53 protein-coding genes (2 of these 53 only partly in view) are annotated in these 57,166 nt (G+C 60.9%); 34 read left to right on the top strand and 19 right to left on the bottom strand.

The window, feature by feature from the left end; translation table 11 throughout:
* Positions 1–550, top strand: the 3' portion of a protein-coding gene (locus AC3ITY_RS03085) for a MaoC family dehydratase (protein WP_489307568.1). Its footprint begins 305 nt before the window's first position; only the last 550 of its 855 coding nucleotides appear in the window; its start codon lies off the left edge, out of view; its stop codon occupies positions 548–550.
* Between the two features lie 61 nt (positions 551–611).
* On the opposite strand, the gene AC3ITY_RS03080 is transcribed toward AC3ITY_RS03085, so the two are convergent.
* The 5 genes from AC3ITY_RS03080 to AC3ITY_RS03060 all read right to left on the bottom strand — a co-directional run bounded on the left by AC3ITY_RS03080 (position 612) and on the right by AC3ITY_RS03060 (position 4,054).
* Positions 612–968: a DUF6124 family protein gene (locus tag AC3ITY_RS03080; protein ID WP_489307567.1), complete on the bottom strand. Its 357-nt coding sequence runs from the start codon at positions 966–968 to the stop codon at positions 612–614.
* A 794-nt stretch (positions 969–1,762) separates the two neighbouring features.
* Positions 1,763–2,326 (bottom strand): DUF4136 domain-containing protein, encoded by a 564-nt coding sequence (locus tag AC3ITY_RS03075; protein ID WP_489307566.1) that lies wholly within the window; start codon positions 2,324–2,326, stop codon positions 1,763–1,765.
* A 55-nt stretch (positions 2,327–2,381) separates the two neighbouring features.
* Complete coding sequence (locus tag AC3ITY_RS03070) at positions 2,382–2,990, bottom strand: DUF4136 domain-containing protein (protein WP_489307565.1); 609 nt, start codon at positions 2,988–2,990, stop codon at positions 2,382–2,384.
* Positions 2,991–3,002: 12 nt separating this feature from the next.
* Positions 3,003–3,752 (bottom strand): methyltransferase domain-containing protein, encoded by a 750-nt coding sequence (locus AC3ITY_RS03065; RefSeq protein ID WP_489307564.1) that lies wholly within the window; start codon positions 3,750–3,752, stop codon positions 3,003–3,005.
* Entirely contained in the window at positions 3,752–4,054 is a 303-nt protein-coding gene (locus AC3ITY_RS03060; protein ID WP_007971343.1) for a MazG-like family protein, read from the bottom strand. The genes AC3ITY_RS03065 and AC3ITY_RS03060 overlap by 1 nt, the downstream gene beginning before the upstream one ends.
* Positions 4,055–4,211: 157 nt before the next feature.
* Between AC3ITY_RS03060 and AC3ITY_RS03055 the strand changes: the two genes are divergently transcribed.
* On the top strand, positions 4,212–4,505 hold the full coding sequence (locus AC3ITY_RS03055; protein ID WP_110659980.1) for a hypothetical protein: 294 nt from the start codon (positions 4,212–4,214) through the stop codon (positions 4,503–4,505).
* Positions 4,506–4,682: 177 nt separating this feature from the next.
* Positions 4,683–6,032: an MATE family efflux transporter gene (locus AC3ITY_RS03050; protein WP_489307563.1), complete on the top strand. Its 1,350-nt coding sequence runs from the start codon at positions 4,683–4,685 to the stop codon at positions 6,030–6,032.
* 36 nt (positions 6,033–6,068) lie between these two features.
* On the opposite strand, the gene AC3ITY_RS03045 is transcribed toward AC3ITY_RS03050, so the two are convergent.
* The 6 genes from AC3ITY_RS03045 to AC3ITY_RS03020 all read right to left on the bottom strand — a co-directional run bounded on the left by AC3ITY_RS03045 (position 6,069) and on the right by AC3ITY_RS03020 (position 12,854).
* Positions 6,069–6,881, bottom strand: coding sequence for a DUF4123 domain-containing protein (locus tag AC3ITY_RS03045; protein ID WP_489307562.1), 813 nt, complete (start codon positions 6,879–6,881; stop codon positions 6,069–6,071).
* Positions 6,878–8,197, bottom strand: a complete 1,320-nt coding sequence (locus tag AC3ITY_RS03040; RefSeq protein ID WP_489307560.1) for a type VI secretion system Vgr family protein — start codon at positions 8,195–8,197, stop codon at positions 6,878–6,880. The genes AC3ITY_RS03045 and AC3ITY_RS03040 overlap by 4 nt, the downstream gene beginning before the upstream one ends.
* 233 nt (positions 8,198–8,430) lie before the next feature.
* Positions 8,431–10,344: an arginine decarboxylase gene (speA, locus tag AC3ITY_RS03035; RefSeq protein WP_223461702.1), complete on the bottom strand. Its 1,914-nt coding sequence runs from the start codon at positions 10,342–10,344 to the stop codon at positions 8,431–8,433.
* A 219-nt stretch (positions 10,345–10,563) separates the two neighbouring features.
* On the bottom strand, positions 10,564–10,935 hold the full coding sequence (locus tag AC3ITY_RS03030) for a translation initiation factor Sui1 (protein ID WP_008016777.1): 372 nt from the start codon (positions 10,933–10,935) through the stop codon (positions 10,564–10,566).
* A gap of 290 nt (positions 10,936–11,225) precedes the next feature.
* Positions 11,226–11,783 (bottom strand): NUDIX hydrolase, encoded by a 558-nt coding sequence (locus AC3ITY_RS03025; protein ID WP_489307558.1) that lies wholly within the window; start codon positions 11,781–11,783, stop codon positions 11,226–11,228.
* 3 nt (positions 11,784–11,786) lie between these two features.
* Positions 11,787–12,854, bottom strand: coding sequence for a DUF2333 family protein (locus AC3ITY_RS03020; RefSeq protein ID WP_007991285.1), 1,068 nt, complete (start codon positions 12,852–12,854; stop codon positions 11,787–11,789).
* Between the two features lie 486 nt (positions 12,855–13,340).
* Between AC3ITY_RS03020 and gcbA the strand changes: the two genes are divergently transcribed.
* From gcbA to AC3ITY_RS02955, 13 genes are all read left to right on the top strand, one after another.
* Complete coding sequence (gene gcbA / locus AC3ITY_RS03015) at positions 13,341–15,011, top strand: diguanylate cyclase GcbA (protein WP_489307557.1); 1,671 nt, start codon at positions 13,341–13,343, stop codon at positions 15,009–15,011.
* 52 nt (positions 15,012–15,063) lie between these two features.
* Complete coding sequence (locus AC3ITY_RS03010) at positions 15,064–17,010, top strand: methyl-accepting chemotaxis protein (protein ID WP_489307556.1); 1,947 nt, start codon at positions 15,064–15,066, stop codon at positions 17,008–17,010.
* Positions 17,011–17,197: 187 nt separating this feature from the next.
* A complete protein-coding gene (locus tag AC3ITY_RS03005; RefSeq protein ID WP_489307555.1) occupies positions 17,198–18,943 on the top strand; it encodes a protein-disulfide reductase DsbD in 1,746 nt (581 codons plus the stop codon).
* A 132-nt stretch (positions 18,944–19,075) separates the two neighbouring features.
* The gene (gene aroQ / locus AC3ITY_RS03000) at positions 19,076–19,531 is read left to right on the top strand and encodes a type II 3-dehydroquinate dehydratase (protein ID WP_489307554.1); all 456 of its coding nucleotides are present in this window, start codon (positions 19,076–19,078) and stop codon (positions 19,529–19,531) included.
* Between the two features lie 24 nt (positions 19,532–19,555).
* Positions 19,556–20,020 carry an acetyl-CoA carboxylase biotin carboxyl carrier protein gene (gene accB, locus AC3ITY_RS02995; RefSeq protein ID WP_115947748.1) on the top strand — a complete coding sequence of 155 codons (465 nt, stop codon included), beginning with the start codon at positions 19,556–19,558 and terminating at the stop codon, positions 20,018–20,020.
* 17 nt (positions 20,021–20,037) lie between these two features.
* Positions 20,038–21,396 carry an acetyl-CoA carboxylase biotin carboxylase subunit gene (gene accC / locus AC3ITY_RS02990; protein ID WP_429366255.1) on the top strand — a complete coding sequence of 453 codons (1,359 nt, stop codon included), beginning with the start codon at positions 20,038–20,040 and terminating at the stop codon, positions 21,394–21,396.
* A gap of 326 nt (positions 21,397–21,722) precedes the next feature.
* Positions 21,723–22,601, top strand: a complete 879-nt coding sequence (prmA, locus tag AC3ITY_RS02985) for a 50S ribosomal protein L11 methyltransferase (protein ID WP_489307552.1) — start codon at positions 21,723–21,725, stop codon at positions 22,599–22,601.
* 30 nt (positions 22,602–22,631) lie between these two features.
* Positions 22,632–23,885, top strand: coding sequence for a DUF3426 domain-containing protein (locus AC3ITY_RS02980; RefSeq protein WP_489307551.1), 1,254 nt, complete (start codon positions 22,632–22,634; stop codon positions 23,883–23,885).
* Between the two features lie 184 nt (positions 23,886–24,069).
* On the top strand, positions 24,070–25,080 hold the full coding sequence (gene dusB / locus AC3ITY_RS02975) for a tRNA dihydrouridine synthase DusB (protein ID WP_223461686.1): 1,011 nt from the start codon (positions 24,070–24,072) through the stop codon (positions 25,078–25,080).
* Positions 25,077–25,397, top strand: a complete 321-nt coding sequence (gene fis, locus AC3ITY_RS02970) for a DNA-binding transcriptional regulator Fis (RefSeq protein ID WP_007907419.1) — start codon at positions 25,077–25,079, stop codon at positions 25,395–25,397. Before dusB ends, fis begins: the two co-directional genes overlap by 4 nt.
* A gap of 81 nt (positions 25,398–25,478) precedes the next feature.
* Complete coding sequence (gene purH / locus AC3ITY_RS02965; protein WP_489307550.1) at positions 25,479–27,086, top strand: bifunctional phosphoribosylaminoimidazolecarboxamide formyltransferase/IMP cyclohydrolase; 1,608 nt, start codon at positions 25,479–25,481, stop codon at positions 27,084–27,086.
* 189 nt (positions 27,087–27,275) lie between these two features.
* Entirely contained in the window at positions 27,276–28,571 is a 1,296-nt protein-coding gene (gene purD, locus AC3ITY_RS02960) for a phosphoribosylamine--glycine ligase (protein ID WP_489307548.1), read from the top strand.
* 100 nt (positions 28,572–28,671) lie between these two features.
* Complete coding sequence (locus AC3ITY_RS02955) at positions 28,672–31,446, top strand: hybrid sensor histidine kinase/response regulator (protein ID WP_489307546.1); 2,775 nt, start codon at positions 28,672–28,674, stop codon at positions 31,444–31,446.
* Positions 31,447–31,467: 21 nt separating this feature from the next.
* On the opposite strand, the gene AC3ITY_RS02950 is transcribed toward AC3ITY_RS02955, so the two are convergent.
* From AC3ITY_RS02950 to AC3ITY_RS02940, 3 genes are read right to left on the bottom strand one after another with little or no spacing between them, the layout of a single operon-like run.
* Positions 31,468–32,106 carry a hypothetical protein gene (locus AC3ITY_RS02950; protein ID WP_489307544.1) on the bottom strand — a complete coding sequence of 213 codons (639 nt, stop codon included), beginning with the start codon at positions 32,104–32,106 and terminating at the stop codon, positions 31,468–31,470.
* Positions 32,103–32,831: a hypothetical protein gene (locus AC3ITY_RS02945; RefSeq protein WP_489307543.1), complete on the bottom strand. Its 729-nt coding sequence runs from the start codon at positions 32,829–32,831 to the stop codon at positions 32,103–32,105. The genes AC3ITY_RS02950 and AC3ITY_RS02945 overlap by 4 nt, the downstream gene beginning before the upstream one ends.
* Before the next feature lie 58 nt (positions 32,832–32,889).
* Positions 32,890–33,648, bottom strand: coding sequence for a hypothetical protein (locus AC3ITY_RS02940; protein ID WP_489307542.1), 759 nt, complete (start codon positions 33,646–33,648; stop codon positions 32,890–32,892).
* Between the two features lie 260 nt (positions 33,649–33,908).
* On the opposite strand from AC3ITY_RS02940, the gene AC3ITY_RS02935 reads away from it, so the two are divergent.
* Positions 33,909–34,505: a MarC family protein gene (locus AC3ITY_RS02935; protein ID WP_103397182.1), complete on the top strand. Its 597-nt coding sequence runs from the start codon at positions 33,909–33,911 to the stop codon at positions 34,503–34,505.
* A 51-nt stretch (positions 34,506–34,556) separates the two neighbouring features.
* On the opposite strand, the gene cobJ is transcribed toward AC3ITY_RS02935, so the two are convergent.
* From cobJ to cobG, 4 genes are read right to left on the bottom strand one after another with little or no spacing between them, the layout of a single operon-like run.
* Positions 34,557–36,260, bottom strand: a complete 1,704-nt coding sequence (cobJ, locus tag AC3ITY_RS02930; protein WP_489307541.1) for a precorrin-3B C(17)-methyltransferase — start codon at positions 36,258–36,260, stop codon at positions 34,557–34,559.
* A complete protein-coding gene (locus AC3ITY_RS02925; protein WP_046039991.1) occupies positions 36,260–36,991 on the bottom strand; it encodes a precorrin-2 C(20)-methyltransferase in 732 nt (243 codons plus the stop codon). The genes cobJ and AC3ITY_RS02925 overlap by 1 nt, the downstream gene beginning before the upstream one ends.
* On the bottom strand, positions 36,991–37,617 hold the full coding sequence (locus AC3ITY_RS02920) for a precorrin-8X methylmutase (RefSeq protein WP_489307539.1): 627 nt from the start codon (positions 37,615–37,617) through the stop codon (positions 36,991–36,993). The genes AC3ITY_RS02925 and AC3ITY_RS02920 overlap by 1 nt, the downstream gene beginning before the upstream one ends.
* On the bottom strand, positions 37,610–38,932 hold the full coding sequence (gene cobG / locus AC3ITY_RS02915; RefSeq protein ID WP_489307538.1) for a precorrin-3B synthase: 1,323 nt from the start codon (positions 38,930–38,932) through the stop codon (positions 37,610–37,612). The genes AC3ITY_RS02920 and cobG overlap by 8 nt, the downstream gene beginning before the upstream one ends.
* Positions 38,933–39,100: 168 nt before the next feature.
* Here cobG and cbiE point away from each other — a divergent pair, with 168 nt between their 5' ends.
* From cbiE to urtE, 17 genes are all read left to right on the top strand, one after another.
* The gene (gene cbiE / locus AC3ITY_RS02910) at positions 39,101–40,312 is read left to right on the top strand and encodes a precorrin-6y C5,15-methyltransferase (decarboxylating) subunit CbiE (protein ID WP_489307536.1); all 1,212 of its coding nucleotides are present in this window, start codon (positions 39,101–39,103) and stop codon (positions 40,310–40,312) included.
* Complete coding sequence (locus AC3ITY_RS02905; RefSeq protein WP_489307534.1) at positions 40,305–41,402, top strand: cobalt-precorrin-5B (C(1))-methyltransferase; 1,098 nt, start codon at positions 40,305–40,307, stop codon at positions 41,400–41,402. Before cbiE ends, AC3ITY_RS02905 begins: the two co-directional genes overlap by 8 nt.
* Complete coding sequence (locus AC3ITY_RS02900; protein WP_489307533.1) at positions 41,399–42,127, top strand: cobalt-precorrin-6A reductase; 729 nt, start codon at positions 41,399–41,401, stop codon at positions 42,125–42,127. Before AC3ITY_RS02905 ends, AC3ITY_RS02900 begins: the two co-directional genes overlap by 4 nt.
* Positions 42,128–42,380: 253 nt before the next feature.
* On the top strand, positions 42,381–42,779 hold the full coding sequence (locus AC3ITY_RS02895; protein WP_489307531.1) for a DUF2946 domain-containing protein: 399 nt from the start codon (positions 42,381–42,383) through the stop codon (positions 42,777–42,779).
* Between the two features lie 47 nt (positions 42,780–42,826).
* Positions 42,827–43,306, top strand: a complete 480-nt coding sequence (locus AC3ITY_RS02890; protein ID WP_223462753.1) for a copper chaperone PCu(A)C — start codon at positions 42,827–42,829, stop codon at positions 43,304–43,306.
* 21 nt (positions 43,307–43,327) lie between these two features.
* Entirely contained in the window at positions 43,328–43,777 is a 450-nt protein-coding gene (locus AC3ITY_RS02885; protein ID WP_489307530.1) for a DUF2946 domain-containing protein, read from the top strand.
* Positions 43,778–43,885: 108 nt separating this feature from the next.
* On the top strand, positions 43,886–46,003 hold the full coding sequence (locus tag AC3ITY_RS02880; protein WP_489307528.1) for a TonB-dependent copper receptor: 2,118 nt from the start codon (positions 43,886–43,888) through the stop codon (positions 46,001–46,003).
* A 106-nt stretch (positions 46,004–46,109) separates the two neighbouring features.
* Entirely contained in the window at positions 46,110–47,489 is a 1,380-nt protein-coding gene (locus AC3ITY_RS02875; protein WP_489307526.1) for a PepSY-associated TM helix domain-containing protein, read from the top strand.
* 156 nt (positions 47,490–47,645) lie between these two features.
* Positions 47,646–48,434: an ABC transporter ATP-binding protein gene (locus tag AC3ITY_RS02870; protein WP_489307525.1), complete on the top strand. Its 789-nt coding sequence runs from the start codon at positions 47,646–47,648 to the stop codon at positions 48,432–48,434.
* Positions 48,431–49,390 (top strand): ABC transporter substrate-binding protein, encoded by a 960-nt coding sequence (locus tag AC3ITY_RS02865; protein ID WP_489307524.1) that lies wholly within the window; start codon positions 48,431–48,433, stop codon positions 49,388–49,390. Before AC3ITY_RS02870 ends, AC3ITY_RS02865 begins: the two co-directional genes overlap by 4 nt.
* Entirely contained in the window at positions 49,387–50,397 is a 1,011-nt protein-coding gene (locus tag AC3ITY_RS02860) for a FecCD family ABC transporter permease (RefSeq protein WP_489307523.1), read from the top strand. The genes AC3ITY_RS02865 and AC3ITY_RS02860 overlap by 4 nt, the downstream gene beginning before the upstream one ends.
* A 197-nt stretch (positions 50,398–50,594) precedes the next feature.
* Positions 50,595–51,017, top strand: coding sequence for a hypothetical protein (locus AC3ITY_RS02855; protein WP_489307521.1), 423 nt, complete (start codon positions 50,595–50,597; stop codon positions 51,015–51,017).
* 338 nt (positions 51,018–51,355) lie between these two features.
* Complete coding sequence (gene urtA, locus AC3ITY_RS02850; RefSeq protein ID WP_489307520.1) at positions 51,356–52,621, top strand: urea ABC transporter substrate-binding protein; 1,266 nt, start codon at positions 51,356–51,358, stop codon at positions 52,619–52,621.
* Positions 52,622–52,776: 155 nt separating this feature from the next.
* On the top strand, positions 52,777–54,279 hold the full coding sequence (urtB, locus tag AC3ITY_RS02845) for an urea ABC transporter permease subunit UrtB (protein ID WP_489307519.1): 1,503 nt from the start codon (positions 52,777–52,779) through the stop codon (positions 54,277–54,279).
* Positions 54,279–55,355 (top strand): urea ABC transporter permease subunit UrtC, encoded by a 1,077-nt coding sequence (urtC, locus tag AC3ITY_RS02840; RefSeq protein ID WP_489307518.1) that lies wholly within the window; start codon positions 54,279–54,281, stop codon positions 55,353–55,355. The genes urtB and urtC overlap by 1 nt, the downstream gene beginning before the upstream one ends.
* The gene (gene urtD / locus AC3ITY_RS02835) at positions 55,355–56,227 is read left to right on the top strand and encodes an urea ABC transporter ATP-binding protein UrtD (RefSeq protein WP_489307517.1); all 873 of its coding nucleotides are present in this window, start codon (positions 55,355–55,357) and stop codon (positions 56,225–56,227) included. Before urtC ends, urtD begins: the two co-directional genes overlap by 1 nt.
* Before the next feature lie 106 nt (positions 56,228–56,333).
* Positions 56,334–57,032 carry an urea ABC transporter ATP-binding subunit UrtE gene (gene urtE / locus AC3ITY_RS02830; protein WP_007979642.1) on the top strand — a complete coding sequence of 233 codons (699 nt, stop codon included), beginning with the start codon at positions 56,334–56,336 and terminating at the stop codon, positions 57,030–57,032.
* A 42-nt stretch (positions 57,033–57,074) separates the two neighbouring features.
* Here urtE and AC3ITY_RS02825 read toward each other — a convergent pair whose 3' ends face one another.
* On the bottom strand, positions 57,075–57,166 hold the 3' end of the coding sequence (locus AC3ITY_RS02825) for a DUF4329 domain-containing protein (RefSeq protein WP_489307516.1). Its footprint extends 1,213 nt past the window's final position; the window shows 92 of its 1,305 coding nt (coding positions 1,214–1,305); its start codon lies beyond the right edge, outside the window — the gene reads right to left on this strand; it ends in the stop codon at positions 57,075–57,077.

Below are 57,166 nucleotides of genomic sequence, written 5' to 3'. Positions count from 1 at the left end.
GCGCCCCATGGGCGGGGTGAGTCGGGTACGCGTCAGCGTGCAAGTGCAGAACCTGCAACCCCACGCCAAAGGCGCGACGTTCGATCTGCTGACCACCCTCGACGATCAGCTGGGGCCGTTGTGGGAAGCAGAAAGCCGGATGCTCTGTCGCGGCGTCAAACTCGAAGGTGAACCGCTCGAAGAGAACCTGGTATCGAGCCTGGCCCTGAGCGAAGTCGAGTACTGGAAAGCGCCCTCGGACATCGGCCGGCAATACGCCAAGGTGTCCGGCGACTACAATCCGATTCACCTCAGCGCGGCCAGCGCCCGGCTCTTCGGTTTCCCGACCGCCATCGCCCATGGCCTGTGGAACAAGGCGCGCACGCTGGCTGCGCTGGCCGGGCATCTACCTGCAGCGAATGTCGAGATCGCGGTGCAGTTCAAGAAGCCGGTACGGTTGCCCAGTGAAGTGACGTTGCTGGCCAGTGCGCCAGGGCCGAGCGGGGATTTTCAGTTGGTGGGTGCCGGGGATCTGGAGCATATGGTCGGGCACTGGCGGCCGGTTGCCTGATCCTGATAGAGCCGATGTCTGTGGCGAGGGAGCTTGCTCCCTCGCCACAAAAGCTGCGTGGTCAGTCTTGCGGATCGAGATTATCCAACGCCCGGTTCACCGCCAGCTCACCCAGCATGATCACCTGCGCAATCCCCAGCATCGTATTGCGCTGCGAGCCTTCCAGAAACCCCGCGAAATCACTCGCCATCACACTCGCCGACGCCAGTGATTCACAAGCGTGGGCCAGCAGGGTCTCGGTGTCGATGTCCGGGGCAATGACGAACATCGTGCTGGGCTTGTGGGTGACTGGTTGCATGGGTGGATTGAGGTAGTGATCGAGGGCGCGGTCGGCGGCTTCGTGGAGTTTGTTTGAGTGGGGGGATTGATAGGGGGAAACGTCGTCGGTTTCGGGTGGATTTGGGGTGGGTTTGATCATGGTGAAGCTCCATTCTTGAATTTGGAGTTCGCCATCACTGCGACCAAGCAGAAGGGTGGCGAACCGTACGCAGGTTGGTCGACCAGGGAATGGAAACCCGGCAGGGCCTGGGCCCTCCCACGCACAGCTCGCCATTAAGCAAGCACAAAAATGCCGCTCGCGCGGCACTGTGCGCCATTCTAAACCCGGGCGACCAAACCCGATCACTGATTTTGCAGCGACAGACAAAGGCTAGAGATCGCGCTTCCGACGGACAACCTGAAAAACATGTCGGAGGTTTCCTCGGGACTTGAGGAAAACTACACAGGATTGGTCGGCTGTCAGGCCGCCTTCGCGGGCAAGTCGGATCGCCGCACCGCCGCTCCCACAGAAGAGCAAAAGCAGAGCAACCCACACCACCGCGTCGCTCTTCACCACTCATCAGGCCGAGCGTTAGCTCGCCTGCAGCTCTTGATCTTGATCCACCCGCCCCCTCGGCAGGCTGAGTGGAGGTGTTCATCCGGGGATGGGCGCGCAGCGCCGTTCGACGCAGTCGAACTCATTGCATGTAGGTCGCGCGAAGCCGACCGGAGGGCAATGCCCCCGGATGAATGCCGGAGCGAAGGAACCCCGAGCCTTGGCGAGGGGCCGGACGTTCGGGGCGAGCGTTTTTTTGCTTACTTTTTTTAGGCGCTTGTAAAAAAAGTGAGTCGCCGTCAGGGCGAAACCATAAGCCGCCGTTACCGCAGCAACGGATATGTACACCATCCAAAAAAACCCCTGTGGGAGCACAGGGGTTGAGAGGCCAGCTGATTCTAGGATGCATGCGGAGGATAGTTGGCCAATATCCGCGTGACCGTTTCCCAGATCGCATCACGACGATCCGTCGGGTTCGGCGTGCGGCTAAGTATCTGCTCGTCACTGCCGCGCCACACCAGTTTGCCGTCCTTGCCATCGAGCAGGTCGATCTGGATGGTCGCCACTTTGTAACTGACATTGCGGGTTTCGTTATACATAGGGGCGCCGTAGTAGCCATACCACGGGTTACCCCAGCCGCCGCCGTAATTGGTGGTCACCTGCTGTTGCCGCTCTTCGACAATCAGGTAGGTCTGCACATTCAAGTCACCCTTGGCGCCTGCGCCGGCCGGACGCAGACCGCGCTGATCCAGTTGATCGGCAACCGCCTGACGGATGCGCTGTTCGGTCAGGTCGCTCTTGATTCGAGGATCATCGGGACGGTATTGCAGGGCGGGTTCTTTCCAGGTCCAGCTGCGATAGGCAGCAAAGTCGCGGCTGGCGTCGAAGTCATGATTGACCTGGTTCGCGGCGCAGGCACTGAGCAGCGCGGCCACTGCCAGTAAAACAAAACGGCGGAACATGATGATTCTCCGGTTGAAGACATGATCCTGTGGAATGCTTCTTATCTACAAGAAGCTAACTAGGAGGATACGCCGACATTGCCTTTTCCACAGCCTCCCGTATGGCATCGGCCCGCTCGCTTTCGCTGCCCCGGTTGCCGGTTTCAGCACTGGAGCTCCACACCGGCTGGCCGCTCTTGGCGTCAAACATGTCCACCTGAACCACCACGACTTGCTCCTGATAGGTACGAACGATCGGTACAGTGGCGTACCCGCCATATCCAGGGCCGTAGCTGTTGTAGCCACCATAACCGCCGCCGTAATAGTCGTCCCGAACCTGACGCAAGCGGGTTTCCATCCGCAGGTCGGCACTGACAAACAGGTCCGCTGGACGATTGTCATGCAGCGGACGCAAACCCCGCTGATCCAGCGCATTGCTGACCGCTTCGGCGACCTGCGCCGAGTCGGCCCAGGCGGTGCCCGGTGGCAGATGCCCATTGAGCCACGCCCAACTGCGGTAGCGTCCATAGTCACGGGGTGCTGCCGGGTAAGCGCTACGGTCAAAGGTGTTGGCGGCCTGGGGTGGCGCCGGTGGCAAGGGGTTGGATGTGGCGACATAAGGGTTGCTGCCCTGACAAGCGGCCAGCCCCAGGCAGAACACCAGTACACCTGAATGATTTTTCATTGCGTGCTCCGATCAGACAGGCCGACAGATCCAGTGCAAGTAACGCCCAAGCCCGGCAAAGCTTGGATGACGACGGTGGGCCAGTTCCATTTCCAGCAGGTCCGCCAGCTCGGCGCGGGCCTGGAATTCCACCGGCATGTAATCGTGAAAAACCCGCACTCCACTCTGTATTTCGACCTGCCACAGACCTTCAAGTTGCGCCGCCAGCTCGCGCGGATCAAGGGGCTGTTGCGGGGTCAGGCTCTGCTTTTCGCCGGCCATGTCGTTCTTGCGCATCTTGCGGAAATGGCCCTTGAGCAAGTTGCGATAAATCAGCGCATCGCGGTTGTAGAACGCCAGGGACAGCCAGCCGTCGGCCTTGGTCAGTTGATGCAGCACCGGCAGGATGGCGTGGGGTTCGGCCAGCCACTCCAGCACCGCATGGCACAGCACCAGGTCGTAGGGTTCGGTGAGCTGCCCGAGCAGCTCCTGCCAGGGTGCCTGAATGAACGTGGCGCTCTGTCCGGCTTCGGCAAAACGCTGGCGGGCGCCTTCGAGCATCGGCGCGGCAGGCTCGGCGAGGGTCACCTGATGGCCGCGCTGGGCCAGCCACAACGACATGTGACCAAGGCCGGCGCCAATGTCCAGCACGCGCAGAGGCCGGTCGGGCAGGATTTCGGTCAGGTCGGCCTGCAACACCGCCAGACGGATCGCACCTTTGGCACCGCCGTAGATTTTTTCGGCGAAACGGGTCGCCAGTTGATCGAAATGACGGTCGCTCATCAGCTGAACCTCCGTTCGCTGTCCGCCAGTTTGCTGCGCACCACGGCTTCCATGTCCAGGCCCAGCTCGCTGCACAACAGCAACAGATAAAGCACGATGTCACCGACTTCCTGCCCGGCATGGGCGAGTTTGTCCGCCGGCAACTGGCGTGACTGGTCTTCGGTCAGCCACTGGAAAATTTCCACCAGCTCGGACATTTCCACGCTCGCGGCCATGGCCAGGTTTTTCGGGCTGTGAAATTGCCGCCAGTCATTGCGGTCACGAATGGCGTGCAGGCGTTCGGTCAGTTCAACAAGGTTCATCGGGCTCTCCTGAAGGCGTATAGCTTCGGGGGGATCACAGGTGAAGGCAAGGGGCAGAAGATGCATGCTCATCTGTGCAACCCTCTATGCTAGTGGGAACTCGGCAGCATGATCGACAGCCCAAGACTCAATTATCTTTAATCAGGACGTTCACTCCATGCAGGTAGAAGGTTTTTCCGAATGGCTCGGCCAGGTACTCGGCTCGATCATCCGCTTCATCGTTGATGGCCTCAGCGGGCTGTTCAATCTATTGAGCAACGCCAGCAGCAATTTTGTCGAAGGCCTGTCCCAGGCGCTGGGCATGGATACCTCGGTCGTCAGCATCGTGACCTTGATCCTCGGGCTGATACTGCTGTGGTCGGCGATCCGCGCCTTTCTCAATGCGTCGTTCATCATGGGGATCATCTGGTTAATGCTGGGTCTGTGGTTGCTCAGCTGGATTATCCACTGACACCACACAAATCACTGTGGGAGCGAGCCTGCTCCGGGCGGCGTTCCGACGATGATGCCGGCACATACGACATATGAGTGTCTGCCACACCGCTATCGCGAGCAGGCTCGCTCCCACAATTGATCGCGGCTTGCCCTTGATGTGCCGCTACAATGCCCGCTCCCCCAAGGAGCCTGCATGTCCAACCTGACCGCCGACTGGCGCGACCGCCCTACCCATCGCCGGGTCTGGGCACTCGCTGCGCCGATGATTCTTTCGAACATTTCCGTACCGCTGGTGGCATTGGTCGACAGCACCGTCATCGGTCACCTGCCCCACGCCCATCAACTCGGCGCCGTCGCGGTCGGGGCCAGCCTGTACACCTTCCTCGCCTGGGCCATGGGCTTTCTACGCATGGGCTCCACCGGGTTCGCCGCCCAGGCGGCCGGACGCGGCGATGGCGCGGCCTTGCGGCAGATTCTGTTGCAAGGCCTGCTGCTCGCCATCGGCCTGGCCGTGGTCCTGGGTGCGGTGGGTGTACCGTTGAGCGGGGTCGCGTTGCACTTCATGCAACCGTCGGCGGAGCTAGATCAACTGACCCGCGAGTTCTTCCATACCCGCCTGTTCGGCCTGCCGGCGGCGCTCGCCAGTTATGCACTGGTCGGCTGGTTTCTCGGCACCCAGAATGCCCGGGCGCCCCTGGCGATTCTGCTGAGCACCAACCTGGTCAACATTGCCCTGAACCTGTGGTTCGTCCTCGGCCTGGAATGGGGCGTGGTCGGTGCGGCCCGGGCCTCGGTGATCGCCGAATGGACCGGTGCACTGATCGGCTTGCTGATGACGCGCAAAGCCCTGCGCGCCTACCCCGGGCACATCGTCTGGGCGGCATTGGCGCTGTGGCAGAGTTGGCGGCCATTGCTGGCGGTCAACCGCGACATCTTCATCCGCAGCCTGGCGCTGCAATCGGTGTTTTTCCTGATCACGGTGCAAGGCACACGGCTGGGCGACGCCACGGTCGCGGCCAATGCCCTGCTGCTCAACGGATTGCTGCTGACCGCCCACGCCCTCGATGGCCTGGCCCACGCTGTCGAAGCCCTGTGCGGACATGCGCTTGGCGCCCGTGACCGCGATGCCCTGCGCCGTTCATTGGTGGTGGCTGTTGGCTGGTCGCTGCTGGCAAGCCTGGGCTTTGCCGCGTTGTTTCTGTTCGCCGGGCATCTATTCATCGAGATGCAGACCGACATTCAGAGTGTGCGCGACACCGCATTCATCTACCTGCCCTATCTCGCCGTACTGCCGCTGATTGCCGTCTGGAGTTACCTGCTCGACGGCCTGTTCATCGGCGCCACCCGCGCCCGGGAAATGCGCAACGGCATGTTGCTGACAGTGGCGCTGGTGCTGCCTTTCGGCTGGGCGCTGCAAGGCGGGGGCAACCACGGCCTGTGGACAACCTTTCTGTTGTTCATGCTGCTGCGCAGTCTGACCCTCGGCGTGATCGCCTGGCGCCTGCGCCGTAACGATGGCTGGTTCGCCAGCAGCACTCACTGAACGGGCGAGGCCCCGACAAACGCCGAGACCTCTTCATCAATTTCGACCTCTTGGCCAGGGTCGGTCGTTCTGCCACAAGTGACGCAGGTTATTGAGGCGTTCCTGTTGAGTCCCGCCCGGCAACGGCTGCACGGGCACGGCGTCGGGATACTGCAAGCGTAGCCATATCCAGCCATCAAGCACCGGGCGCTCGCTGAAACCCAGTGCCACCCCCTCCTGCACATGGGCCCACAGGCGGGGGAAATCGGCACCGGTGGATCGGTTCCAGCGCCAGGCATGCTGTTCGAGCAGGCAGGTTTGCAGTTTCCCCTGTTGCCCGGCGCTGAGGCTTTCCTCGACTGCCAACGGGCTGACTGCCAGCCCGGGGTTGGACAAGCGCTGCCAGCCCTCACATCCCATCGCACGATCGGCCCAACTGCCGCCGAACCAGCGTAACTGGTGGATGGGTCCTAGCCAGCGACTCAGTTCAACGGCATCGCAGGCATCGAAAAAATAACTGGCCGTGGTTGGATTGTAGTAACTCAAAAGGGCCCGGTGCAGGCCAAGTGTAACCGTGAGCATGCGCCGCAAATGCGCCAGCAACGACGCAGCCCCGGCCTCGCTGGCCATCAGTAATCCGGGCCAGCGTTGTCCGTCGACGATGCATAGATCGGCCAGTGCCGGGCAGGTGCGCAGATCGACCAGGAGTGGTCCCTGCTCATGCAGCACATGCCACTCCGTACCCTCGAACAACCCGGACCACCGGGCTTGCGCAAACATCTGCCGAAGTGTGACACCCGCCTGCGGCGCGGTCGGCACATCCAGCAACAGCCACTGCGGGGGAGCCTCGGGCGTGCGTGTGGTGCTCATGCTCCAGAGCTCTGGCCAAGCTTCGTCACCAGACGACAGGTGCACAACGCCTGTGCGCAATGGTTGAAGCTGCCACCGCCGGGCAGCAGGCACAACACCAGTAATGGCTCTCCCGAGCGCAACCATTGCTCCAGACCCTCATCATGGGCGCAGATGGGCTGAGGGGTGTCAGCGTCCGTCACCTCGATCGTTGCCGGTGCATGCAGCACCCCGGTTATCTGCGGTTGATCGGGGTCGCCCTCGATAAAACTCACAACCAGTTCGGTTCCTTCGCGCAGTGGCGAAAACGTCGCGGCCTGCAACTGCCTGGCCAGGGGCAGCCAGCAATGACTGGGCGTCGCCCCTTCGCCCTGGTAAAGCCAGTCGAATTGCACCGGTACCGGCCTTGCGGGGTCGGGGCTTGGTTCATCGACCTCGACGACCCACGCCCGTTGCAGGCTATGCATCTGTGGTTTGACCGTCGCACAGGGGCGCTCGAAGGGTGCCGGCCAGTGCAGGGCACGGACCTGATTGTGGTAAGGCGTCGGCGTATCCTGGCTGCCCCAATGCTCGACGCGGGTCAGCAGCCAGAGCCGATTGCAATCGGCAACCGAATGACCGGACAGCGGCATCAGCCGACCGCTGCGCAAGGTCGCCAGGTCCGTGCGGCATTCGGCACACTGCCCCGCTGTCCCACCACATCGCTGACGTTCGAACTGCCGCACCGCCGGCCGATCGCCCTCGCTGCGAAATACCGCAGGTTCGCCGGTTGGAAAATGCTGCTGGTCATCCCCAAACACCACACAGTGCCCGCAGGCCTGGTGTTCGAAGTGGTAGTGAAGCCGTTCCTGGGCGCACAGTCGCTGGAGAAATTGCAGGTCTGACTCGCGATATTGCGTGCAAAAATCCCGGGGAGGGTATTCGCCGCCCAGCTCCAGGCGTCGATCCTTGCCGGTAATACCGTGCTCCTTGAGCACCTGGTCAAGGATTTGCGGCACGGAACGGGCACTGAAGACTCGTTGGCTGAAGCGCTGGGCCAGACAAGCCAATTTTGGCCCCAGGCGCACCTGGCAGAGTCGGGGTCCCGAGGCATGATCACGCTGGACGAGTTCATGCAATTGTCCATGCACGTGGCATCCGGCTGGCCCGAAATGCAGGGAGGCCGGGCGGTACAGCAAACTGGCAAGGTCAAGCACCGGGTCATCGATCAGCAGTTCCAGGTCGAACACGAACGGCTCGCTGATGGCTTCACTGCCGGTAAAGGCCAAGACCTCAAAGGGGTCGGGAAGACCAGCTACATCCAGACGAAATGGAGGCTCGTTGACTGGATCGAACATCGGCGATTCTCTACAGGAGGGGCGGCCGGGGATTCTCGCTGAGAGACATGGCCGAGTAGAGTGCCGAAGTACAACTTAGGAAATGACCTACGCGAAAAGAAGACCACATCGCTTGGATAGCCCGGTCTGTGGGTCATTTCGCTTGAAAAAGAAGAAGCGCCGCACCAGGTCATCTGAGTTTTCCGCAACGTACGGAGAATTTTCAGACAACCTGATGTGTGCGGCGCCTTACCTCAAGAAGACAGGTAAGACGAACGGGTCAGCCCCAGACGCAAGGCATCGAGGAACTGCGTGCGCTCGGTTGCGCTGATGCGGGCACTGGCGCACTTGTCGCGGTAATGAGTCATCAGTTCCTCCGGCGACAAGTGCACGTAACGCAGCATGTCTTCGATGGTGTCGTGGGTTTCGATACCGGCGTGGTACACGCTGCCGTCGGCGTTCTGGTAGATGTTCACCGAGTCGGTGTCACCGAACAGGTTGTGCATGTCGCCGAGAATTTCCTGGTAGGCACCGACCAGGAACACACCCAGCAAGTAGTCTTCACCTTCGTTCAGCGCGTGCACCGGCAAACTGGTTTCAATGCTCTGCTCGTCGACGTACTGGTTGATCTTGCCGTCGGAGTCACAGGTCAGGTCTTGCAGTACCGCACGACGCAGCGGCTCTTCGTCGAGACGGTGCAGCGGGATGATCGGCAGGACCTGGTCGATGGCCCAGGTGTCCGGCAGGCTCTGGAACACCGAGAAGTTGCAGATGTACTTGTCGGCCAGTTTGTCGTTGAGTTCGTCCAGCACCTGACGGTGGGAACGCTGGCGGGCCTTCAACGAGTTGTGCAGACGACGGCAAACGGCGAAGTAGCACTGCTCGGCCAGGGCTTTCTCGGCCAGGGTCAACTTGCCGTCGGCGTACTGGGAGGCAATATCACTCATGTAGTGCGTGGCGCGCCAGTAGGTTTCGGTGACCATCTCGATGTCGGTCGGGCCCAGCAGGTCTACCAGCCACTGCACGGTCTCCGGCAGCGCTTCCTTGTTCTCGATCTGCGGCACGTCGTCGTTGTGTTTCTCGACGTCGGTCACCTGGATCACCAGCATGGCGTGGTGCGCGGTCAGGGAACGGCCGCTTTCGGAGAAGATGTTCGGGTGCGGCAGGCTCTGCGCATCGCAGAATTCCTTGAGCATCCCGACCACGACACCGGCGTAGTCGTCCATGTCGTAGTTGATCGAACTGGCGTTACGCGAGTGCGTACCGTCGTAGTCCACGCCCAGGCCACCGCCGACGTCGATGTGATCCACCGGCAGGCCAAGGTTGCGCAGTTCGCCGTAGTAACGGATCGCTTCCTTGAAGCCGTGCTGGTAGTCAGCGAGGTTGGCGATCTGCGAACCCATGTGGAAGTGCAGCAGGCGGATGCCCTGGTCCAGGCCGGCCGCGCGGAAACGCTCGACCACCGACAGCAGTTGTGCCGCCGACAGGCCGAACTTGGATTTCTCGCCGCCGGTGTCCGCCCACTTGCTCGACGCCAGGGACGACAGGCGCACGCGCAGGCCTACCTGAGGCTTGACCTTGAGCGAGTTGGCTTCTTCGATCACCAGACCGACTTCGGATTCTTTCTCGATCACGATGAACACGTTGTGGCCGAGTTTCTGGCCCATCAACGCCAGGCGAATGAACTCGCGGTCCTTGTAGCCGTTGCAGACGATGGTGCCGCCCTTCGGCGCCAGCGCCAGCACCGCCAGCAACTCAGGCTTGGAGCCGGCTTCCAGGCCGATGGAAACGTTCTGGGTGGCGATGATGTTCTCGATCACCGCTTCTTGCTGGTTGACCTTGATCGGGTACAGCGCGGTGTACTTGCTCTGGTATTCCAGACGCTCGATGTTCGAATCGAACGCGCCGGTCAGCTGACGCACGCGGTCCTGCAGGATGTCCGGGAAACGGACCAGCAACGGCAAGGACAGGCCGCTTTTGCGCAGCTGGTCGACTTGCTCGTACAGGTCGATAGGCGAGCTGCTCGGACCGTTCGGACGAACTTCGACGCGACCGGCGTCATTGATCGCGAAATACCCGGCCCCCCAATGGCGAATCCCGTAAACACTGCGGCTGTCCGCAACTGTCCATTGGCTGCCATCGTCTTTGCGTGTGCGTCGTACGGACATCGAAGTCCCCTATAAAGAAGTCATAGTGCGTCGCCTGGGTTCAGGCCGGCGCAGTCTAAAGAATGAAAATGACGGTTCGTCAACGAGGCTGTAGACCCCGCCGACCGCAACGAGTTTAGAAACCGGTCATGAACAGGCTCTGTGAAAACCATGGTGACGACGCCAGACCTGAATGCCATCAGGACCGGATCAAGCCGCGGGTGGTTTTCACAGAGGCTGCTAGCCGCCGGACTTCTTCGCTTTGAAACCGAGCTTGATCAGTTCTGCCAAGAGTAGCTCGACATGATCGCCCTGGATTTCGATGACACCGTCTTTCAACGCACCACCGGTACCGCAACGTTTCTTCAACGTTGTGCCTAGTTCCTTGAGCGCGTCTTCAGCCAACGGCACGCCGGTGATGGTGGTCACCGTCTTGCCGCCACGGCCCTTGCTTTCGCGACGCACGCGCGCGATGCCGTCGCCGGCCGGGATAACGGTCTGTTTGCAGATGCAGGCGTCCACCGGTTTACTGCATTCCGGGCAATGACGACCTGCGTCGGTGGAAAATACCAGGCCGCCCAGGGCGGCGAAGGATGCGGCTTTTTTGGCCACCGGCAATCCTCTTGGGAGGACAAAGACTGGTCGCAGCACTTGGGAAGGCTATCGACCGCGAAGCCCCACTCAGGCAGGGGCAGCGCTACTGAAACGGTACAACCCTTGTAGGAGCGAGCTTGCTCGCGAAAAACCCACGGACAACACGTGCTGTCTGATACCGCGCGTTATCGTTGACGTCCATCGCGAGCAAGCTCGCTCCTACAGAAAAAGCAATACCGGTTCAGTTTGAAAAGGTCGCGCAGTGTAACGGCAAAAACGCCGATTGCTAAGAGCCAATCGGCGCCAATTTATAGCTGTTTTGCGACGTCGATCCGGCGTGAGCGCAAATAGCGCTTCAACGCGGCCAGAGAGTCCGGGCAATAAGGCTTTTGCTCGATTTCCAGCATGACCTGATCGATAGGGATAAAGCGCGCTTCGAGCACCTCTTCCGGTTGCAGGATCAACGGGCCGTCCCACACCGCCGAGAACGCCGAACACCACAGGCGATTGCCGGTGTCCTCGAAGAAAAAGTGGTCATGGGCGGTCAGCTCCACGCCACTCACTCCCAGTTCTTCCTCCAGCTCCCTTGCCGCCGACTCGGCGTAGGTTTCACTGGCGAGCACCATGCCCCCCGCCGCCACGTCCCAGAAACCGGGATAGATCGCCTTGCTCAGGGTGCGCCGGTGGACGCACAACTCGCCAGCGGAGTTGAACAACATGATGTAGGTGCCGCGCCCGATCAGCCCGCGCTCGCGCAAATCGGAACGGACCAGGGCGCCGAGCAGGTTGTCCTGCTCGTCGACCCAGACGATCTGTTCGGCATCGGAGGCCGCACGGTGCGCGGCCTCCCTTGCATTATCGACCATGACTCAGCCCTGATTGAGCAATTGACGCAAATCGATCACCGCGGCGTTGGCCCGGGAAATGTAGTTGGCCATGACCAACGAGTGGTTCGCCAGTACGCCGAAGCCACTGCCATTGAGGATCATCGGGCTCCACACCGGCTCCTGCGACGCTTCCAGTTCACGAATGATCTGGCGCACGCTGACCGTGGCGTTCTTCTTGGCCAGCACATCGGCGAAATCGACTTCGATGGCGCGCAGCAAATGCGACAAGGCCCAGGCCTGGCCGCGAGCTTCGTAGAACACGTTGTCGATCTGCAGCCATGGAGTTTCGACGATTTCTTCATCGACTTGCGGCGCCACACCCGGCGTCACCACCTCGGTCTTCAGCGCAGTGTTGAGCTTGACCCGGCCGACACTGGCCGACAGCCGTTGCGACAGCGAGCCGAGACGGGTGCCGACGTCACCCAGCCAGTTGTTCAGGTTGTCGGCGCGGGCATAGAACAACGCGCTCTTCTGGTTCGGATCGGACAGGCGCGCCTGATAGCGGCTCAGGGAATTGATGCCTTCCTGGTACTCGGACTCACTGGACGGCAGCACCCAGCTCTTGTTGTCGAAGTTGAAACGCGGCTCGGCCTTGGCCAGGTCGGCGTCTTCGGCGGACTGCGACTGCGAACGGGCGAAGTCTTTACGCAGTGCCCGGCTCAGGTCGCGAACCTGCACCAGCACGCCATATTCCCAGCTCGGCATGTTGTCCATCCACAGGCCTGGCGGGAATCGGTCGTTGGAAATATAGCCGCCCGGCTTGGTCAGCAAGGTGCCGGCAACGGTCTTGAGGGTTTCCACCGTGGTGTAGCCGACGACCATCTGCTTGCCTTCTTTCTCGGCCGCCAATTGCGCGGTTTGTTGGACCGGGAACAGCGCCGGCTCCTGGCTCCAGTACCAGCCCAGGACACTCGCCACCAACAGGTAGATGCCCAGCAGAGTGGCCAGCGCCCGGCTGAACAACAGACCGCCCAGATAACTGCGGGTCTCCGACTTCGGTTCAGCGGCACGTTCAGGCGCACTGCCTGTGCGGTTCTTCCAGTCCAGCATGGCGATATCCTTTCAAGCTCTTGAGTTCAACGGTTCGACCACAACCATACAACAACGTGCCTTGGCCCGGCACCCGCCATTGCACCGATGCGGAAAATTACCGGGCTTGCGGATAAAAAGCGTTCCTGCCCACCCGACAACGCTGCGGTCCTCAACCCCACCCACTAATGGTTTGGATTGCCACACTAAGGGGATCCCCGACACTCTGAAATCCAAAAAACCGGGCCGATCGGCACTGGCAAAAAATCATGAATGGCCTAAATTCAGTCACTCGCCCATTCCCACCCCACGCCCGCCAAGTGCCCTGATTCAAGCACTTCGCCCCTGCACACCGCGACTTCAACGGCTAGAACCGGACCGCTCAGTCACAAACTGAATGAAGTCACATTGCAGATTATTGACGTACAGCACTCATGCAATGGAAAAGTGGTGCTAGCATAGAGCCACCACTCGACCTCAGTGTGCACCCTAACTAGTAGTCAGGATATGACCGAGCCAGAAGACCCCAGCCGCGAGCGCCTCAAGCACCACTTTGCCCAGCGGGTAATTCATCAGGCTCGTCAGATTCTTGAGATATGGCAGCGCCTGCAACGCAGTGAGTGGTCCACCGCCGACCTTTCGGAACTGAGCGAGGCCAATCTGCGCCTGCTGCGTTTCGCCGAGCGTTTCGAACAACCGGAACACATGCAACTGGCACGCCACATCGGCCAGTCCCTGGAGGCGGTCGACGCCAATCGCGGACGCCTGAGCAGTGGCCTGATCACCGACCTCAACCGTTTGATGCAGCGCCTGTCACGCACCGGCCTGCGCCATGGCGACCAACTCGATCAAACCTTCCTGCCACCGCTGCGCAAGCCCATCTACGTGATGCTGCAGGATCACGACCGCGCCGAGCGCCTGGCCAAACAACTGGAATTCTTCGGCCTCAGCGCCCAGTCCCTGGACAGCGTAGATGCGTTTCGCTCATCGATGGTTGAGCGCTTGCCGGCGGCGATTGTCATGGACGTGGATTTCAGTGGCACCGGCATCGGCCTGAAACTGGCCGCCGAAGCCCAGGAAGGCCTCGATCATCAGCTGCCGCTGCTGTTCTTCAGCCTGCACGAAACCGACACCCCGACCCGCCTGGCCGCCGTGCGTGCCGGTGGCCAGGAGTTCCTCACCGGCACCCTCGAAGCGTCGAGCCTGCTGGAGAAGATCGAAGTCCTGACCTGCGTCGCCCAGTACGAACCTTATAAAGTGCTGATCATCGACGATTCCCGCGCCCAGGCCTTGCACACCGAGCGCCTGCTCAACAGCGCCGGGATCGTCACCCGCACGCTGATCGAGCCGATCCAGGCCATGGCCGAACTGGCGGACTTCCAGCCGGACCTGATCATCCTCGACATGTACATGCCGGCCTGCACCGGTACGGAACTGGCCAAGGTGATTCGCCATAACGACCGCTACGTCAGCGTGCCGATCATTTACCTGTCGGCCGAAGACGACCTGGACAAGCAGCTCGACGCCATGAGCGAAGGCGGCGATGACTTCCTGACCAAACCGATCAAGCCCCGGCACCTGATCACCACCGTGCGCAACCGCGCGGCGCGAGCCCGCCACCTCAAGGCACGGATGGTCCGCGACAGCCTCACCGGCCTGTACAACCACACGCATATCCTGCAATTGCTCGAAGACTGCTCGTTCCGCGCCCGCCGCGAAACCAGGCCGCTGAGCTTTGCCATGCTCGACATCGACCACTTCAAACGGGTCAATGACAGCCACGGCCACCCCATGGGCGACCGGGTGATCAAGAGCCTGGCGCTGTTTCTCAAGCAACGCCTGCGCAAAACCGACTTCATCGGTCGATACGGCGGCGAAGAATTCGCCATCGTCATGCCCGACACCGACCTCGAAGCGGCCTGGAACGTACTGGATGAAATTCGTCAGCGCTTTGCCGAAATCCACTACCCCGCCCAGCCGCAGGATCTGTGGTGCACCTTCAGCGCCGGGGTGGTCGAACTGTGCGAAGACTCTGACAGTCTGTTGATGGCCAATCAGGCAGACGAGGCGCTGTATCGTGCCAAAGGCGCCGGACGCAACCGCGTCCAGGCGGCACTGACGTCAAAGCAAAGTGCCACTTTTTCATCTCAATCGACCCATTCGGTCATAACCCTGTAACAGAAACGCAATAACTTCAGGCGCTTACCATTTCTGCCGTTGGTAGTCCGTAATGCGCCTGAAGCTGCTGACCAATCTCAATACCCTCCTTCTGGTGGCCGTGTGTGTGGCCCTCGGCGCTACGCTGTGGTGGTCGCAGAAAGCCCTTGAGCGTCCGTATCTATTAATGGAGCGCTACCTGGGCCTGTCGCAGCAGTTTCAGAATGACGTCGCCCGCAACGTCGAGGATTACCTGGGCAGTGGTGATGCGCTACGCCTGAGCAGTGCCGCCCAAGGCATCGACAGCCTGAAAAAAGAACTCGACGAATTGCCACCAGCCCTGGCCGGGACGTTGCGCCCCAGCCTGTCGTCCCTTGAAGAATTCAGCAAAACCGACCTGCTGGCCGCCGGCAAACTGGCAGGCGATCCGCAAGCCCTGCTGCTGCAGGCTGAGCGCGAACTCGGTGCCAGTCTCGATCAGCTCAGCCAGTACGCCAGTGGCAATGCGGCCTACCTGACCCCGCTGCTCACCGCATCGCAGCACCTGGGCAGGTTGTCCCTGGCCAGGGACAAACTGGTCAGCAGCGGCCGCAGTGAACTGGCCGCCGATGTCGAACGTGAAGTGGCCAACATCCGTGCCCAGGCCGAAAAACTGGACGCCCAGCCATTGCTCGGCGTGACCACCAGCAGCGAATCGAACACCGATGATTTCGCCTCGATGATGGGCCTTGAGAGCAAGGAAAAAACCGTCGCCGAAGATGCCGGCGTCGGCCTCAAGCGCGAGCTCAACAGCCTGCTCACCCGCTACCCGGCCGAGCTCTCGCGCACTCGCGATCAAATCCGGAAACGCGCCGACCTCAGCACCGCGACCCACGTGAAAATCGCCGACGTGCAGCAGGCCATTGCCGGGCTGGAACCGGTGGTGCGCGCCCAGCACGGGCAGATCCAGGGTGAAGTGCGGCTGATGCAAGGCGTGATGATCGGTTTGATTCTGTTGATCGCACTGCTGATCGACACCTTGCAGCGCAAACTGGCCCGGACCCTGACCAACCTCGCCCCGGCCCTGTCGACCTGGGCCGAAGGCGACTTCAGCCGCGACATTCAACTGGGCAACACCAATCGCGAATTGCATGACATTGAAGCCTCGCTCAACCGCTTGCGCGCTTATCTGGTGGACCTGGTGGGGACCATTCGCCGCAACGCCGAACAGGTGGCCGGCAGCAGCCGGACCCTGGCCGACCTGAGCAACGACTTGCATGACGGCGCTGAGCACCAGGCCGGCGACACGGCACTGATCCGCGACTCCCTCAGCGAACTGGAAGCGACCATTCAACAAGTCGCCGGCGATGCCAGCCAAGCCGCCGACGCCAGCCGCCACGCCGGTCTGGCCGTAGAACACGGGCAGAAAGTCATCGGCCTGAGTCTCACCGGCCTGCACGCTCTGGTGGATGAAGTACAAGGCAATGCACAGATGATCGAACACCTGGCCGAAGAGTCGGCCACCATCGGCGGCGTGTTGACGGTGATCCGCTCGATTGCCGACCAGACCAACCTGCTGGCCTTGAACGCCGCCATCGAGGCGGCCCGGGCCGGGGAAATGGGCCGAGGCTTTGCGGTGGTGGCCGAAGAGGTGCGCTCACTGGCGCAACGTACCGCCGGGGCCACGGCAGAAATCCAGACGCTGATCGCAGGGCTGCAAACCGCCGCGCGACAATCGGTGGAAGGTATGCGCGCCCAGGTCGAACACGCCGAAGCCACGGCCAGCCAGGCCCAGGCCGCTGATGGCGCGCTGGATAAAATCGTCGGGGCGATCCAGACCATTTCCGACACGGCGGTACGCATCGCCGATATCACTGCCCAGCAAAGCGGCGCTGTCAGCGAGATCCGTGACCACAGTGAGCGGATTCATCAGTTGGGTGGGGATAACCTGCTGCGTATCGGCAAAGGGCGTGAGCAAGGGGAGAACTTGCTGGTGCTGGGTGGGCGATTGCGTACGGCCGTTCAGGCTTTTCGCGTCTGACAGACCGCCATCGTCGGAACGCCGCCCGGAGCAAGCTCGCTCCCACATTTTATTTGTGCACGGCGCAGATCCCCTGTGGGAGCGAGCCTGCTCGCGATGGCGTCAGAACAAACACCTCAGACTCCCCTCCTGCATACCACGCCGCCGTCCGCTATCATCCCCCCCAATTCCGATACGCGAGATCGTCATGCGCCGTTTGCTCTGCCTGCTGTTTTTAGTGTTCGCCCTGCCGGCCAGCGCCACTGGCTTGCTGGAGAACCGACCCAGCTCAAGCCTGGGCTCGATCAACAACAGCGCCGACTTCCTGCCGGTGCGCGAAGCTTTCCAGCTGAGTCTGGTAGACAGCACGCCGCAATCGATCAAGCTGCGTTTCGTCGCCACCGAAGGTTATTACCTCTACCGCCACCGCTTTCAATTTCGCGCCGATCCGGCCGATGTCGTCCTCGGCGCGGCGAAACTGCCCGACGGTCAGAAAAAGCACGATGAATACTTCGGCGATGTCGAGGTCTACCACGGCATTCTCGACGTCGAGTTGCCGCGCACCGACCAACGCGCCTTCACCCTGGTCGTGACCTATCAGGGATGCGCCGACAAAGGCCTGTGCTATCCACCCGAAACCGAGCGCCTGAGCATCGATGGCAGCGGCGCTCCGGCACTGGCTTATCCATGGAGCTGGCGCGAACTGGCGTTGTTTTTCCTCGCAGGCCTTGGCCTGACGTTCACGCCATGCGTGCTGCCTATGTTGCCGATCCTGTCGGGCGTGGTGTTGCGGGGCCAGGTCGGTGGTTGGCGCGGTTTCAATCTGTCGCTGGCCTATGTGCTGCCGATGGCCGCCTGCTTTGCCCTGCTCGGAGCCCTGATGGGCCTGTTCGGTGCCCAGCTCAATCTGCAGGCGCGACTGCAATCGGCCTGGGTGCTGGTGCCGTTCGCGATGTTTTTTGCCGTGTTTGCCTTGGCGATGTTCGGCGTCTTCGAACTCAAGTTGCCGCACGCCATCAGCAGTCGCCTGGACCGCATCGCCGGCCGCACCGAAGGCGGGTCACTGTGGGGCGCCGCGGTGTTGGGCGTGGTCTCCAGCCTGCTGGTTTCACCCTGCGTTTCGGCGCCATTGGCCGGTGCGCTGCTGTACATCAGCGCCAGTGGCGATGCACTGGGCGGCGGTTTGAAACTGTTCATGCTCGGCCTCGGCATGGGCGCACCGCTGTTGCTGGTGGCCACCGGCGGCGCAGCCTGGCTGCCGAAAAGCGGTCCGTGGCTGGTCTACGTGAAAAATGCGATTGGTGTGTTATTGCTCGGGTTGGCCGTCGGCCTGCTCAGCCGTGTCTTGCCGGGTCAGGTCACCTTGCTGCTCATCGGTTTGCTGGCCGGAGGTGTCGGCTTGTTCATGGGGGCGCTGGAGTTCGTCTATAAACCACCGCGCAAACGCTTGGGGCAATTGCTCGGCATGTTCTTGCTGTTTTACGCACTGGCCTGCTGGTACGGCGCCTTCAGCGGCCAGACCGACCCATTCAACCCGATCGGACAGCTCCGTATCGTTGCCAACAGCGGACAAGCGCAAAACGCCAGCACCTGGCAAACCGTCAGCACGCCGGCCGATCTGGACCGCGCACTTGCCGACGCACGATCATCCGGCACCCCGCTGCTGCTCGACTGGTACGCCGACTGGTGCATCAGTTGCAAAGTCATCGAACATGAGGTGCTGGATGACCCTGTCGTCGTCGAACGCCTCAAGGGTTACCGACTGGTCCGCTTCGACATCACTGCCAGCAACGCCGAGCAACGCGCCCTGCTCGACCGCTACCAGTTGTTCGGCCCGCCGGCCCTGATGTTTTTCGGCAAGGACGGCGTCGAACGCGCCGATGTGCGGGTGATCGGCGAGATCAACGCCAAGGACTTCGCCGAACGTGTTGCCAGGGCGAATGACCAAATTTAATCAAGCAGTCATATATTTCGCGCAAACATCGGTCATCGTGCTGCCTATTGCAGAGAACTGGACAGTCACAAAGGCTTTGCGGCATAGTCGCCGGGTTCTGACAATTGCTCACAGATAACAAAGGAACCGCCGATGGCGACGCTACTCGTTCTGCACGGACCCAACCTGAACCTGCTCGGCACTCGTGAACCGGGCACCTACGGCGCCACGACGCTGGCGCAGATCAACCAGGACCTGGAACGCCGTGCCCGCGAAGCCGGTCACCATTTGCTGCACCTGCAAAGCAACGCCGAGTACGAATTGATTGACCGCATCCACGCTGCCAGCAGCGAAGGCGTGGACTTCATTCTGATCAACCCAGCAGCTTTTACACATACAAGTGTCGCATTACGTGACGCGCTGCTGGCGGTGAGCATCCCATTCATCGAAGTGCATTTGTCTAACGTGCACAAACGCGAACCTTTCCGCCATCACTCTTACTTCTCCGACGTAGCGGTGGGAGTGATCTGCGGCCTTGGCGCCAGCGGTTATCGACTGGCCCTGGAGGCCGCCCTGGAACAGCTTGAACAACAAGTTAACCGCCCCTGACCGACCCTTGGGAGTTGATGATTCATGGATATCCGTAAAGTTAAGAAACTGATCGAATTGCTGGAAGAGTCCGGCATCGACGAGCTCGAGATCAAGGAAGGCGAAGAGTCCGTACGCATCAGCCGTCATAGCAAGACCCCGGCTCAGCAGTACTACGCACCAGCTCCAATGCATGCTCCGGCCGCTGCGCCTGTCGCTGCCGCCGCTCCGGCTGCCGCTGCCGCACCTGTTGCTGCCGCCGCTCCAGCACTGAACGGCACCGTTGCCCGTTCGCCGATGGTTGGTACTTTCTATCGCAAATCTTCGCCATCCTCGCCGTCCTTCGTAGAAGTCGGCCAGACCGTGAAGAAAGGCGACACCCTGTGCATCGTTGAAGCCATGAAGATGATGAACCACATCGAGGCTGAAACCAGCGGTGTGATCGAATCCATCCTCGTCGAAGACGGCCAGCCGGTTGAGTACGACCAACCGCTGTTCACCATCGTTTGAACCGCGGAGAGCCTTTGATGACTGCGAAGTTGGAAAAAGTTCTGATCGCCAACCGCGGTGAGATCGCCCTGCGGATCCTGCGCGCCTGCAAAGAGATGGGCATCAAGACCGTCGCCGTTTACTCCAAGGCTGACAAGGAACTGATGCACCTGGGCCTGGCAGACGAATCCGTCTGCATCGGTCCGGCATCGGCCGCCCACTCCTACCTGCACATTCCGGCAATCATCGCCGCGGCCGAAGTGACTGGCGCCACCGCCATTCACCCTGGCTACGGTTTCCTTGCGGAAAACGCCGACTTCGCCGAACAGGTCGAGAAATCCGGCTTCGCGTTCATTGGCCCGAAAGCCGAAACCATTCGCCTGATGGGCGACAAGGTATCGGCCAAGCACGCCATGATCGCCGCTGGCGTTCCGACCGTACCGGGTTCTGACGGCCCGCTGCCGGAAGACGAAGAAACCGCTCTGCGCATCGGTCGCGAAGTCGGTTACCCGGTGATCATCAAGGCCGCTGGCGGCGGCGGTGGTCGCGGCATGCGCGTCGTGCACAAAGAAGAAGACCTGATTTCCTCGGCGAAACTGACCCGCTCCGAAGCAGGCGCGGCGTTCGGCAACCCGATGGTTTATCTGGAAAAATTCCTGACCAACCCACGTCACGTGGAAGTCCAGGTACTTTCCGATGGCCAGGGCCACGCTATCCATCTGGGCGACCGCGACTGCTCGCTGCAACGTCGTCACCAGAAGGTTCTTGAAGAAGCGCCGGCACCGGGCATCGACGAGAACGCACGTGAGGAAGTACTCGCACGCTGCGTCAAGGCTTGCATCGATATCGGCTACCGTGGCGCCGGCACTTTCGAGTTCCTGTACGAAAACGGTCGCTTCTACTTCATCGAGATGAACACTCGTGTCCAGGTAGAGCACCCGGTTTCGGAAATGGTCACCGGCATCGACATCGTCAAGGAGATGCTCAGCATCGCCGCCGGCAACAAACTGTCGTTCACCCAGGATGACGTGGTCATCCGCGGTCACGCGCTGGAATGCCGGATCAACGCCGAAGACCCGAAAACCTTCATGCCGAGCCCGGGTACGGTCAAGCATTTCCACGCGCCAGGCGGCAACGGCGTTCGCGTCGACTCGCACCTGTACAGTGGTTATGCGGTTCCGCCGAACTACGATTCGTTGATCGGCAAGCTGATCACCTACGGCGCAACCCGTGACGAAGCCATGGCGCGCATGCGCAATGCGCTGGACGAAATCGTGGTCGACGGGATCAAGACCAACATCCCGCTGCACCGCGACCTGACCCGCGATGAAGGCTTCTGCAAAGGGGGCGTGAACATTCACTACCTCGAGCACAAGCTGGCTGGCGAGAAGCACTAAGCTTCAATCCGATCAACAAAGCCGCCTTCGGGCGGCTTTGTTGTATATGGACACTGCAGCCCTGTGTAATCCTGTGGCGAGGGAGCTTGCTCCCGCTCGGTTGCGCAGCAACCGCAAAACCATTAAGCCCGGCTAGACCAGACAGATCCGTTTCTGCCGTTTTGGGACCGCTTCGCGCTCCAGCGGGAGCAAGCTCCCTCGCCACAGGTCTTTCGTTCACGCCTGAACTCTACCAACCCGGTCGTCATCTGCCCCGCGCTCGCGTAAACTTGCGCCCTTCTCGCAGCCCGCTAGGCTGCAATCAATATTTTTCAAAGGTGCCCGCCATGCCTTGGCTGCAAGTACGTCTCGCCATCAGCCCAGAACAAGCCGAAACCTATGAAGACGCTTTCCTTGAAGTGGGCGCCGTGTCGGTGACCTTCATGGACGCCGAAGATCAGCCGATCTTCGAGCCGGAACTCAACACCACGCCGCTATGGTCCCACACGCACCTGCTGGCCCTGTTCGAAGGTGGCACCGAGCCAGGCCCGGTATTGGCCCATCTGGAGCTGCTGACCGGCAGCCCGCTGCCCGAGCACCACAGCGAAGTGATCGAAGACCAGGACTGGGAACGCAGCTGGATGGATGGTTTCCAGCCAATGCAATTCGGCCAGCGCCTGTGGATCGTGCCGAGCTGGCATGCCGCGCCGGAACCGGATGCCGTGAATCTGCTGCTGGACCCGGGCCTGGCGTTCGGCACCGGCACCCATCCGACCACCGCGCTGTGCCTGGAATGGCTCGACGGCCAGGACCTGAAAGACTGCAACGTGCTGGACTTTGGCTGCGGCTCGGGGATTCTGGCGATTGCCGCCCTGCTGCTGGGCGCGAAAGAAGCAGTCGGCACCGATATCGACGTGCAGGCGCTGGAAGCCTCCCGCGACAACGCCGGGCGCAACGGTATCGCCGACGAGCTGTTCCCGCTGTACCTGCCGCAAGACCTGCCGCAGGTGCAGGCCGACGTATTGGTGGCCAACATTCTCGCCGGTCCGCTGGTTTCCCTGGCGCCGCAGCTGTCGGGCCTGGTCAAGTCGGGCGGGCGCCTGGCGCTGTCGGGCATCCTCGCCGAACAGGGCGATGAAGTCGCTGCCGCCTACGCCAAGGACTTCGATCTGGACCCGATCGCCAATCGCGATGGCTGGGTGCGCATCACTGGCCGTCGGCGCTAGAATGGCCGCCTGCATAATCCGGATCGCCGCATGACCGATAGCTTCGTCACTCAATGCCCGCATTGCCAAACCAGCTTCCGCGTCAGCCATGCCCAGTTGAGCATGGCGCGCGGGGTGGTTCGTTGCGGCTCCTGCCTGCAGGTGTTCAATGCCGCCAGGCAGTTGCTTGAGCAGGCCGGCAAGGAGTCACCGGTCGCGACGCCGCTCCCGCCTGTGCAGCCTGCGGAGCCCCTTGATCCAACGCCGCCGCGCGCCATCAGCCAAAAGCAATGGAGCGCGGCCGAACTGGACCTGGACAGCCTCGACCTCGATGAAGAGCTCGCCCGGCTCGAACAGCGGGAAATCCAGCCGACCACCGAGTTCGGTCGCCATCGCGACGACTCGCTGAGCGCCCGTCGCGATAGCACCGGGCAGGATGACGAGGAGCCTTGGTCCGACAGCCTGTTCAGTGCGTCGGCGGCCGATCGCGCACAAGTCGACGAACCGCTCGACAGCCTTGAAACACCAGAGCCGACGGTCGAACCGAGCAAAACCTCGCGCACCGAACCTTCGCTATCCCTGGAGCCGGTTGATCTCGACGACGAGCAGCAACCACCCCAGCTGCGCCTGAACGACCCGCTCGATGCACCGCTGAGCCACGAACGCCTGTCGGCCGCCGACGAGAACGAAATCGACGACGACCTGCCCTCGATCGAACCGCTGCGCAAGCGACGCGAACGCAGCGAGCCGGGCGTGCGTGCCGAAGTGCTGCAAGACCTGACCGACGACCCGCTGCAACTGGACTGGCAAAAACGCCGCTCGCCCTGGGGTCGACGGCTGTTGTGGTTGCTGCTGGTGCTGATTGCCGCTGGCGCCCTCGCCGGCCAATACATCGCCTACCATTTCGACGAACTGGCGCGACAGGACCAGTATCGCCCGTGGTTCCAGCAACTGTGCCCGCAAATCGGCTGCACCGTGCCCTCCAAGGTCGATATCGCGAAAATCAAGAGCAGCAACCTGGTGGTGCGCAGCCATCCCGAATTCAATGGCGCCCTGGTGGTCGATGCGATCATCTATAACCGCGCGCCCTTCTCCCAGCCCTTCCCGCTGCTGGAACTGCGCTTCGCCGACCTCAATGGCCACCTGATCGCCAGTCGCCGCTTCAAGCCGGGCGAGTACCTCAATGGCGATCTCGAAGGCATGGCCGAAATGCCTCCGCAAACGCCTATTCACATTGCCCTGGACATTCTCGACCCTGGCGCCAAGGCCGTGAACTACAGTTTGAGCTTTCACTCTCCGGAGTGAAACGCGTCATCGTTCCGGGATTAACGTCGGTTTTCTGACTCCCCCTGGCAAACCAAACCACGGGTAATAACAGAGTAACTGTTCAGATTTTGTTCAATTCAGCCTTTATCCAGTCATCGAGAGCGGGTATCATGCCAACCCTTTTTCGAACTCTCATGATCCGGCCCCACAACAGGGAAGTCCTATGTCGGCGGTACGCATCGGCCCATACACATTACATAACAGCTTGATTCTCGCCCCCATGGCGGGAGTCACCGACCAGCCCTTTCGTCAGCTGTGCAAGCGTTTGGGCGCGGGACTGGTCGTCTCGGAAATGGTCACCAGCGACATGAGTTTGTGGAACACCCGCAAGTCGCGCATGCGCATGATCCACGAAGGCGATCCCGAGCCACGCTCGGTACAGATCGCCGGTGGCGACGCGCAGATGCTGGCGGACGCCGCCCGTGCCAACGTTGAAATGGGCGCGCAGATTATTGATATCAACATGGGCTGTCCGGCAAAGAAAGTCTGCAACAAGGCTGCCGGTTCCGCCCTGTTGAAGGATGAAACCCTGGTAACCGAGATCCTGCAGGCCGTCGTGGCTGCGGTCGATGTGCCGGTTACCCTGAAGATCCGGACCGGTTGGGACCGGGACAACAAGAACGGCCTGACGGTGGCGAAGATCGCCGAGCAGGCAGGCATTACGGCGCTGGCGGTGCATGGCCGCACCCGTGCCGACCTGTACACCGGTGAAGCCGAGTACGACACCATTGCCGCGATCAAGCAGGCGGTGTCGATTCCGGTCTTCGCCAATGGCGATATCGATTCGCCGGAAAAGGCCCGGTACGTGCTCGACGCGACCGGTGCCGATGGACTGTTGATTGGCCGGGCTGCCCAGGGGCGGCCATGGATTTTTCGCGAAATCGACCATTTCCTGCGTACCGGCGAGAAACTCCCGGCACCGGAACTGATCGAGGTGGAACGCATTCTGCTAGAGCATCTGGCTGCCCTGCACGCCTTCTATGGCGATGTCATGGGTGTGCGCATTGCTCGAAAGCATGTGGGCTGGTATCTCGCAACCCTGCCGGGCGCCAGGGAGTTTCGCGCCCACTTCAATCGTTTGGATGGTACGGATACACAATGCGCCAACGTTCAGGCGTTTTTCGCCGAGCGTTACAAGAGCCTGACAGGGGACGGAGAGTGGGTGGCCGCATGACGATGATGACCGAGACTTTAGTGAGTGGAACAACACCCGTGAGCGACAACGTAAATTTGAAACAGCACCTCAATACGCCAAGCGAAGAAGGCCAGACCCTTCGCGGGAGTGTCGAGAAGGCGCTGCACAATTATTTCGCCCACCTTGAGGGCGCTGCCGTCACGGATGTGTACAACCTGGTGCTCTCCGAAGTCGAGGCTCCCCTGCTCGAGTGCGTGATGAATTACGTCAAGGGCAACCAGACCAAGGCCAGCGAGCTGCTCGGGCTGAACCGAGGCACGCTGCGCAAGAAACTCAAGCAGTACGATTTGTTGTAAGCATTCAATCAAACCAGAAAGGCGCCCGCGTAAAACCGGTCGCCTTTTTTGCTGACTCCTTTGCTTTTGATGGAAATTGAGATGACCGACCAGACTACCCGCCTGCCGATCCGCCGCGCCTTGATCAGCGTTTCCGACAAGACCGGGATCCTCGAATTCGCCAAAGAGCTTGAAGCCCTGGGCGTCGAGATCCTTTCCACCGGCGGGACGTTCAAGCTGCTGCAGGACAACGGCGTTGCCGCAGTGGAAGTCGCTGATTACACCGGCTTTGCGGAAATGATGGACGGCCGGGTGAAGACCCTGCACCCGAAAATCCACGGCGGGATCCTCGGTCGTCGCGGTATCGACGACGCCATCATGAACGAGCACGGCATCAAGCCGATCGACCTGGTAGCGGTCAACCTGTACCCGTTCGAAGCCACCATCAGCAAGCCAGGCTGCGACCTGCCGACCGCCATCGAGAACATCGACATCGGCGGCCCGACCATGGTCCGTTCCGCTGCCAAGAACCACAAGGACGTGGCCATCGTGGTCAACGCCAGCGATTACGCCAGCGTCCTGGAAAACCTCAAGGCCGGCGGCCTGACCTACGCCCAGCGTTTCGACCTGATGCTCAAGGCCTTCGAGCACACTGCCGCCTACGACGGCATGATCGCCAACTACATGGGCACCGTGAACCAGGCAGCCGAAACCCTCTCGACCTCCGGCCGCAGCGAATTCCCGCGCACCTTCAACAGCCAGTTCATCAAGGCCCAGGAAATGCGCTACGGCGAGAACCCGCACCAGAGCGCGGCGTTCTATGTTGAAGCCAAGCCTGCCGAAGTCGGCATCGCCACCTCGACCCAACTGCAAGGCAAGGAACTGTCGTACAACAACGTGGCCGACACTGACGCCGCGCTGGAATGCGTGAAGAGCTTCGTCAAGCCGGCTTGCGTGATCGTCAAGCACGCCAACCCGTGCGGCGTGGCTGTCAGCCCTGATGCCGAAGGCGGCATCCGTCAGGCCTACGAACTGGCCTACGCTACCGACACCGAATCCGCGTTCGGCGGCATCATCGCCTTCAACCGCGAACTCGATGCCGAGACCGCCAAGGCCATCGTCGAGCGTCAGTTCGTCGAAGTGATCATCGCGCCGTCGGTCAGCGAAGAAGCCCGCGCCATCGTCGCCGCCAAAGCCAACGTACGCCTGCTGGCCTGCGGCGAGTGGTCGGCTGACCGCGCGGCGGCCTGGGACTACAAGCGCGTCAACGGTGGTCTGCTGGTACAGAGCCGCGACATCGGCATGATCGGCGCTGATGACCTGAAAGTCGTGACCAAGCGCGCTCCGACCGAACAGGAAATCCATGACCTGATCTTTGCCTGGAAAGTCGCCAAGTACGTCAAGTCCAACGCCATCGTCTACGCCAAGAACCGCCAGACCATCGGCGTCGGCGCTGGCCAGATGAGCCGCGTAAACTCTGCGCGAATTGCTGCGATCAAGGCAGAACATGCCGGCTTGCAGGTAGCCGGCTCGGTGATGGCTTCCGACGCATTCTTCCCGTTCCGCGACGGTCTGGACAATGCGGCCAAGGCGGGCGTGACTGCCGTGATCCAACCAGGCGGCTCGATGCGTGATGCCGAAGTGATTGCTGCTGCCGACGAAGCCGGCATCGCGATGGTGTTCACCGGCATGCGCCACTTCCGTCACTAATCCGACAACGGTCGCACTGAAGCCGGCATCTGCTGCGTTGGAGCCGACCTCGATGATGCTCATTGCCAAAAGGCAACTCCGCTCATCGAGGCCGACTCCGCCTTGCATCTACCGGCTTCATTGCAACCTCCTAAAGCGTGAAGCGCTTTAGGTTCTAAAACAGAATTAGCGTCATCCGAGGTTTTTGAAATGAATGTTTTGATCATTGGCAGCGGTGGCCGTGAACACGCCCTGGCCTGGAAAGTGGCTCAGGATCCGCGTGTGCAGAAGGTATTCGTGGCTCCGGGCAACGCCGGTACCGCCATCGAAGCCAAGTGCGAGAACGTCGCCATCGACGTACTGGCGCTAGAGCAACTGGCAGACTTTGCCGAGAAAAACGTTTCCCTGACCATCGTTGGCCCTGAAGTGCCACTGGTTGCCGGTGTTGTGGACCTGTTCCGCAGCCGTGGCCTGGATTGCTTCGGTCCGACCGCTGGCGCTGCACAGCTGGAAGGTTCGAAAGCCTTCACCAAGGACTTCCTGGCTCGCCACAAGATCCCGACTGCCGATTACCAGAACTTCACCGAAATCGAGCCGGCCCTGGCTTACCTGCGTGAAAAAGGCGCTCCGATCGTGATCAAGGCCGACGGCCTGGCCGCTGGTAAAGGCGTGATCGTCGCCATGACCCTGGCCGAAGCCGAAGACGCCGTGCGCGACATGCTGGCGGGCAATGCCTTTGGCGATGCGGGTTCGCGCGTAGTCATCGAAGAATTCCTGGACGGCGAAGAAGCCAGCTTCATCGTCATGGTCGACGGCAAGAACGTGCTACCGATGGCCACCAGCCAGGACCACAAACGCGTCGGCGACGGCGACACCGGTCCAAACACCGGCGGCATGGGTGCTTACTCCCCGGCGCCAGTGGTCACCGCCGAAGTGCACAAGCGCGTCATGGACCTGGTGATCTGGCCGACCGTGCGCGGCATGGCCGAGGAAGGCAACGTCTACACTGGCTTCCTGTACGCAGGCCTGATGATCGACAAGGCTGGTAACCCAAAAGTCATCGAATTCAACTGCCGCTTCGGCGACCCTGAGACCCAACCGGTGATGCTGCGCTTGCAGTCGAGCCTGGTGCTGTTGGTCGAAGCGGCTCTGGCGCAGGCGCTGGACAAGGTCGAAGCGCAATGGGATCCACGTCCGAGCGTCGGTATCGTGCTGGCCGCGGGCGGCTATCCTGGTGACTACGCCAAAGGCGTGGCCATCAATGGCCTGGATGCAGCAGCTGCACTGGAAGGCAAAGTCTTCCACGCCGGTACTGCGCTCAAGGACGGTCAAGTCGTAACGGCCGGTGGTCGGGTACTTTGCGCCACAGCCATGGGCGCCAGCGTCGACGCTGCACAGCAGCAGGCTTACAAACTGGCGGCATCGATTGACTGGGAAGGCTGTTTCTATCGCAAGGACATTGGCTACCGTGCCATTGCCCGCGAGCGTGGCGAAAATCAGGATTAAGGTAAACACCGCGCCAGGCAATGAACACGGTTTATTGCCTGGCTGTTCCGGCGTCGCGCATCGTTATATTCTGGCATCAACCTAACGAAGGGATTTCGCCGTGCGCTGGCTCAGGATTGCCATAAGCTTGACCGTCACTTTGCTGACCTTGCTCTGCATGCTACCGGCCCAGGCCACGCAAGGCAGTGGCTGGGCGGTATTGCTCGACGAACAGGGCGACTTGCAACTGAGCGACATTCGTTCCGCACGTTACGCCAATCAATTCAGCCCCATCGAACTCGACCGCATTACCGCGGCCGAACCCGATGGCGCGCTATGGTTGCGATTCAGGCTCGCACCGGGCAAACACGAACAGTTGCTGCGGGTGTTCGCGCCTGACCTGCGCCAGTTCAGCATGTACGTACTGGACGGCGACAAGCTGATCGATCAATCCAGCACGGGCAACGAACAGCCACAATCCGAGCGACCATTGCCCAGCAGCGACTTCATGCTGGCTCTGCCGCAAAGCGACAACCCCCTCGACGTTTACCTGCGACTGGCCTCCGATCACCAGTTACGGCCCTATATCACCCTGCAATCGGCGATCCTCGCGGCTGCCAACCAGATTCAGACGCTGATCTATGGCCTGCTGTTCGGTTGCATCGCCATGTTGATCCTGCACAATCTCATCCGCTACACCTACACCCGCTCGCACAGTGCCCTCTGGTTGGCGACGTGCGAAGGGCTGTTGATGCTCAGCCTGCTGTTGTTGCTGAACCTCGCCGGTCCCTGGCTGCCGGACTGGCATGCACTGCAAACGCCGGGAGCTTACCTGGCATTGTTAATGACGGCGCCCTGCGGCCTGATGCTTGCCCATCGTTTCTTCTCCCCGCTCGGGCCGCATCCGCTGAACCGGTTGCTGCTCGGCGAGGTCCTGCTCATCACCGCCTGCAGCCTGATGCTGCTGTTCGTCAACACCTTACCGCTGAACTTCATTACCTATGGCCTGGTGGCCCTTGCAGGCCTGACCATGCTGTTCATCAGCGCCTATCACTGGCAAAAAGGTTATCGCCCGGCTCGCCTCTTCGTGGCGGCCATGGTGGTGTTCAACCTCGGGACACTGGTCATCCTGCCGGCGCTGTTGGGGCTGACCCTGATCGAACCCCATGGCCTGCTCACCACCTTGCTGGTGGTCATCTGCATCAGCGGCCTGCTGATGAGCATTGCATTGAGCGAGCGCCAGCGCCGCATCACCGAAGACCGTTTCAGCATCAGTCGTGACCTGGCGGCCAGCAACGCCGAGATCAACGCCAAGGCCGAGTTCCTGGCGAAGATCAGCCATGAAATCCGCACCCCGATGAACGGCGTCCTCGGCATGACCGAGCTGCTGCTGGGCACACCGCTATCGGTCAAGCAACGCGACTATGTGCAGACGATCCACAGCGCGGGCAACGAGCTGCTGACACTGATCAACGAAATTCTCGACATCTCCAAACTCGAGTCCGGGCAGATCGAACTGGACGATGTGCAGTTCGACCTCAACGCGCTGATCGAAGATTGCCTGAGCATCTTCCGCGCCAAGGCCGAGCAGCAAAACGTCGAGTTGATCAGCTTCATCCAGCCACAAGTGCCGCGGGTGATCAGCGGTGACCCGACACGCCTGCGCCAGACTCTGTTGAGCCTGCTTGAAAACGCCCTGAAAAAGACCGATGAAGGCGAAATCCTGATCGTCGTGGCGCTCGACGAGCGCAACACCAAGCCACGCCTGCGGATCGCCGTGCAGGACAGCGGCGAGCCCATGAACGCAGAAGAACGCGACGCCCTGATGCACGCCGAACTGCACAGCCGGCATTTCCTTTCGGCCACCCACCTGGGCGGCAACCTGGGGCTGGTGATTGCCCGCCAGCTGATCCGCTTGATGCAGGGGGAATTCGGGATCAAGAGTGGCAGCAACCAGGGCAGCACCCTGTGGCTGACCCTGCCGCTGGACCCGGATCGCCTCGAACACCCGACCTCCGACCTCGACGGCCCGCTGCAAGGTGCGCGGGTATTGGTGGTGGACGACAATGACACCTGTCGCAAGGTGCTGGTGCAGCAATGCAGCGCCTGGGGCCTGAATGTCAGCGCCGCGTCTTCCGGCAAGGAAGCGCTGGCACTGCTGCGCACCAAGGCTCATTTGCGCGATTACTTCGATGTAGTCCTGCTGGACCAGAACATGCCGGGCATGACCGGCATGCAACTGGCAGCCAAGATCAAGGAAGACCCGAGCCTGAACCATGACATCCTGCTGATCATGCTCACAGGCATCAGCAACGCACCGAGCAAGATCATCGCGCGCAACTCCGGGATCAAGCGCATCCTCGCCAAACCAGTGGCCGGCTACACCCTCAAGACCACCCTGGCCGATGAACTGACCCAACGCAACAACGGTCTCGTCGCCACCCACCCAGTGCAAAGCGGCCCGGCCCTGCCGGTCAAGGTCCCCTGCGACTTCCGCATTCTGGTGGCCGAAGACAACAGCATTTCGACCAAGGTGATCCGCGGCATGCTGAGCAAGCTCAACCTGCAACCGGATACCGCCTGCAACGGCGAAGAAGCCTTGCAGGCGATGAAGGCCCAACGCTACGACCTGGTGCTGATGGACTGCGAAATGCCTATCCTCGATGGCTTCTCGGCCACCCAGCAATTGCGTGCCTGGGAAGTCGGCAACCAGCGGGCTCGCACCCCTGTGGTGGCGTTGACCGCCCATATCCTGGCCGAACATAAAGAAAGGGCACGGCAGGCCGGCATGGACGGGCACATGGCCAAACCGGTGGAGTTGTCGCAGTTGAGAGAGCTGATCGAACACTGGGTCGCCCAGCGCGATCAGCAGAGCCAGACCGCCTCGACACTCTGATCCCTTGCCCTAAAACCGACTTCAGATATCAAGACTTCTGAGGTAATTCATCGACTGGGAAAGCACTGCTTTTTTCACCTTTTCCCGAAATTGCGCATAGTAGAGCGTGTTAAAGGTGATGAGCGACATTTGCTCGGTGCTGCTGTGAAGCAGACTCTCATCATTCACGAACAAGAATCCGGGCATGTTTCGGTAAAGCTGGAACTGTCGATGGTAGATCCCCATTTCAACCCTGTTCTGGCCTTTCAAAACACAAGGAATCATCTGAAAGAACCCGCCGCTACTCGAAATGCTGCTGTTTTCGAACAACTCGATTGCCGCTCGGTCCCTTTCCAGCGCCGCCAACGCCGCCGTCATGGAGCTTGAGAATGGCTCCCCCAGACGTCTGGAAATGCTTTCTGATGCCTGGGTCGCCACCGTATTACCCGGCATCGAAGACAAGCTTTCTGGAACAGGTACGTCCCAGCCGATGTACCTGAGCGTGTTGCGGTAGTAGCTGAACCAGTCACCCGACAGCCCATGGTTGTACGCCTCACGTGTAGCCCTTTGTGCATACAGGGTGCTCAGGTAAATGTCCTCCCGATGAGACTCCGGCAAATCACCCGCGAACGCGATGACGCTTCCCCCCACCACAGCCGCCCGTGGAATCGAATCTGTCATGATCCACGCTCCTCACGGGGAAGTACGGTAGAAAGATCAACGACCTCAGCGAAGCTCAACACGCTGCCACTCACCCGATCTTTGATTTTCGCGGCAATCGCATCGCGATATAACGCGTACAACGTTTCCGAAAGCCTGGCGCGGAAATAACGCGCCGAAACATGGCCATCCATCAAGTCAGCCTGAAAATGCTGCGCCCATGGATTGCCCTCTACTGTTTGCCGTGTTTTGAACTCAAGGCACAGGCAAATCATGGATGCTGGCTTTTGCGCCAAAATGACCAGTAGATGCGTTGTTTTCGCTGTGGCAGAAGCAAGCCTCTCTTCACCCACATTCACCTGCTGTACCTGGCTGCGCAGCAAGTTTACTTCAGGCGAGGTAGCAGGTAGTCGCGCCACCCACTCCGAGAATGCGGCCAAGGGTAGAACTTCATCATCACTACCGTGGGCCATCAACCGGGATACCCATTGGATCGGCGTGGTAGAGCTGTTTTTTTCAAGCGCGATATCTTGCCTATATTTAGCGCTGCGGACCCAAAAATCGTCCAGCACGCCTGCATAAACATCAAACCAATAGGCTTCCGGCTTTTTTAAAAGCCGCTTATTCGCGAGCAACTGCGCCAACAAAATGGAGTTCTTCAAGTCGTTAGCTGCGGACTCTTCATAATCAACCGGCACAAAAACAATCGCTGCACCAACGGCAGATACCGAACATTCGTTGTTCATACTGCATCCTCAATTAAAAAAAGGCAGCCGTTACACGGCCACCTTTTGAAAAGGCAAATCAGATTTCGTACTCACCAATCTTGCGCTTGGCGTTATCGCCAAGTGTTGTTCGAATATACTCTCGATTACTTTCCACGAGCGAAGGTACTTTCCGGAAAACGGACTCACCACGATACAGCTTGACCTTACGGGAATCGACATCCACGAACAGCACTTTAGTGGAGGTATTCTCACGAATAAAACGTACCGTCCCCAGTGCCAAAGTGACTTCACCGTTTTGTTCAGTACAGGTCCCGGCTGCCATACCGCCGACGCCATGATCCAACATGTTTCGCTCGTAGACTGTCAGTTCGGTTTCGCGTTTTTTCAAAGCACTAACGGCGTCGCCTGCTACTTTGAGCATCAAGGCAGTGGCCGTTCCTGGTAGTGCAAGCCCCGCGATGACCGAGCCAAGAATCTCCAGCACCAGTTTATCCATGCGAACGGTGTTCCCGCTTACATTTAGATCGTTGTAGTATTTTTGAGAGGGCACCCAACCGGCACTCGACATGACCTCAACAAACTGCAGATACCACTCTTTCCCCTGCGACTCTTCTGGGTATTTTTTATTCGCAACAAGGCTCGCAAAAAGAAAGGCATGTAAAACATCCTCCCGATTCTGCGCACTGAGATTTGCGGTGAATGCCAGAATACCTTCCCCTACAACAGCAGCTTTGGCAGGCTCCTGAATATCGCCATATGGATTACCCGACCGAACGATATCCACTTCATAAGAACGCAACCGTTGAATACTGGCGTCTATATCAAACTGATCCATCCTACCACCAATCATAATTTTATCCTTTCCAGTTAAAAACAAGCTCTCCGTGAACTTGACGAAGCAACTTTAACCAAACAACAAAACATCAACAAACAAAAACTTGTAACCTTAGTTCGCCAACATAACCATGCAACGGCGCATCAGCAACTTCACTTATTTAACAGTGCAAACTTATTATAACTTTTCAATCCGAGCACACAAAAAACCGAACTACTGATAGACTCCACTGCAACAATTTTCCGCTGCGAGCCAAAATCATGCTCCACGTGCTGTTTAGCGTTTATCTGAAGATGCTGGTGCTCTACAGTCCGTTCTTCGTGTTGTCCTGCTTCATCAGCCTGACCCGTGGTTACTCACGCAAGGAACAACGTCGGCTGGCGTGGAAAGTCGCGATTGCCACTCTGGTGTCCAGCGTTTTGCTGTACCTGTTCGGACGGGTGATTTTCAGCGTGTTCGGCATCACCGTGGACGCCTTTCGCATCGGTGCCGGTAGCGTGCTGTTCATCTCGGCGCTGGGCATGGCGCAAGGCAAGTCAGCGGTACAGACCGACAATGTGCAGCAGGATGTGACCATCGTCCCGCTGACCATCCCGCTGACAGTCGGTCCGGGCACCATTGGGGCCTTACTGGTGATGGGGGTCAGCCAGCCACACTGGGACGACAAGCTCACGGCCATTGTCAGTATTGCCCTGGCCAGTTTCACCGTTGGAGTGGTGCTTTACCTGTCCAGCCGAATCGAGCGAATCCTCGGCGAGCAGGGTCTGCAAATTGTAAGTCGGTTGATGGGGTTATTTGTTTGCGCGCTGGCCGCGCAGATCATCTTTACCGGGGTGAAGGGGTACCTGGTGCCCTGACTCTTGATCGCAGTGGAACACGGTTGCAGGAACCGTGCTCCACCCAGCAAATCAGGACGTTGGCTTCTCGCCATACCAGCGTGGCGTGTACACCCACTCCCCACCTTCGACGCGAGGGAACACGCACGTGGTGCTCGAGCCGATCAGCACCATGGTGCGCATGTCCACCTGATCAGGCGTCAACGCTCCCAGGTTTGTAACCCGTAATGTCTGTCCCGGACGACCGATATCCCGCCCCAGGACTACGGGCGTTTCCGGCAACCGATGCCGGGCAACGATCTCGAGGGCCAGCCCCAGTTGCCACGGACGTGACCGCGAGATCGGGTTGTAGAACGCCAGGGCCAGGTCGGCCTGAGCGGCCAGGTCCAGACGCTTCTCGATGATCGACCATGGTTTGAGATTGTCTGAAAGCGACAGTACGCAGAAGTCATGACCCAAGGGCGCCCCGGCCTGGGCAGCCGTCGCCAGTGAAGCCGAGACGCCCGGCAGCATTTCCAGATCGACGTTGTGCCAACGGGCATCGGTAGATTCGTGAAGCGCTTCCAGCACCGCCGCCGCCATGGCGAAAACACCCGGATCGCCAGACGACACCACCACCACCGAACGCCCTTGGGCAGCCAGTTCAAAGGCATGACGGGCGCGCTGCATCTCTTCTCGATTGTCCGTGCAATGCTGCACCTGGTCGGCACGGAACGGCCCTGCCATGCGCACGTAGGTTTCGTAACCCAGGATGTCGTTGGCGCGAGACAGTTCAGCCTTCACCGCCGGCACCATCAGTTCGGCAGCACCTGGCCCGAGGCCGATTACCGCCAGCCGTCCACGCGGCCGACCGATCTGCAACGGGTCCAGCGGTTGCTCTGCCACGGCCATGGCAACCGTGTCGTTACCCAGGATCGAAACCGGGTGGTCGATGGCTGTACGCAGTCGCTCGCCGGCATCTACACCGGCGCTGGTAAAACGCAACGGCACACCCAGTTCCAGCGCCGCATCACGCAGCGTCGGGTTGGCCATTTCGCTGTCTGCAGCCAGCAGGCAGCTCAACGATTGCACTGCGACCTTCGCTTGATGCAACGCCTCGCGGACCGCCGAGGCGACATCCTCCAGACCGGCATCCACGGCGACCACAACGTTGCGCGGGTAGATCAGCAGTTCGTTGGGCGCCGGTTCGCGCTCGGCATGACCGACATGCACCGCCAGCCGCGCCAGCGCATCTTCAGGCAACTGCGCCTGGGCCAGCCACGGCGCCGTGCCTTCGATGCGCACCGTTTCACCGGCCAGCAGATCGGAGACAAAACGCTTGCCCAACTCCAGATCGCCAAGAGCATAGCCACTCGGCGGATTGAGCAGGCAGGTGCCGAAACGCAACTCGCCGCTGGTGGTTATTGCTGCCGCGACGTCAAGCGCCGCAGCAATCTCTCGGGCCATGACATTCACCCCGCCGAGGCCGCCCAGCAGCGGCACCACCGCACTGCCGTCTTCGGCAACGGCCAACACCGGCGGCTCTGCACCTTTTTCCAGCAGCAATGGCGCCAGCGTACGGATCACAATGCCGGCCGCGCACAGCGCAATGATTGGCGTGTCCTGTTGATACAACTCGCGCAGGGTTGCGCCGAACTCGCGATAGACACGGTCGGCGCCGTCTACCCGTTCAGCCAAGCCATGAATCAGCGCTCCGGGATAGACCTGCTGAATCTTGCGTGCGATTGCGAGGCTGCCATTGCCAAGAATGACAATCGCCGGAACTGGACGAGTCATCAGCCTTGCCACCTTTCGCCGGGAACGATGATCAACGAGAAGTACGGCGAGGACATCGGCTCGACCTGATCCAGTGGCACGATCTTCTGATTGGCCATGGTCGCGCGCTCGACATACAACGCGCGTTCGGCCAGCCCGAGTTCTTCCAGCACCTGGCGAACCTTGGGAAAGTTGCGCCCCAGTTTCATGATCACCGCCGCATCGGCATCGGCCAGGCGACGCTTGAGTTCGTCGTGCGGCAGCACACCGGACAACACCGACAGACTCTGATTGCGATACACCAGCGGCGCACCGAGCACCGAGGCGCCGCCGAGCATCGAGCACACGCCCGGCACGACTTCGGCCTGATAACGCTCGGCGAGCCGGTCGTGCAGGTACATGTAAGAGCCGTAGAAGAACGGATCGCCTTCGCAAATCACCGCCACGTCGCGACCGGCATCAAGATGCGTCGCCAGTTCGTCGGCGGCGTCATCGTAGAAGTCGCTGATCACTTGCTCGTAGGACAATGGTGCAGGCAAGGCTTCGGTGGTCACCGGGTACACCAGCGGCAACAGATTCTGTGCGTCTTGCAGATGCGCCTCGATGATGCCGAAGGCATTGCCCTTTTTACCCTTGGCGACGAAGTACGCCACTACCGGCGACTCGCGCAGCAAGCGCAGGGCCTTGACGGTAATCAGTTCCGGATCACCAGGGCCGACGCCGAGGCCGATCAAACGTCCAGGTTGCTGCATCATTCGATCTCCGTGGCGAGGGCATTGACGGCGGCGGCGGCCATGGCGCTACCGCCCAAGCGACCTTGCATGATGACAAAAGGCACGCCACGGCTGTCGGCCGCCAGCGCGGCCTTGGATTCGGCGGCGCCGACGAAGCCCACAGGAAAACCGAGGATCAGCGCCGGTTTCGGTGCGCCGGCGTCGAGCATTTCCAGCAGGTAAAACAGCGCCGTCGGGGCGTTGCCGATGACCACCACGCTGCCTTCAAGGTGCGGGCGCCACAGTTCCAGCGCAGCGGCTGAGCGGGTGTTACCCAATTCACGGGCCAGTTCCGGAACGCTCTCGTCGCGCAAGGTGCAGATCACCGGATTGCTCGCCGGCAACCGCGCGCGGGTCACGCCTTCGGAGACCATCCGCGCATCGCACAAAATCGGCGCGCCGGCCGCCAGCGCATCACGCCCGGCCTTGCCCGCCCCTGCGGAAAACTGCAAACCGTCGATGGCCTCGACCATGCCGCAGGCGTGAATCACACGGACCGCGAGTTTTTCCAGATCGTCCGGGATTCGGTCGAGGTTGGCCTCGGCGCGAATGATCGCGAAGGAGTTGCGATAGATCTCCTGACCGTCGCGGATGTAATCAAGCATCAAGGGGGCTCCGTGAGCGGGCGTCGAGCAGGGCCGCGACCGCTTCAATAGTAAGGTTGCGTGCGTGCAGCGCGCCGAAGCCCGGCTGCGCTGCATCGCGAAAATAGAGATCGTAGTGACCGTGGGCGACGGCCAGTAATGTGACAGGCGACGTATGCGCGGCGGCGCAGGAACGCGGGCAACCGCTCAAGTGTATGTTCAGCGCCGGTCCATGGCGGTGCAGCAGCGCGGCCAGTTGCAAGGCATCGCCCTTGGTCTCGGCCAACCCCTTGGCGCAACCGCTGGAACCGGTGCAGGCGATCAACCGGGACAATGGCTGACCGGCTTCACAGGACAAGCCCAAACGTTGCAAACGCCGCATGACTTCGGCGGCGTTTTCCATGCGGACATTGGGCAACAGCAGGCTTTGCCAGGGTGTGAAGCGCAGGCAGGAATCACCGAACTCTCGTGCCAGTTGTGCCACGCCCCGCAGCATCGCCGGATCGAGCCGCCCCAGCGGCGGGACGGCCCCCACATAGACGACACCGGACTCGGCCTGGGGATGGACACCCATGTGCAGATCACTGGAACCCGAAACCCGCTGCCAACCGACAACGGCTTGAATCGATACACGCTCAGCCAGCCGAAGCAGAACGTCCTCGACCGAATACTCGGTCAGCAAATGACGCATTCGCGTCTGCTCGGGGCGCGCCAGTTCAAGGAACAACTCAAGGACCGCGACCACCAGTGCGTGCCCGTCAGCCAGTGCAACCGAACCGGCGGGGCTGTCCGTCGGGCATCCCGCCAGACCGAACGCCAGCCGTAGTTCGCCGTCTTGCTCAAACGCCGAGAGCCACAGGTCATGGGGATGTTCGAGCATCGCCAAGTCTTCTCCGCCATCGAGTTGCACGGCGAATTTGGCACTAAGGTCGTGGAAAGCTTCGTGGTTTTGCAGTGTGGCGAGGATCTGCCCGGCCAGCGGGCGAGTGTCGAACAGCATGCGCCGATCGATCCCGGCGCCGGGGCTGAGCATCAGGTTGCGCACATCGTCGCCAGCCGCCGTACGCGGTCCCAGATCGGCGGCCAGCAGGCTATCGATCAACGCCGATTGCTCGTTGCCGATGCCGCGGATCTGCAGATTGGCCCGGTTGGTCGCCTCGATCGCTCCGCTGGCGAAACGCTCGGCCGCAGCCGCCACAGCCACGCCCTGGTCGCTGTTGATCGAGCCACCGTTCAACTTGATCCGGCAGATGCCGCCATCCAGTGCTGGGACAATACGCAGCAACCCCGGGCAGGCCGAGGGGCGTAAGGCAGTGGACAGCGGACGTTCGTTCAAGGCGGACCCGTTCAGGTGGCGAGGCGATTCACGGCGAAAGTGCGCGGTATTATGCCTGCTTTACTTCGCTGCATGAAAAGACTCCGGTCGGGAAGAGAAGGCAGTCAGCTCAAGGAACCCGCGCTATCATGCCGCCCAACAACGTTGAACGCGTGATTGAGGAACGGCATGACACCCTGGCTGACGGTAGTAGGCATCGGCGAAGACGGTTTCAAGGGCCTGGGCAAGAACGCCCGGCATGCGCTGTTGCGCGCTTCGAAAATCTTCGGCGGCCAGCGGCACCTGGAGTTGCTCCCACCGTGCATACGCGGCGAGCGCCAGCCGTGGCCGAGCCCTTTCTGCCTTGAATCGCTGCTGTCGCTCCGTGGCGAACCCGTTTGCGTCCTGGCTAGTGGCGATCCGATGTTCTTCGGCGTCGGCGCCAGCCTCGCCCGGCAACTCCCCGCGGCCGAGATGCTGACGCTTCCCGCGCCGTCCTCTTGCTCGCTGGCCGCGGCGCGAATGGGTTGGCCCTTGCAGGAAGTGGTCACGTTGTCGGTGGTTGCCCGCCGCGTCGCCGCACTCAGCGCGCAGTTGTTCAGTGGCGTGCGCTTGCTGGTGTTGAGCAACGACGGCAGCAGCCCCGCCGCCGTCGCCGCACTGCTGCGTAAACGTGGTTTCGGTCCGAGCCGGATAACTGTGCTCGAACATTTGGGCGGTGAAGCCGAGCGGCGTGTCGACGGTACCGCCAGCGACTGGAACGATCCGCTGATCGCCGACCTGAACCTGATCGCCATCGAGTGCATCGCCGAGCCGAACACGCTGCGCCTGTCGCGACTGGCCGGCCTGCCGGACTCGGCGTTCCAGCACGACGGCCAACTGACCAAACGCGATGTGCGCGCCATCACCCTTGCGCGCCTGGGCCCGGTCCCTGGCGAACTGTTGTGGGACGTCGGCGCCGGCAGTGGCTCGATCGGCATCGAATGGATGCGCGCTCACCCCAGTTGCCGCGCACTGGCCATCGAGGCCGATGCGGGCCGACAAGCGTTGATCGAACATAACCGCGACGCCCTCGGTGTTCCCGGTCTGCAACTGGTTCGCGGCAGCGCGCCGCAAGCATTGGCCGGGCTGGAGCGGCCGGATGCGATTTTCATCGGCGGCGGTGTCACCCGCGAGGGCGTACTCGATACCTGCTGGGCCGAACTCAAACCCGGTGGCCGGCTGATTGCCAACGCAGTCACCCTGCAAAGTGAAATGACCCTGATGGCCTGGCGCGAGCAACACGGCGGGGAGTTGACCCGCATTCATATTGCCCAGGCACAACCGCTGGGCGACTTCGACACCTGGCGCCAGGCCTTGCCGATTACCTTGCTGGACGTGACGAAACCCTTCGATGCGTGACGAAACCGCCGAACAACCCGCCCCCCTGCGCAGCGGCCTGACCACCGGCAGTTGCGCCACGGCCACCAGCCTCGCCGCCGCGCGTCTGCTGCTGGCTGGCACATCGACCGATGCGGTGGAAATCGTGTTGCCCAAGGGCAAACAGGTGCAGATGCGCCTGGAGTTCTGCCGCCTCACCGAGGACGGTGCCGAAGCAGGAACCCTCAAGGACGCCGGTGACGACCCGGACGTGACCCACGGTGCGCTGCTCTACTCCCAGGTGTGCCTGAGCGCCGAACCGGGGACTCGCTTCAAGGCCGGTCGCGGTGTCGGCACCGTGACCCGGCCCGGGCTGGTGCTGGGTGTCGGCGAGCCCGCGATAAACCCGGTGCCACGCAAAATGATCAGCGAACACCTGGCCCGACTGGCCGACGAACTCGGCTACAGCGGCGGTTTCGAGGTCACGGTCAATGTCGAGAACGGCGAGGCACTGGCACTGAAGACCATGAACCCGCGTTTGGGCATTCTTGGCGGCCTGTCGATTCTCGGCACCAGTGGCATCGTCCGGCCGTTTTCCTGTGCGGCCTATATCGCCTCGATCCACCAGGGCATCGACGTGGCGAAAACCAACGGTTACCTGCACATCGCTGCCTGCACCGGCAACGCCAGCGAAGACACCATGCGCCAGGTCTACAACCTGCCGGAAATCGCCCTGATCGAAATGGGCGACTTCGTTGGCGCCGTGCTCAAGCACCTGCGCAAAGTGCCGGTGGATAAACTCAGCTTGTGCGGTGGTTTCGGCAAGATCAGCAAACTGGCGGCCGGGCACATGGATTTGCACAGTCGTCATTCGAGCATTGACCTGCCGCAACTGGCGCTATGGGCGGCGCAGGTCGGCGCCGATGCGGCGTTGCAGCAGAGCATCCGCGAGGCCAACACCAGCCAGCAGGCACTCGCCATGGCCGCCGCAGCCGGGGTCGCACTGGGTGATGCAGTCTGTCAGCACGCCCTGGACTTTGCCCGTAGCGTGGTGCCGGCGCAGGTTCAGGTGGAAGTCTTTGCCATCGATCGCCAGGGCGGGATCGTTGGCCATGCGGGAGCATTTCAATGAAACGCATCCTTTTGCTCGGCGGCGTGACCGAAGCCATGGCCATTGCCCGCACGCTGGGACCGCAGCATATCTACAGCCTGGCCGGTGTCGGTCGGGTGCCGACCGATCTGCAATGCCAGGTGCGCGTCGGCGGCTACGGCGGTGCCGAGGGTCTGGCGCAGTTCATTGGCGATGAAGGCATCGATCTGCTGCTCGACGCCACTCACCCCTACGCTGCCCGAATCAGCCAGAACGCCGCGACCGCCGCGCGCTTGAGCGGTATTCCCTGCTGGGCGCTACGACGTCCGGCCTGGCAAGCCCAGGCGGGTGATGACTGGCGGGAAGTCAGCGATTGGGCCGAACTGATCGACGCCCTGAAGCCTTTCCGTCGACCGCTGTTCACCCTCGGTCGCGAGCCCCTGCAACATCTGGACGAAATTCCTGCTGAGCAATTCTGGACCCTGCGCGCACTGGATATGTACCCGGGCAACGATCGCTGCGAAGTGATCGGCGCACGGGGCCCCTTCCTGATCGACGATGAACGTGAGTTGTTCGAACGGCGAAACATCGACGTGCTGATCAGCAAGAACAGCGGCAGCACGGCGACCGAGCCGAAGCTGGAAGTCGCGCGCGAGCGTGGTGTGCCGGTGATCGTATTGAAACGTCCGGAATTGCCGGGAGTTGATCGGGAGTTTGAAAGGGTGACAGAAATCCTGACAGCCCTGTCGCATTTCGACTGCTCCTGATCCCCCGTCCACCGGGACTTTTCCTACGACACCTTCGGAGTACGCCGATTATCCACTCCGGGTCTCCAACCCTATAGTCCGGCGGATTCTGAACAAAGCTCCAGCACTACTGGCGCGTTGAAATTCACGACTATCATGAAGGCTACGAAAGGATGGCGCTGCGACACCAAACCGCACGCCGCCTTTTTACTTATCGGCCCTGATCAGGCTAAATAGCCCGCGCCTGATCGCCCACCCAAACGGATTTTGTCCCATGTCCCGACAACGGCTCGCAATTGCCTGGATAGCCTGCTTCGCAGTGCTGTTCAACATGCTCGCCATGCCGATGTCCGGAGCGATGGCACAAACGGCGAAGTCTCCTGCCGAACAGTTGTTGTGGGGCAGTTTCTGCAGTTCCAGCGGCACCAGGATGGTGGCGATTTCCATCGGGGACCTTGAACAGAAAGCCCCGCAAAGCGACGATCATTCCAACATGCAGCATTGCTGGTGCTGCTCGGGTTCTGCGCCATTGGTGGCGTTGCCGGGGCATTCGCCACAGCTGTATTTCGCGCACTTCGAATCCAACCGAAGCCTGCCTGCAACTTCGCTCGACAGCCCGTCACCGCGCCAGCAATGGCCGAGTCTCAACCCCCGCGCTTCCCCTCTGGTGTGATTTTTTCTCGCAATTGACTGCGTTTTAAATCGTTCCGGAGAACTGCCATGTTGAACAAACTCATCGTTCTGGCCGCGTTGCTGCTGCCTGCCTGCTTTGCCAATGCCCACGAATACAAAGTCGGCGAACTGGAAATCGCGCATCCGTGGTCCCAGGAGTTGCCACCCAATGCGCCGACCGTTGCGGCGTATTTCGTGATCAACAATGAAGGCAAGACCGCCGACCGCCTGCTCAGCGTCGACACCCCCATTGCCGGCGAAGCGCAATTGCATGAGCACGTGATGCAAGGCGACATGATGAAAATGCAGCACGTACCGAGCGTGGAAGTGCCCGCCGGAGGCGAGGTCACTTTCGCGCCGATGGCCTATCACGTGATGTTGCTGGACCTCAAGGACCGCAGCCTGCTGGTTGACGGCAAGCGTTTCCCCATGACGTTGCACTTCGAGAAGTCCGGTGACGTGACGGTCGAAGTTGCGGTGCAGAAGCAGGCGCCGGACGCCATGCAAGCGCACGTGCACAAGCCGTAATCGCCTGAACTGAAAACGCCCATGCGCCCGCTTAGCGCCAGGTCATCCAGGTCACGCGATCAGGCATTGAGCCTGACACGGGGCAGCTGGATCAGCCTGTTCGCCATGCTGATGATCTTTATCGGTCCGCTGATTTCTCAGTCGATGCCGATGGATTCGCGCGCCATGTCGATGACCATGCCTGTGGGTATGGACATGAGCATGGACATGTCGGCGATGGAGCATGCCGACCATGCCACGCAAGCCACCGCCGAGCATTGCCCGCCAGCCCCGGGGCACCATGTGCTGTGGGAAAAATGCGGCTATTGCAGCCTGCTGTTCAATTGCCCGGCGCTGACCGGCGGCGTGTCTTTCGCCAACTTCGTCATCCCGCCCGTCAACACCTTCAGCACCCCCTCCCCACGCCTGGGCCATGCCCGGCAAACCTTCTTCCCCGGCGCCCGCACCCGCGCCCCACCCGTCGTCGCGTAAACACTCACTTCTGATTTCACACGCTCCGCAAGACAGCCAACGCTCACTCCCACAGGGATTGCGCAGGCTGCCGGCCGTGTCGTTTACGACTGTTCGATGGAAATTGTCATGTCCAGGTTTTCTGCTGTCCCGTGCTTGAGCCCTGCCCAAGCCTCTTTTGCCCTGAACGAATCCGGCGCTCGTTTCAGGCACGCCACCGCGATCCTGTGCGGTGCCTTGCTGGCGCCTTCTGCGCTGGCCGATGAACATTCCAGCCACAGTGACGAACTGAGCCCGACAGTGATTACTGCCGTTGCGCCCAGTTCACCATTGACCATCGTCACCAACCCCAAGGACCCGCGCCAACCGGTGCCGGCCAGCGATGGCGCCGATTACCTGAAAACCATCCCGGGCTTCGCCATGGTGCGCAATGGCGGCACCAATGGTGACCCGGTGCTGCGTGGCATGTTCGGCTCGCGGCTGAACATACTCACCAACGGCGGCATGATGCTCGGTGCCTGCCCGGGCCGCATGGACGCTCCGACTTCCTATATCTCGCCGGAAACCTTCGACAAACTCACCGTAATCAAGGGCCCGCAAACCGTGCTGTGGGGACCGGGTTCCTCGGCTGGCACTATCCTGTTCGACCGCGAGCCAGAGCACTTCGGCGAACTCGGCACGCGGGTCAACGCCAGCGTGCTAGCCGGCTCCTACGGTCGCTTCGACAAACTGGTGGACGCCGCAGCCGGCGGTCAGTCGGGTTATGTGCGGGTCATCGGCAACACCGCGCACTCCGACGACTACCAGGACGGCAACAACGACACCGTGGCGTCGCGCTATGACAAATGGAACGGCGACATGGCCGTCGGCTGGACCCCGAATGCCGACACCTTGCTGGAGTTGACCGCCGGCCGTGGCGATGGTGAAGCCCGCTACGCCGGGCGCAGCATGGACGGTTCGCAGTTCCTGCGCGAAAGCCTCGGCTTGCGTTTCGAGCAGTCCAACATCGGCGACGTACTGGATAAAGTCGAGGCGCAGATCTACTACAACTACGCCGATCATGTGATGGATAACTACACCCTGCGCACGCCATCCGGCACCGGGATGATGGCTGGGCCCATGGCATCCAACGTTGACCGCCGCACCCTCGGCGCCCGGGTCAAGGCCACCTGGCGCTGGGCCGATGTGCAGCTGATCAGCGGCATCGACGCGCAGACCAACGAGCATCGCCAGCGCAGCGCCATGGGCGTCGACACCTACAAGGACCTGCCGTACACCAAGGATGCCGACTTCCATAACTACGGTGTGTTCGGCGAACTGACCTGGTACGCCGCCGACCGGAACCGCCTGATCAGCGGCGCACGCCTGGACCGCGCCTCGGCCAAGGATTATCGGCAGACCACCGGCTCGGGCATGATGACCCGCCCGAATCCGACCGCCGACGACACCCGCGCCGATACCCTGCCCAGCGGTTTCATCCGCTACGAGCATGACCTGGCCGACAGCCCGACCACCTTGTATGCCGGTCTCGGTCACACCCAGCGATTCCCGGATTACTGGGAACTGTTTTCACCCAAGTCCGGCCCCGCCGGTTCGGTGAATGCCTTCGATTCGATCAAACCGGAAAAAACCACCCAGCTCGATTTCGGCCTGCAATACAAGACCGAAAACCTCGAAGCCTGGGCCTCGGCTTACGTCGGGCAGGTGCGCGATTACATCCTGTTCAACTACACCCCGACAATGATGGGCATGACCTCGCAAGCCGAAAACATCGACGCGCGAATCATGGGCGGCGAACTGGGCGTCGCTTACAACTTCACCGAGAACTGGAACGCCGACGCGACCCTGGCCTACGCCTGGGGCAAGAACAGCAGCGATGGCAATGCATTGCCGCAGATGCCGCCACTGGATGCCCGTTTCGGCCTGACCTACAGCGAAGACAACTGGAGCGCCGGCGCACTGTGGAGAGTGGTCGCCGCGCAAAACCGCATCGACCAGAACAAGGGCAACGTGGTCGGCAAGGATTTCGGCAAGACGCCGGGCTTCGGCGTGTTCTCCCTCAACGGTGCCTATCGGATCAACAGCAACTGGAAGGTCAGCAGCGGCGTCGACAACCTGTTCGGCAAGGCTTACGCCGAGCACTTGAACCTGGCCGGCAACGCCGGTTTCGGCTACCCGGCCAATGACCCGCAAGCCATCAAGGAGCCGGGACGAACGCTCTGGACCAAGGTGGATATGAGTTTCTAACCCTTGAGGGCGTCCGCTCCCCTGCAGGAGCGGGCTTGCCCGCGATCGGTTGCGCAGCAACCGCAATACAAACAACTAAAAGATCCAGCCAAGCGGAGCACACGTGATGAAACAGCCCAAAGTGAATTTCTACAACCTGGCCTGGCGCTGGCATTTCTATGCCGGATTGTTCGTTGCGCCATTCATGGTGATGCTGGCCCTGACCGGCACCATCTACCTGTTCAAACCGCAGCTCGATTCGCTGATGTACAGCAGCCTGCTCAACGTCCCGACCGGTCATCACACCGTGCCGGCCGACGACCTGCTGACACGGGTGAAAACAGCTTATCCACAAGGCCAGGTCACCCAGTACCTGCCGCCGGTCAACGCCGAGCGCAGCGCGCAGTTTGTCGTGCTCAACGATGGCAACGAGCTGAACGTTTTCGTCGACCCGTACCACGGCGACATCCTCGGCGAGCAAGACGCCAAGAAGAACCTGCAAGCCATTGCCCGGTCGATTCACGGCGAGTTGATGATCGGCACCGTTGGCGATCGGCTGATCGAACTGGCCGCCGGTTGGGGCGTGATGCTGGTGGTGTCCGGCATCTTCCTGTGGTGGCCGCGCGGTCAGGCGGCAGGCATCTTGTGGCCGCGCCTGAACAGTCGTGGTCGCATATTGTGGCGTGACCTTCATGCGGTCACCGGGTTCTGGGGCGCGTCCCTGCTGCTGGTGATGCTGCTCAGCGGCATGACCTGGACCGGCTTCTGGGGCAAGCAATACGCCGAAGTATGGAACGTGTTCCCGGCCGCCATGTGGGATGACGTGCCGAAGTCCGATATCGAGGCGCGCAGCCTCAACACCGCGACCCGCCAGACCGTGCCGTGGGCCATGGAAAATACGCCGATGCCGATGTCCGGCGACCATGCCGAACACATGGCTCACGATGGCGCGTCGGCCGGCCCGGCCTCGCCGTTGATCCGCCTGCAGGACGTACAAAACATCGCCAGCGAACGCAAGGTCGAACCGGGTTACAGCATCACCCTGCCGACCACCGCGACCGGCGTGTTCACCATCGCCGTGTTCGCTGACGACCCGCGCAATGACGCTACGCTGCACATCGATCAATACACCGGCAAGGTCCTGGCCGATGTACGTTTCGAGCACTACGGCACCGTCGCCCGTGCCACGGAAATCGGCGTGATGCTGCACGAGGGCAAGATGTTCGGTGTGTTCAATCAGATCGTGGTGTTGCTGATCTGCCTGATGATTTTGCTCAGCGCGGTCAGCGGCGTGGTGATCTGGTGGAAGCGCCGTCCGCAAGGGAAACTCGGCGTGCCGCCGCTGCGTCATGACCTGCCGAAATGGAAAACCGCGATGGTGATCATGTTCGCCCTGGCGGTGGCCTTTCCATTGGTGGGCGCTTCGCTGGTGGTAGTGTGGGTACTGGATCGCCTGCTGCTGTCGCGTTTCACCCGACAGACTGAGAACGCCTCATCTTCATCATGAAACAGGCGAGATGCGCGGGGCGAAAGGCACTGTAAACTCCCCGCGCATCAACTCAGCTCCATCGCGAGCAAGCTCGCTCCCACAGGGATTGCGTAAGACCTGTGGGAGCGAGCTTGCTCGCGATAGGGCCCTTGGCATCACCTCAAGAGCCACTGCATGACCTCGCTGAACCTCACAAACCTCACCTGGTCCCCACTGGGCCACGGCCATTGCCACCACCAGTTCCAGCTGCGTGACGCCTCGCTACACGTGGCCGCCGGTGAGTTCGTCGGGCTGATCGGCCCCAACGGCAGCGGCAAGACCAGCCTGTTGCGGTGTGCCTGGCGCTTCAGCAAACCGGAAAGCGGCGAGGTCAGGCTCGATCACCAGAACGTCTGGAAGCACTCCTCGCGTTGGTGCGCACAACGCATCGCCGTGGTGTTGCAGGAGTTCCCTGATGCCTTCGGCCTGACCGTCGAGGAAGTGGTTGCCATGGGTCGCACGCCGCACAAAGGCCTGTTCGATGGCGACACCCTTGAAGACCGTGACCTGATCAATCAGGCCCTGGCGTCCGTCGGCCTAAAGGGCTTCGAAGACCACGGGTTCGCCACTCTCTCCGGTGGTGAAAAACAGCGGGTCATCCTCGCCCGAGCCCTGGCCCAGCAACCACGGTTGCTGATCCTCGACGAGCCGACCAACCACCTCGATCCGCGTTATCAGCTTGAGCTTTTGCAGTTGGTCAAACGCTTGAACATCGGCACCCTGGCGAGCATCCACGACCTCAATCTGGCGGCGGCTTTTTGTGACCGGCTGTACGTGATCAACCATGGCCGTATCGTCGCCAGCGGCACGCCGCAAGAAGTCCTGACGGCTGCGCTGCTGAGCAATGTGTTCGGCGTCGAAGCGCTGATCGATGAACATCCACTGCACGGCTACCCACGAATCACCTGGATAACCCAACCATGACTTTGCGCTCCCTGCTGCGCTCCTGCCTCTCTCTCATGATGCTGCTGGGCAGCGCCCAGGCATTGGCCGAAGCCACCCATTACCCGCTGACAATCAAAAGCTGCAACCGCGAGGTGACCTTCAAGCAGGCACCAAAACACGCCCTCAGCCACGACATCAACATGACCCAGATGATGCTCGCCCTCGGCCTCAAACCGCAGATGGCCGGTTACAGCGGCATCAGTGACTGGAAGGCCGTGACGCCCGAGATGCAGAGCATTCTCGAAGGCCTGCCGGAACTGGCGGCCAAGTATCCGTCGGTGGAAACCCTGCTCAATGCCAACGTCGATTTCTTCTTCGCTGGCTGGGACTACGGCATGCGTATCGGCGGCGATCTCACGCCACAAACCCTGCAACCGCTGGGCATCAATGTGTATGAGCTGAGCGAATCCTGCGCCTTCGTGATGAAGCGCCCATCGGCCAGCCTCGAAGACACCTACAACGACCTGCGCAACCTCGGCAGAATCTTCGACGTGCAGGACCGCGCCAATGCCCTGATCGCCAACATGCAGTCGCAGGTGGCGGGCATTGGCAAAGACCTGCCCGCAGAAAAACCGCGGGTCTTCCTGTACGACAGCGGCGAAGATCGCGCCATGACTTCGGGGCGCCTGGGCATGCCGCAGGCGCTGATTGACGCCGCTGGCGGGCGCAATGTTCTGGAGGATGTCGACGCGAGCTGGACCCGGGTCAGTTGGGAAACCGTGGTCGAACGCAACCCACAGGTGATCGTGATTGTCGACTACAGCGAAGTCACTGCCGAACAGAAAATTCAATTCCTGCTGAGCAACAAGGCCCTGCAATCGGTGGACGCGATCAAGCACCAGCGCTTCATCGTCATCCCTTACGTGCAGGCCACGCCGGGGATCGATAACGTGCTGGCGGTCGCAACCCTGGCCAAGGGTTTCCACGGCGAATGATCAACCGTCGCTACGCCCTGTTGCTGATCGCCCTCGGCACCCTGTTGCTGGTGTCATGCGTGGTGTCCCTGGGTTTCGGCCCGGCACGGGTGCCGCTGGATGTGGTGTGGCGCATCCTGTTGCACAAACTTTTCGGTTTCGGTGTGTCGGACTGGAACCCCGGGCAGGAACATATCGTCTGGCTGATACGCGTCCCGCGCATGCTGCTCGGTGCGCTGGTGGGCGCCGGCCTGGCGTTGATCGGCGCGGTGCTGCAAGCGGTCACGCGCAACCCGTTGGCTGACCCGCACCTGCTCGGCGTGACTTCCGGTGCCACACTTGGCGCGGTGATCGTGGTGCTGCATGTCGGCGAAATCGTTGGCCTGCTGACCTTGCCGATCGCGGCATTCATCGGTGCATTGCTGAGCATGCTGGTGGTGCTGATGATCGCCAGTCGTCATGGTCGCCTCGACAGTGACCGCTTGCTGCTGTGCGGCGTGGCGGTGTCGTTCGTGATGATGGCGATTGCCAATTTGCTGCTGTTCATGGGCGACCATCGAGCCAGCTCAGCGGTGATGTTCTGGATGCTCGGCGGGCTCGGGTTGGCACGCTGGGAGTTGCTGGCGGTGCCGACAGCCAGTGTGTTGCTCGGGCTGATTTTGCTGCTGGGCATGGCGCGGCCGCTGAATGCGCTGATGGCCGGCGAACAGACTGCGGTGACCCTGGGCCTGAATGCACGCACCGTGCGCCTGCGGGTGTTTTTGATTGCGTCATTGATGACTGGGGTACTGGTTTCGATCAGCGGCTCGATCGGTTTTGTCGGGCTGATGGTGCCGCACATTGCGCGGCGTCTGGGCGGGGCTGAACACCGAAGATTGCTACCGGTGTGCGTGTTGCTCGGCAGCCTGTTTCTCGTCTGGGTCGACGTCGCCGCCCGGACACTGATCGCCCCTGAGGACTTGCCCATCGGCGTTGCCACTGCGGCGATTGGTGGGTTGTTTTTCATCGGCTTGATGCGACGTCGTTAACGCCATATTTAATTAAAAAATTTCAAAACTGCATTTACGCCTGGAAAAAACTCGTATTGAGTTAACGCTTAACAAGTTCACCATCATGCTCATACTCCGCACTCGCGAGTTAAATTATAAAACGCTCGCGTACTTCAATGACGATTATTCCTACAACTTAATCGCCACAACTCCTACAAGAGCGGAAAGAGGTAAACATGTTAAAGAAGTTCATCGCATCCATTGCACTTGCTTCAGCGCCCGCATGGGCAGTGCAACCCCCCTTTACTGGCGTTGACTACAGCGGTCGGTATCAATGCACCGGAATGGACAGCCATATCGGTGCGTTTGAAGGTGTTGTCGAGATGAAGCTCAATGCCGAACAAAGTACCGGCGAACACGGCGCCTACGGTTTTACGCTGACATTGCTCGACAACTCCCGGTATGACGGATTTGCTGCCGCCAACTTGAATTCCCTGGCGATTTACTTTGCCCATACGGATCCGTCGCTCAAGGATTACGGCGTCGGGATTGCGAAAATTGCTACAACCCCTGACGGGAAAACTTCATTTACCAAGTACTACTACGGCCCGGAGTACGAAGGGGGTGGACATGGTTTTGAAACCTGTATTAAAAGCTGACACTCGTCGTTTACAAAGCTGATATCCATTGTTGAATCCTGAGGGAGCGAGCCTGCTCGCGATGGCGGTATTTCAGTTAATGCCGATGCTGTCTGACCCAGCGCTATCGCGAGCAGGCTCGCTCCCACAATTGATCGATGCTACCCGCCCCAATCTGGCGCAACTCTTCGCACCAACGCGCCAGACGCGATCCTTCATGGTGCGCCATCAAACCGTTCAACCGCTCTAAAACGACATTTCCCTGCCTTTTGCCGACCGGGCACAGCCCTTGCAAAACACACCTTCAGTAGTCCGCATCTGCCAACCAAAAAAACTCATAAGTTCATGGAGATCGCACAATGAAGCGTCGCAGTTTGATCAAGGCTTTCACACTCTCGGCAAGCATCGCCGCGATGGGCATGACCTGGACTGTCCAGGCCGCCGAGACCATCAAGGTCGGTATTCTGCATTCGTTGTCCGGGACCATGGCGATCTCCGAAACGTCATTGAAAGACATGGCACTGATGACCATCGACGAGATCAACGCCAAGGGTGGCGTGAACGGCAAGATGCTGGAGCCGGTGGTGGTCGACCCTGCGTCGAACTGGCCCCTGTTCGCCGAGAAGGGCCGTCAGTTGCTGACCCAGGACAAGGTCGCCGTGGTGTTTGGTTGCTGGACTTCCGTGTCGCGCAAATCGGTACTGCCGGTGTTCGAAGAACTCAACGGTTTGCTGTTCTACCCGGTGCAATACGAAGGCGAAGAAATGTCGCCGAACGTGTTCTACACCGGTGCAGCGCCGAACCAGCAGGCGATCCCTGCCGTTGAATACCTGATGAGCGAGGAAGGCGGCAGCGCCAAGCGCTACTTCCTGCTCGGTACCGACTACGTCTACCCGCGCACCACCAACAAGATCCTGCGTTCGTTCCTGCACTCCAAAGGCGTGGCCGACAAGGACATCGAAGAGGTCTATACCCCGTTCGGTCACAGCGACTACCAGACCATCGTCGCCAACATCAAGAAGTTCTCGGCCGGCGGCAAGACGGCGGTTATCTCCACCGTCAACGGCGACTCCAACGTGCCGTTCTACAAGGAACTGGCCAACCAGGGCCTGAAAGCCACCGACGTTCCGGTCGTGGCGTTCTCGGTCGGCGAAGAAGAACTGCGCGGCATCGATACCAAACCGCTGGTGGGCAACCTGGCGGCGTGGAACTACTTCGAATCGGTCGAGAGCCCGGTGAACAAGAAGTTCGTCGATGACTGGAAAGCCTACGCCAAGAAACACAACCTGCCGGGCGCCGACAAGGCAGTGACCAACGACCCGATGGAGGCCACTTATGTCGGCATCCACATGTGGGCGCAAGCGGCGGAAAAAGCCAAGTCCACCGACGTCGACAAAGTCCGCGAAGCCCTGGCCGGCCAGACCTTTGCCGCGCCGTCCGGCTACACCCTGACCATGGACAAGACCAATCACCACCTGCACAAGCCGGTGATGATCGGCGAGATCCAGTCTGACGGTCAGTTCAACGTGGTGTGGCAGACCGAAGGACCGATCCGCGCCCAGCCGTGGAGCCCGTTCATCCCGGGCAACGACAAGAAGCCGGAGTATGCGGTGAAGAGCAACTAAGCCATTGGGCCTGACGATTGTTCAGGCCCAACACAACTCCCTGTGGGAGCGGGCTTGCTCGCGAAGACGGCGGCACATCCAACATCTATGTGACTGACACACCGTATTCGCGAGCAAGCCCGCTCCCACATTTAGTCCGAGCAAGGCGACTCTCTATGCCCACTGCCCTCTACCGCTTCCTCCTCGCCATCGCACTCTTGCTGCCGATGGCCATCCACGCCGGTGAGGCCGAAGACTTCGTCGTCGCCAATCCCGTGCAGCAAGCCAGGCTGCTGGAAGCCTGGGCCGCGCAACCCGACCCGGCCCGTATCGAACTGATCAACGCCCTGCAACAAGGCGAATTGACCATCGACGGCCAACCTAAAACCCTGCGCCTGAACAACCGCCTGCGAGGTCTGATCGACACGGCCCTGGCCAGTCATCAATTGCTCGCCACCGATGCCAAACTCCGTCTGACCGCCGCGCAGCAACTACAGAAAAGCGCCAAGCCGGCGCAGTTGAAATTCCTCGACCAACAACTGGCGGGCGAGAAGGACGAGAGCGTTCATGCCGCACTGAGCCTCGCCCTGGCCAACCTGCAATTGGTGGATGCCGACCCGGCTGTACGGCTGGCCGCTGTGCGCTTGCTCGGCGAAACAGGTGATCCGCTAGCCCGCACCCGCCTCGAAGGCTTGCTCGATCCTGGCGTTGAGGCTGATGCCAGTGTACGCACTGCGGCCGAAACCAGCCTCGCTCAAGTCAAACGCAAACTGCTGGTCGGCGAGATGCTCGGTCAGGCATTCAGCGGCATGTCCCTGGGCTCGATACTGCTGCTCGCCGCCCTGGGTCTTGCGATCACCTTCGGCCTGCTCGGCGTGATCAACATGGCCCACGGCGAGATGCTGATGCTCGGCGCCTACTCGACCTATGTGGTGCAACTGATGTTCCAGCGCTTCGCACCGCAGGCCATCGAGTTCTATCCGCTGATCGCGCTGCCGGTGGCGTTTTTCGTCACTGCGGCCATCGGCATGGCGCTAGAGCGCACGGTGATTCGCCACCTTTACGGCCGTCCGCTGGAAACCCTGCTCGCCACCTGGGGCATCAGCCTGATGCTGATTCAACTGGTTCGCCTGGTGTTCGGCGCGCAGAACGTCGAAGTGGCCAACCCGGCGTGGCTATCGGGCGGCATTCAAGTGCTGCCGAACCTGGTGCTGCCGTACAACCGCATCGTCATCATTGCCTTTGCGTTGTTTGTGGTGGTGTTGACCTGGCTACTGCTGAACAAGACTCGACTCGGCCTGAATGTTCGCGCCGTCACGCAGAACCGCAACATGGCCGCCTGCTGCGGCGTACCCACCGGGCGCGTGGACATGCTCGCCTTCGGCCTCGGTTCGGGCATCGCCGGCCTTGGTGGCGTGGCCCTGAGCCAGATCGGCAACGTCGGCCCGGACCTCGGCCAGAGCTACATCATCGACTCGTTCCTGGTGGTCGTGCTCGGCGGTGTCGGTCAGTTGGCCGGTAGCGTGCTGGCGGCGTTTGGCCTGGGGATCGCCAACAAGATTCTCGAACCGCAGATCGGTGCCGTGCTCGGCAAGATCCTCATCCTCGCGTTGATCATTCTGTTCATCCAGAAACGTCCGCAAGGCCTCTTCGCACTCAAAGGACGGGTGATCGACTGATGAACCAGCCCCTGCTCGTTACCGCGACCCAAAAAGCCGGCCCTAAAGTCTCGATTGCCGTCGGTGCAGTGATCCTCGTTGTGCTGCTGGCGTTACCACTGCTGTCGATGTTATCGCCCGACAGCACGTTTCACGTTTCGGCCTACACACTGACGCTGGTGGGCAAGATTCTTTGCTATGCCATCGTCGCACTGGCACTGGATCTGGTGTGGGGTTACGCCGGCCTGCTGTCACTCGGCCACGGCCTGTTCTTCGCCCTCGGCGGCTATGCCATGGGCATGTACCTGATGCGCCAGACTTCGGGCGATGGCTTGCCGGCGTTCATGACTTTCCTGTCGTGGACCGAAATGCCGTGGTTCTGGATCGGTACCAGCAGCTTCCTCTGGACCCTGTGCCTGGTGGTATTGGCGCCAGGGTTGTTGGCGTTGGTGTTCGGCTTCTTCGCCTTCCGTTCGCGGATCAAGGGCGTGTATTTCTCGATCATGACCCAGGCCCTGACCTTCGCCGGCATGTTGTTGTTCTTCCGCAACGAAACCGGCTTCGGCGGCAACAACGGCTTCACCAACTTCCGCACGATTCTTGGCTTTGGCATCACCGAACCGGGCACCCGTGCTGTGCTGTTTTTCGCCACGGTGCTGTTGCTGGTGGCGAGCCTGTACATCGGCTGGCGCCTGGCGCAGAGCAAGTTCGGCCGGGTACTGACCGCACTGCGCGATGCAGAAAACCGATTGATGTTCTGCGGCTACGATCCACGTGGTTTCAAGTTGTTCGTGTGGGTGTTGAGCGCGGTGTTATGCGGACTGGCCGGTGCGCTGTACGTGCCGCAAGTGGGGATCATCAACCCGAGTGAAATGTCGCCGACCAACTCGATCGAAGCGGCGGTGTGGGTCGCCCTCGGCGGACGTGGCACGCTGATCGGGCCCTTGCTCGGCGCCGGCGTGGTCAATGGCATGAAGAGCTGGTTCACCGTGGCGTTCCCCGAGTACTGGCTGTTCTTCCTCGGCGCGCTGTTCATCGTCGTGACCCTGTATTTACCCAAAGGCGTGATCGGTCTGTTGAAGAAAAGAGGTGAGTAATGAGAGTCACTGCAACCGCTGAATTCATGCTCGAACCGGCGTTCTTTCCACCACTGGAACCCAACCGCGACGCCGGCAGCAGCCGCGATGCCATCGGTCTCGGCCAAAGTGCCGGTAAAGGCCTGAATACGCGCCACGGCACCATCCTGACCCTGGAAGATATCAGTGTCAGCTTCGACGGCTTCCGCGCCCTGAACAATCTGAACCTGTACATCGGCGTCGGTGAGCTGCGCTGCATCATCGGCCCCAACGGCGCAGGCAAGACCACGCTGATGGACGTGATCACCGGCAAGACCCGCCCCAGCCACGGCAGGGCCTGGTTCGGCGAAACCCTGGACCTGACGCAAATGAGCGAAGTGCAGATCGCCCAGGCCGGCATCGGTCGCAAGTTCCAGAAGCCCACGGTGTTCGAAGCCTTGAGTGTGTTCGAGAACCTGGAACTGGCGCAGAAAACCGACAAGTCGGTGTGGGCCAGCCTGCGGGCGCGTTTGAGCGGCGAGCAGAGAGACCGCATCGCCGAAGTGCTGGAGACCATTCGCCTGACCTCATCGGTCAATCGCCCCGCCGGTATGCTGTCCCACGGCCAGAAGCAGTTCCTGGAAATCGGCATGCTGCTGATGCAGGACCCGCAATTGCTGCTGCTCGATGAGCCGGTGGCGGGCATGACCGACGCCGAAACCGAGTTCACCGCCGAGCTGTTCAAGCGCCTGGCCGGCAAGCACTCGCTGATGGTGGTGGAACACGACATGGGCTTCGTCGGCTCGATTGCCGACCACGTCACGGTGTTGCATCAGGGCAGCGTACTGGCCGAAGGGTCGCTGGAGCAGGTGCAGGACAACGAGCGGGTGATCGAGGTTTATCTCGGTCGTTGACGCGACAGCTACAAGCTTTTAGCTACAAGCGGCAAGTTAAAGCTGGGTCATATCCGGCTTTTTCTTGCAGCTTGAAGCTTGCTGCTTACAACTGCCCGGAGGGCCTATGCTTCAAGTCGAAAAGCTGCACCAATACTACGGCGGAAGCCACATCCTGCGCGGCCTGACGTTTGACGTGAAGGTCGGCGAAGTCACCTGCCTGCTCGGCCGAAACGGCGTGGGCAAGACCACCCTGCTCAAATGCCTGATGGGCCTGCTGCCAGCGAAGGAAGGCGCAGTGAACTGGGAAGGCAAGCCGATCACCACGTTCAAGCCGCACCAGCGTGTGCATGCCGGCATCGCCTACGTGCCGCAGGGCCGGGAGATCTTCGGCCGTCTCACCGTGGAAGAAAACCTGCTGATGGGTCTGTCACGCTTTCCCGGCAGCGAAGCGAAGGAAGTGCCAGCGTTCATCTACGAGCTGTTCCCGGTGCTGCTGCAAATGAAGCAACGCCGGGGGGGTGACCTGTCCGGCGGCCAGCAACAACAACTGGCCATCGGCCGTGCGTTGGCCAGCCGCCCTCGCCTGCTGATCCTCGACGAGCCCACCGAAGGCATCCAGCCGTCGGTGATCAAGGAGATCGGTGCCGTGATCAAAAAACTCGCGGCCCGGGGCGACATGGCCATTCTACTGGTCGAGCAGTTCTACGATTTCGCCGCCGAACTGGCCGATCAATACCTGGTGATGTCCCGGGGCGAAATCGTGCAACAGGGTCGCGGGGAAAACATGGAAGCTGAAGGTGTGCGCGGTTTGGTGACGATCTGAGCAGTGAACTGTCAGCGCTCACTCAGAAACCGGGCCGATTCGTCACGCCCTCCCATAGGGCCGCCATCGAGCATCCACCGAGCCCGCAACATCCCAGAACAGACTGGTTTTTTCGACCGTCAGTACACCCATTG

The sequence above is a fragment of the Pseudomonas sp. GL_091 genome, from assembly GCF_057837725.1.
This window is presented reverse-complemented; position numbering and strand designations above follow the sequence as displayed.

Bases quoted from the DNA above. Each gene is read 5' to 3' on its own strand.
- AC3ITY_RS03080 (WP_489307567.1), bottom strand. From the start codon at position 968: ATGATCAAACCCACCCCAAATCCACCCGAAACCGACGACGTTTCCCCC.
- AC3ITY_RS03075 (WP_489307566.1), bottom strand. From the start codon at position 2,326: ATGTTCCGCCGTTTTGTTTTACTGGCAGTGGCCGCGCTGCTCAGTGCC.
- AC3ITY_RS03070 (WP_489307565.1), bottom strand. From the start codon at position 2,990: ATGAAAAATCATTCAGGTGTACTGGTGTTCTGCCTGGGGCTGGCCGCT.
- AC3ITY_RS03065 (WP_489307564.1), bottom strand. From the start codon at position 3,752: ATGAGCGACCGTCATTTCGATCAACTGGCGACCCGTTTCGCCGAAAAA.
- AC3ITY_RS03060 (WP_007971343.1), bottom strand. From the start codon at position 4,054: ATGAACCTTGTTGAACTGACCGAACGCCTGCACGCCATTCGTGACCGC.
- AC3ITY_RS03055 (WP_110659980.1), top strand. From the start codon at position 4,212: ATGCAGGTAGAAGGTTTTTCCGAATGGCTCGGCCAGGTACTCGGCTCG.
- AC3ITY_RS03050 (WP_489307563.1), top strand. From the start codon at position 4,683: ATGTCCAACCTGACCGCCGACTGGCGCGACCGCCCTACCCATCGCCGG.
- AC3ITY_RS03045 (WP_489307562.1), bottom strand. From the start codon at position 6,881: ATGAGCACCACACGCACGCCCGAGGCTCCCCCGCAGTGGCTGTTGCTG.
- AC3ITY_RS03040 (WP_489307560.1), bottom strand. From the start codon at position 8,197: ATGTTCGATCCAGTCAACGAGCCTCCATTTCGTCTGGATGTAGCTGGT.
- speA (WP_223461702.1), bottom strand. From the start codon at position 10,344: ATGTCCGTACGACGCACACGCAAAGACGATGGCAGCCAATGGACAGTT.
- AC3ITY_RS03025 (WP_489307558.1), bottom strand. From the start codon at position 11,783: ATGGTCGATAATGCAAGGGAGGCCGCGCACCGTGCGGCCTCCGATGCC.
- AC3ITY_RS03020 (WP_007991285.1), bottom strand. From the start codon at position 12,854: ATGCTGGACTGGAAGAACCGCACAGGCAGTGCGCCTGAACGTGCCGCT.
- gcbA (WP_489307557.1), top strand. From the start codon at position 13,341: ATGACCGAGCCAGAAGACCCCAGCCGCGAGCGCCTCAAGCACCACTTT.
- AC3ITY_RS03010 (WP_489307556.1), top strand. From the start codon at position 15,064: ATGCGCCTGAAGCTGCTGACCAATCTCAATACCCTCCTTCTGGTGGCC.
- AC3ITY_RS03005 (WP_489307555.1), top strand. From the start codon at position 17,198: ATGCGCCGTTTGCTCTGCCTGCTGTTTTTAGTGTTCGCCCTGCCGGCC.
- aroQ (WP_489307554.1), top strand. From the start codon at position 19,076: ATGGCGACGCTACTCGTTCTGCACGGACCCAACCTGAACCTGCTCGGC.
- accB (WP_115947748.1), top strand. From the start codon at position 19,556: ATGGATATCCGTAAAGTTAAGAAACTGATCGAATTGCTGGAAGAGTCC.
- accC (WP_429366255.1), top strand. From the start codon at position 20,038: ATGACTGCGAAGTTGGAAAAAGTTCTGATCGCCAACCGCGGTGAGATC.
- prmA (WP_489307552.1), top strand. From the start codon at position 21,723: ATGCCTTGGCTGCAAGTACGTCTCGCCATCAGCCCAGAACAAGCCGAA.
- AC3ITY_RS02980 (WP_489307551.1), top strand. From the start codon at position 22,632: ATGACCGATAGCTTCGTCACTCAATGCCCGCATTGCCAAACCAGCTTC.
- dusB (WP_223461686.1), top strand. From the start codon at position 24,070: ATGTCGGCGGTACGCATCGGCCCATACACATTACATAACAGCTTGATT.
- fis (WP_007907419.1), top strand. From the start codon at position 25,077: ATGACGATGATGACCGAGACTTTAGTGAGTGGAACAACACCCGTGAGC.
- purH (WP_489307550.1), top strand. From the start codon at position 25,479: ATGACCGACCAGACTACCCGCCTGCCGATCCGCCGCGCCTTGATCAGC.
- purD (WP_489307548.1), top strand. From the start codon at position 27,276: ATGAATGTTTTGATCATTGGCAGCGGTGGCCGTGAACACGCCCTGGCC.
- AC3ITY_RS02950 (WP_489307544.1), bottom strand. From the start codon at position 32,106: ATGACAGATTCGATTCCACGGGCGGCTGTGGTGGGGGGAAGCGTCATC.
- AC3ITY_RS02945 (WP_489307543.1), bottom strand. From the start codon at position 32,831: ATGAACAACGAATGTTCGGTATCTGCCGTTGGTGCAGCGATTGTTTTT.
- AC3ITY_RS02940 (WP_489307542.1), bottom strand. From the start codon at position 33,648: ATGGATCAGTTTGATATAGACGCCAGTATTCAACGGTTGCGTTCTTAT.
- AC3ITY_RS02935 (WP_103397182.1), top strand. From the start codon at position 33,909: ATGCTCCACGTGCTGTTTAGCGTTTATCTGAAGATGCTGGTGCTCTAC.
- cobJ (WP_489307541.1), bottom strand. From the start codon at position 36,260: ATGACTCGTCCAGTTCCGGCGATTGTCATTCTTGGCAATGGCAGCCTC.
- AC3ITY_RS02925 (WP_046039991.1), bottom strand. From the start codon at position 36,991: ATGCAGCAACCTGGACGTTTGATCGGCCTCGGCGTCGGCCCTGGTGAT.
- AC3ITY_RS02920 (WP_489307539.1), bottom strand. From the start codon at position 37,617: ATGCTTGATTACATCCGCGACGGTCAGGAGATCTATCGCAACTCCTTC.
- cbiE (WP_489307536.1), top strand. From the start codon at position 39,101: ATGACACCCTGGCTGACGGTAGTAGGCATCGGCGAAGACGGTTTCAAG.
- AC3ITY_RS02905 (WP_489307534.1), top strand. From the start codon at position 40,305: ATGCGTGACGAAACCGCCGAACAACCCGCCCCCCTGCGCAGCGGCCTG.
- AC3ITY_RS02900 (WP_489307533.1), top strand. From the start codon at position 41,399: ATGAAACGCATCCTTTTGCTCGGCGGCGTGACCGAAGCCATGGCCATT.
- AC3ITY_RS02895 (WP_489307531.1), top strand. From the start codon at position 42,381: ATGTCCCGACAACGGCTCGCAATTGCCTGGATAGCCTGCTTCGCAGTG.
- AC3ITY_RS02890 (WP_223462753.1), top strand. From the start codon at position 42,827: ATGTTGAACAAACTCATCGTTCTGGCCGCGTTGCTGCTGCCTGCCTGC.
- AC3ITY_RS02885 (WP_489307530.1), top strand. From the start codon at position 43,328: ATGCGCCCGCTTAGCGCCAGGTCATCCAGGTCACGCGATCAGGCATTG.
- AC3ITY_RS02880 (WP_489307528.1), top strand. From the start codon at position 43,886: ATGTCCAGGTTTTCTGCTGTCCCGTGCTTGAGCCCTGCCCAAGCCTCT.
- AC3ITY_RS02875 (WP_489307526.1), top strand. From the start codon at position 46,110: ATGAAACAGCCCAAAGTGAATTTCTACAACCTGGCCTGGCGCTGGCAT.
- AC3ITY_RS02870 (WP_489307525.1), top strand. From the start codon at position 47,646: ATGACCTCGCTGAACCTCACAAACCTCACCTGGTCCCCACTGGGCCAC.
- AC3ITY_RS02865 (WP_489307524.1), top strand. From the start codon at position 48,431: ATGACTTTGCGCTCCCTGCTGCGCTCCTGCCTCTCTCTCATGATGCTG.
- AC3ITY_RS02860 (WP_489307523.1), top strand. From the start codon at position 49,387: ATGATCAACCGTCGCTACGCCCTGTTGCTGATCGCCCTCGGCACCCTG.
- AC3ITY_RS02855 (WP_489307521.1), top strand. From the start codon at position 50,595: ATGTTAAAGAAGTTCATCGCATCCATTGCACTTGCTTCAGCGCCCGCA.
- urtA (WP_489307520.1), top strand. From the start codon at position 51,356: ATGAAGCGTCGCAGTTTGATCAAGGCTTTCACACTCTCGGCAAGCATC.
- urtB (WP_489307519.1), top strand. From the start codon at position 52,777: ATGCCCACTGCCCTCTACCGCTTCCTCCTCGCCATCGCACTCTTGCTG.
- urtC (WP_489307518.1), top strand. From the start codon at position 54,279: ATGAACCAGCCCCTGCTCGTTACCGCGACCCAAAAAGCCGGCCCTAAA.
- urtD (WP_489307517.1), top strand. From the start codon at position 55,355: ATGAGAGTCACTGCAACCGCTGAATTCATGCTCGAACCGGCGTTCTTT.
- urtE (WP_007979642.1), top strand. From the start codon at position 56,334: ATGCTTCAAGTCGAAAAGCTGCACCAATACTACGGCGGAAGCCACATC.